We start from the raw sequence: 56,894 nt of genomic DNA, 5'->3' as shown, positions 1-56,894 counted from the left end.
GCGGCGCACCATTTCATGCAGCAACGACACCAGAATGCGGCAGCCGGAGGCGCCAATCGGGTGGCCCAGAGCAATGGCCCCGCCATTGACGTTAACTTTTCCGGTATCCCAGCCCAGGTCGCGATTGACCGAAATGGCCTGGGCGGCAAAAGCCTCGTTGGCCTCGACCAGATCCAGATCCTCGACACTCCAGCCGGCCAGCTTCAGGCAGCGCTGGCTGGCGGGGATCGGGCCGGTGCCCATGATGGTCGGATCCACGCCGGCATTGGCGTGGGCCTTGATGGTAGCCAGCGGGGTCAGGCCCAGCTCCTTGGCTTTCTCGGCACTGCACACCATGACCGCAGCGGCGCCATCATTCAGTGAGGAAGCGTTGCCTGCGGTGACGGTGCCGTCTTTCTTGAACGCCGGCCGGAGCTTGCCCAGGCCCTCACCGGTTACGCCATCCCGGGGACCTTCGTCCTTATTGACGACAATCGGGTCGCCTTTGCGCTGGGGAATCGATACCGGCACGATCTGGCCATCGAAATAACCCGCCTCGCGTGCTGCAACTGCTTTCTGCTGGGATGCGGCGGCAAATTCGTCCTGCTCTTCCCGGCTGATGCCGTACTTCTCGACAATGTTCTCGGCGGTTACACCCATGTGGTAATCGTTGAAAGCGTCCCACAGGCCGTCGGTGATCATGGTGTCGATCATTGACCAGTTACCCATACGCTGGCCGTTGCGACTGTTGGGCAGCACGTGGGGCGCCTGGCTCATGCTTTCCTGGCCACCGGCAATCATCAGTTCAGCATCGCCGCAGCGAATGGCCTGGACCGCCATGTGCACCGCTTTCAAACCGGAGCCACAGACCTTGTTGATGGTCATGGCAGGCACCGAGGCCGGAATGCCGGCGTTGATGGACGACTGTCGGGCCGGATTCTGGCCACAACCGGCAGCCAGCACCTGGCCGAGCACCACCTCATTGATCTGGTCTCCGGCGACGCCGGTTTCTTCCAGGATGGCCTTGATCACGGCCGTACCGAGCTGGTCGGCGCGCAGGCTGGCCAGGCCGCCTCCAAAGGTGCCAATGGCTGTTCGTTTGGCGGCTACGATGACAACATCACGCATGGGGATTCTCCGATTGATGGGCGCGGACCGACATTGGATCGGCGCCGATGGAATGGACAACTGCTCGCATTGTATCCGGAAAGCGTCAGGCGGCCAAAGCGGGGCGGCCTGACCCAATGGCTGTTACATGTTCAGGCTGCGCCCACCGTCGACGGGCAGGATCTGGCCGGTAATGAACGGTGCATCGCATAGCAGGAAGGCAATGGCACCGGCAATATCCTCGGGTGTGCCGGTCCGCGCCAGCGGGGTTTTCTCCACAATGGCATGCTGGTGACTACGGTCCAGCTCGGCCTCGCCTTCCGGCCAAAGGATAGCGCCGGGCGACACTCCGTTGATCCGCACCGAAGGTGCCAGATCCTTGGCCCAGGATTTGGTCAGGGCCGCCAGGCCCGCTTTGCTGGCGCAGTACAGCGGGTGCTCAGTTAGTGGGCGTTCGCTGTAGATGTCGATCAGGTTGACGACCCCGCCGGCGGAGTCTCGCAGTGCCGGCAGACAGGCCTGGAGAAGGAAAAATGGCGCGCGCAGGTTGGTGTTCAGGATGCTGTCCCAATCCTGAGCCGTGGCCTGCTCGGTTGGGTTGGGGTAGAACACCGAGGCATTGTTCACCAACCCGTCCAGCCTGCCCCACAGGGCAACCGATTGCTCGGCCAACTGCTGAACCTCTGCCAGATTGCTCAGGTCAGCCTGCAGGGTGGCGGCAGAACCAGGCCTTGCCTGATTCAGGTCACTGGCCAGAGCTTCAGCCTTCTGGTGCTGGCTGCGGTAATGAATGACCAGGTTCCAGCCACGGGTATGCAGGGTTTGCGCGGTTTTGGCGCCCAGACGATGGGCTGCACCGGTAACCAGGGCGACGGGGGCAGTGTCGGCCATGAAGACTCCTCGGGTTGTTTACGGGGTGATGGCCTGCTGAATACGCTGCAGGCGTTCCTGGCGAATGGCTTCCCCAAGGGCGCGGCCGGTAAAGCCTTGCGCCATCAGGGCCTTGGGCTCCACTCCGGAGGCCGAGCTGGCTGCCCGTTGCAGGGTTTCGACTATCGGCTGATCGGCCGGCGCCAGGGTGCAGGCCAGTATGTTCAGCAACGATGAGAAACGCTCGGGGCGGCGCCAGAAATCGGCGGTTTCCAGCACCGCGTAAAGTTCGTTGGCGCTTAGCGCAGGCTTGGGCTGGTCGCCACTGCTGGTCAGTGCCGGTAATACCGCTGCCACCAGCCGTGCCAGATTCTTGCAGTCGTTGGGCGCTTTCAGCGCCTGGGTACGAGAGCCGGATTCCTGCTCCGGTAGCGGCGACATCAATGCCGCAAAACGCTCCTCAATGCTGCCATCCTGCTGGTGAACGCAATGCAGTGCCGCCATCGCAGCGGTAAAGGCCTGGTCCGGGACTAGTTCCGGAATCAGGACCGCGAGAGCACCGGTGTCGCGCAACACCTCGAAAAAAGCGCGGGGTTCGTGCTCTTGCAGGGCCCGTTGGATTTCCTGCCAGACCCGCTCGGCTACCAGGTGATCCACCTCGCCTTCGGCCACCATGGTGCGCATCAGGGCCATGGTCTGGTTGCAGACCCGGAAGCCCTGGAGCTGAAAGCGCGCGGCAAAGCGGGCGGTTCGGAGAATACGCAACGGGTCTTCGGCAAAGGCTTCGGACACGTGTCGCAATAACCGCTTTTCCAGATCCTGCTGACCGTTGAACGGATCGACGATGAGCCCTTGCTCATCCTGGGCCATTGCATTAATGGTGAGGTCACGGCGCTTCAGGTCGTCTTCCAGGGTGACATCGGGGGCGCTGTACACTTCAAAGCCATGATAACCGCGACCCTGTTTGCGTTCTGTGCGGGCCAGGGCATATTCCTCACGGGAGCCCGGGTGGAGGAAGACCGGGAAATCGGCACCGACCTGTTTGTATCCCTGTTTGAGCATGTCGTCGGGGGTTGCACCGACCACGACCCAATCCCGATCCTTGACCTCAAGACCAAGCAGTTCGTCGCGCACGGCGCCGCCAACCAGATAGATTTGCATGAAGGGATTTGTTCCTCTGAAAAAAAAGGGTTTCGCGAATTATCCGCGACCGGCTCTTCAGAGGCAAAAAAAGCCCGGCCGGTCGATGCCGGGCGGGCTTTTATGAAGCGGCTGGAAGCTTAAAAAGCAGTGCCGAATTCCAGGGCGGCACCCTTGTCGGTACCGCTGAAAAGAGCGCCCAGGTCCATCCGCACGCCTGCCAGGTTCAGGCCCAGGCCGGCGGTGTACTGGGTTTCTTCCTCGATGCCATCGTTGTTGTCGTCGCTGGCCAGATTATGGCGAACGCCAACGCGGAGCTGGGCATAGCGCCAGGCGTCAAACTCGGCACCAACAGCCGCCCACTGGGTATCGTCCTCGTAGCCGAAGGCTTCTTTTTTGGTCAGCTCCAGGTCGGCCGTAATGACGTGGTAGTTGCCTTTGTGGGCGATGCCGGCAGTAACCATCGGGTCTAGCTTCAGTGTGCGCTTTTCTTCCAGCGCAGGGTTGTTCCGGGCCGAATCCAGCTCCATCGGGATCAGGTTCTTGACGGCGAGGGCAGCCGTCCACTGCTTTTCTTCACCAAAGGCGTAGGCGGCACCGAGATCCAGGTTGAAGCCGCTTTTCTCGGTCTGGTGTTCGTCGCTGTCGAAGTCGTCATCGTCAAAGCCCGACACCGTCTCGGTGTATTGGAAGGTTTGCAGATTGACGTATTTTGGCGACAGCCCGAGATTCAGGGCCTGGTCGTTGCCCAGATCGATGGCGCGGGCAAAGCCGATGCCGACTTCGGTCACCGAAGAGGCCAGGATCTTGGCGCGGGATTCCAGTTGATTGGAAAAATTGGCGGGCAGGGCGCCAGCTTCAATTGCCGCCAGGCGAGCGTCGTCATCCTCGTCGAACTCGCCGCGGGCCGTAACCACCAGATTGCCGTTGGCAAAAACCCCTACCGACAGGTTCCGGGATGGTGCGGCCAGGGCGAGCCCGAGTGAACCATTGGCTCTCACCGTGTCGCGGTCCACATCCTGCAGCTGCTGGCGCAGGGTGGCGGCGCCATCCTGAGCATCAGCGGAGTTGCTCTGGCTGATGGCGCGATCAATGTCATCGATGGTGTCCTGGATATCGTCGATCTGATCGCCGGTTTCTTCTTCATCGGCCACGCGGGCGTTGAATGAGGGCAGCATCAGGCCGAAATCGTCTGTCCAGCTGTTTTGCTGGCCGGCCATCAGGGCCGGGTTCTTGGCCACGGCATCGGCAGGGTGAGCCGCGGCGACGCCGGTGCTGCCCATGGCAAACGAGCGGGCAGAGGAGAACTGCTGTGGGTTTGCCAGCAACTGGGCGCTGGCTACCGAAAGGCCGATGGCCAGCGACAGCTTGGTCACACGAATGGTGTTCATTAAGGCGGTGTCCTTTAATGCGAAAAAACCGGGAAAATACGATATACAGCAGGTTAGAGCAGTTCTCGGGCCGGAACATGACAGATGCGGTAACGGTTTGTTTTTGATCTGTAAACGGGGGGCAGTTTATTGCCGCTTGCGAAACGGGGGCAGGGTGGTGGTTCGATAGGGAGTTAGGGTTATCAGCAGGTTATAAAAAGTGGCGTGATTTTTTCATGGGTTTTCCGAAATGATGTTTTCGGAGAGTAAACCATGAACCTTCGCTGGATAGCCGTCTCTATTTTTGTCCTGGCCCTTGCCGCGTGCGCCCCTATAGGTGGTCATCAGGACTCCGGCCAGCGTGACACCCAGCTGGAGCCGATCACTGTTCGGGTCAGCGGCTTTGGCACCTATGAAGATTCCGCCAAGGATCGCCTGAATACCCGCAAGCGGCTGCTGGCTCGACGTGCCTCACAGCTTGATGCTTATCGTAACCTGGCTGAGCGGGTGTATGGCACAGTGATTTATGGCAGCTCGACGGTGAACGATTTTGTACTCAACAATGACAATTTCCGCACCTACGTCGACAGTTACATTCGCGGCGCCAAGATGGTGGCGGTTAATGAACACAGTGACGGCGTTGTTGAGACGGTGATGGAACTGAAGCTGGAACCGCGGTTTCGGGCCTGTGTTTCCAAGGTGGTCGATGATCAGGTGCAGGATCTGTGCCCCATCCCCATGCCCCGGGACAACGACAGCGTAGGCGATGTCCAGAGTCGGGGTGTTGATTCGCTGTACTACCTGGATTGAGTGCCGGTAGTCGGGTGAATTGTTGGTGAGTTAATTTGCTAGTGGGTACGTTGAGTCCCCGATATATACGTTTGTGAGGTTTTCGTCCATGGCAGCAAGGCGCGTCCTGTTTGCGTTTCTACTGGTTTTCGCGGGCATCAGTCAGGCGGCAGTGCTTGAGGGTGTCGGGCATGGAACCATTGTAAATGGTGATCTGGAAGCGGCCCGCGCCGAGGCCTATCAGGCTGCACTTCGTGATCTGGCCCTGCAGTACGAGGCTCGGGTAAGCACCCGGGATACCATGGAGAATGGCGTGGTTACCGAATCCCACATGCAGGTGGCGGCCAGTGCTCGGGCCCACAATGCCCGAGTGGTGGGCGAACAGCGCAGTGGCAATCTGATGCGGGTGACGGTGCGCGCCGAGGTTTCCGAGGGCCACGCCAGCTGTGGCGCTGGCGAGGCGACACGATTGAAAAAACGGGTCGCGGTGACAGGTTTCCCGATGCTTTACCCGGGTCAGGCCAGAATTGGGCGTCTTGATGACGCCGGCGAGATCTTGCCGCAACAACTTCAGGCCAGGTTGCGTGAGAGCGAGGGCGTTCAGGTTCTGGCCGCCACCACCAGCCGCCTGTTTGATGACCTTCTGAACGCGCCCACCCTGCAGCAGGGCGACAACCGCTTGACCAATGTGGTTCAGGTGGCCCGGGAAATGGGCGCCCAGTTTGTGATCACCGGCGTCATTCGTGACCTGGGGGTTGCCGATCCTTCGGCCTGGGGCACGTCTGTTCTGGACCGGATGCAGCGTGGCATTGGAGTGGTCGACCAGAACCGACGATTTGTGGTCGACATGATGGTCTATGACGGCTTCAGTGGTTCACCGGTCTACCAGCAGCGTTTTGCCACGTCCGCGGAGTGGAACGCCGGCCCCGGCGCTTCGGATGGATTTGGTTCGGAGGGGTTTAAGCAGACGGCCTACGGTCAGTCGGTCAATTCGACCCTGAATGAGATGGCAAGCGCGGTGACCAGTGCATTGGCCTGTCAGCCGTTTATGACCCGCATTACCCGTGTCGATGGCAATCGGGTGACTTTGGCGTCCGGCGCAATCGCAGGTCTGCGCCCGGGTGATCAGCTCAATCTGTACCGCAGCGCCCAATACCTGGATTCTCTCGGTGGCACTCCAGAGCTCACAGATACCCGGCTCTCAGTCACCCTGAACAATGTTCATCCGGATTTCAGTAACGGTCGCATGCCCCAGTTTGGCGGGCAGGTGAATATCCAGCGGGACGACATTGCCATCATCTGGTGAGGTAGCGCTGGAAAGCAAACGCCCGGCGGATGCCGGGCGAAGGAAGGTACTTCTTGGGGGTTAATCCGTAACTTAGGCCGCCGCTTCAGCCGCGGCTATGTCGCGGATTTTTCCGATCATGGCGCGCAGGCCATTGCCACGAGTAGGCGAGATGTGGCGGAACAGATCCAGGCTTTCGAACAGTTCGTCGATGTCGGTGGTCAGCAGTTCCCGGGGTGACCTGCCGTTCAGGGCCACCAGGATGATCGCCGCCAGACCGCGCACAATCATCGCGTCGGAATCAATCAGCAGAAACAGTTTGCCGCTGGCTTCATCGTAATAATGAATCAGCCAGACCTGGCTCTGGCAGCCATGAACATAGTTGTCTTCTACCCGGGCCTCGTCCGGAAAGGCCGGCAGCTGCTTGCCCAGATCAATGATGTAGGCGTAGCGCTCTTCCCAATCGTCCAGAAACTCAAAGGCATCGGTTACGTCGTCGACGGTGGTCTCGGTGCCCAGTGGGTTGTTCTTGAAGTCCTGTTCGGTGGCAGTCATTACAGCATTCCCAATTCAAGCTTGGCTTCGTCGGTCAGCATGTCATTGCTCCAGGGTGGATCGAAAGTAAGCTCCACCGTGACCTTGTCGACGTTGGGGACATGCTCGACCTTGGTCTGGACATCATCGCAGATAACCGGACCCATGCCGCAGCCAGCGGCGGTGAGGGTCATCTTGATGAAGACATGGTTGCCTGCCTCGGTGCCGTTTTCAATCTTGCACTCGTAGATCAGCCCCAGGTTGACCACATCGACCGGGATCTCCGGGTCGTAGCAATTTTGAAGGGCTTCCCATACCTGGTTTTCGTTGATGGTGCCGTCTTCTGGCGTGTCGAAGCTGCTTTCCAGCGGTTTCTTACCCAGAGCGTCGGCGTTGTGACCTTCGATGCGGGCGAGGTTGCCGTTGACGGCGACGGTGAAGCTGCCACCCAGCGACTGTGTGATGGTCACAAAGGTGTCCGACGGAATCATGATCTCGGTTCCGGCGGGAACAAGGCGGGCTTCCACCTCACGTTTGGTCAGGACCACTTCCCGTTCTTGCATGCCCAGACTGGCCTCGCTGTTAACTGTGTTGTGCCTGAAAAGGCCCGGTTAAACCGGCTCAGGCAACGGTGAAACTTTCTCCGCAACCGCACTCGGCAGTGGCGTTCGGATTGCGGAACTGGAACAGGGAGTTGACACCCTCGGTGACAAAATCGATCTCGATTCCGTTGACCAGGGGCAGGTGCTCCTCTTTCACAAACACATCGACGCCATCAATGTGAAAAACCTTGTCATCGGTTGCTACTTCGTCGACCCACTGGGTCTCGTACTTGAAGCCGGAGCAACCGCTTTTCTTGATGGCAAGCCGGATGCCTTTGGCCTCCGGCTTTTTATCCAATTGTTTGCGCACGTGTTTAACCGCAGTCGGCGTCATGGTGACGGCGACGGTCGGGGTGAAGACTTCGGCTGTCATAATTCCACCTCCATCAGGCAAACAGGCGTTGGATCTTCTGCAGGGCGGCGAACAATTGTTCGACCTCATCCAACGTATTGTAGAACGCAAAGGAGGCCCGGGCAGTGCCGGGTACTCCATAAAAATCCATCAGCGGCATGGCGCAATGGTGTCCGGTACGGATCGCGATGCCCTGCTGATCCAATAGCGTACCCACATCACTGGGGTGCAAACCGGCAATTTTAAAGGACATCACCGGTACTTTTTGCTTGGCGGTACCAATGATTTCCATGCCCGGAACGGTTTCGACCAGCTGGTTGGCCCGTTCGAGCAGAGCGGACTCCGCCACTTCCATGCCGTGCCGGTCGAGCCGGCCCAGATAGTCGATGGCCGCGCCCAGGCCAATGGCCTCGGCAATAGCCGGGGTTCCAGCCTCGAATTTGTAGGGCAGGGTGTTCCAGGTAGTGCGCTCGAACGACACCCGCTCGATCATCTCGCCACCGCCCTGGTATGGAGGCATTTCCTCCAGTAGCTGGGCCTTGCCGTACAGCACACCGATACCGGTCGGGCCGAACAGCTTGTGGGACGAGAACACGTAAAAATCGCAGCCCAGGGCCTGCACATCCGGCTGGTAGTGCGGCACCGCCTGGGCGCCATCCACCAGAGTGAGTACACCCTTGGCCTTGGCCTTGGCCTGTTCAATCAGGGCGGCAATCGGGTTTACCGTGCCCAGCACGTTGGAAACGTGAGTGATCGCGAAGATGCGGGTGCGCTGGTTCAACAGGCTGTTGAAGGAGTCGAGGTCGAGCTCGCCTTCGGGAGTCACCTGAATTGGAACCACCTTGGCCCCGGTGCGCTCGGCAATCATCTGCCAGGGCACGATATTGGCGTGGTGCTCCATGTGGCTGACCAGGATTTCGTCACCCGGCTGCAGACGACCCGCCAGGCCATTGGCCACCAGGTTGATCGCCTCGGTGGTGCCACGGGTCCAGACGATTTCCCGGGTGCTCTCGGCGTTCAGGAAGCCGCGAACGGTTTCCCGGGCATTCTCGAACGCAGAGGTGGCACGATCAGCCAGGGTATGGGCGCCCCGGTGTACATTGGAGTGAAGTTCCCGGTAATACCGATCCATGGCGTCAAGAACGACAATCGGCTTCTGGGCCGAAGCGCCGTTATCCAGATACACCAGAGGCTTGCCGTTGACCTGCTGTGACAGGATCGGAAAGTCCCGGCGCACGGCTTCCACATCGAAAGCCGATTGTTTTGCTGCATTCGCCACGGACAAGTCGCTCATACCCGGTTACGCCTCCTCGAAGGTCTGGTCGAAGAACTGGTTCAGCCGCGTTTGCGCGGTTTCGCGAACCGCTGCTACCGGAATCTGTTCGACCAGCTCGTTGATAAAGGCCATGGTCAGCAGAACATTGGCTTCACGCCGGGCGATACCGCGGGATACCAGGTAGAACAGGGACGCTTCGTCCAACTGACCGATGGTAGCGCCGTGGGCGCATTTAACGTCATCGGCATAGATTTCCAGTTCCGGCTTGGTATCTATCTCTGCACCGTTGGACAGCAGCAGGTTCTTGTTGTTCATATCCGCGTTGGACTTCTGGGCGTCCTGGTGAATATGAATCCGGCCGTTAAAGATCGCGTGGGACTGATCCGCCGCAATGTTGCGGTAGGTTTCCTCGCTGTTGCAGTGGGCCGCGATATGTTCAATCGTGGTGTGATTGTCGTAATGCTGCTTGCCCTGGGTAACCACCACGCCGTTCAGTTTGCATTCGGCACCTTCGCCTTCCAGGCGAACCTGCAGGTCGTGCCGACGCAACGGGCCACCAAAGCCAACGCTGTGGCTCTCGAAGCGGGAGCTGCGCTGCTGGCGGACACCGGTGGCGCCAATATGCTGAACGTTCTCGCCTTCCATGTTCAGGCGAATGCTGGTGACGTTGGCGCCGTCGGCCAGGGTGAACTCGGAGACGGTGTTAACCATCACCGGCTCAGAACCGCTGGAAATGTACTCTTCTACCAGGGTGATCTGGCTGTTCCGGCCGGCATCCACATAAATGCGTGGGAACGCCGAACCGCTGGCGTCGGCAGTTACTTCGTGCACGATGAACAGCGGCTGGTCGAGCACAGCGTCTGGAGCCAGGCGAATCAGCAGGCCATCTTCGAAGCGTGCCGAGTTCAGGCGCGCCATCTGCACGGCGTTGTTGTCCAGGGTACTGTCCAGACGATCGGCCAGTTCGGCGGCTTCGTCGTTACTGAGGTCGTCAAAGCTCTGGATGGTAATGCCATCCAGGTCCGGGTACTCGCTGGCTTCCGGGATCATGACCCCGTTCATGAACGCCACCTTGTAGCCGGGTACCGCCAGACTGCTGCCAGTCTTGCCTTCGGCGGGCAGGGCGATGGCCATGTCGTCGGTCAGCTTCAGGTACTTGCTGGAGTACTTCCAGTTTTCCGTTTTGCGCGTGGGCAGTGGCATGTCGACCAGGGCGGTGCCCCGTTGCTTACGCAGTGCCACCAGCGGCTCCGGCAGGGAATGCCCGACCGGATGCAAAAACGCGCTGGAAAGAGTAGGTGCTGGTTTCATTCCGCGAGCTCCTTAGTTAGCTGAACTGTCGGCAGTGTCTTCATCCTTGATGCCGAGCCAGCCGTAGCCGCGTTCTTCCAGTTCCAGGGCCAGTTCACGGCCACCGGATTTAACGATCTTGCCACCGGCCAGCACGTGCACGTAATCGGGCACAATGTGGTTCAGCAGGCGCTGGTAGTGAGTCACCATCAGAATGGCGCGGTCTTCGGCGCGCAAAGCGTTAACACCATTGGAAACGACTTGCAGGGCGTCGATGTCGAGGCCGGAATCGGTTTCGTCCAGAATCGCCAGCTTCGGCTGCAACAGCAGCGCCTGCATGATCTCGTTGCGCTTCTTTTCGCCGCCGGAGAAGCCTTCGTTCACGCCGCGCTTCAGGAAGGCGGGATCAAGGTCGACCTGTTTGGAAACTTCCTTGGCCAGCTTCATGAATTCTGCTGCGTTCATTTCCGGCTCGCCGCGGTGGGTGCGCATGGCGTTCACCGCGGTGCGCAGGAACTGCAGGTTGCTGACACCAGGGATTTCCACCGGGTACTGGAAGGCCAGGAAGATGCCTTCGCGGGCGCGCTCTTCGGTTTCCAGGTCCAGCAGGTTCTCGCCATTCAGGGTGATTTCGCCGCTGGTGACTTCAAATGCTTCGTTGCCTGCCAGCACCTGAGACAGAGTGCTCTTGCCGGAGCCGTTCGGCCCCATGATGGCGTGAACTTCCCCGGCTTTGATCTCCAGGTTGATGCCTTTGAGGATTTCCTTGTCCTCAACGGATGCGTGCAGGTTTTTGATGCTCAGCATTTGTGGCGTTCTCTCTTCGTTAATCTGTATGAATTCGTGTAAACGTGTCGGGGTCTGGCGCTGCCGTTAACCGACCGAGCCTTCAAGGCTGACTTCCAGCAGCTTGCCGGCTTCCACAGCAAACTCCATCGGGAGTTCCTTGAAAACCTCTTTGCAGAAGCCGTTGACGATCATGGAGACAGCCTGCTCGGGTTCGATGCCACGCTGACGGCAGAGGAACATCTGCTCGTCACTCACTTTGGAGGTGGTGGCCTCGTGTTCCACGATGGCGGACTTGTTCTTGCTTTCGATGTACGGGAAGGTGTGGGCGCCGCAGCGGTCGCCGATCAGCAGCGAATCGCACTGGGTAAAGTTGCGCGCACCTTCAGCACCCGGACCGAATTTAACCAGACCACGGTAAGCGTTCGAGCTCTTGCCGGCGGAAATACCCTTGGAGATGATGGTGCTGGACGTGTTCTTGCCCATGTGAATCATCTTGGTGCCGGTGTCAGCCTGCTGGTAGTTGTTGGTCAGCGCGACGGAGTAGAACTCACCCACGCTGTTGTCACCACGCAGTACGCAGCTCGGGTACTTCCAGGTCACGGCAGAGCCGGTCTCGACCTGAGTCCAGGAGATCTTGGAGTTTTTGCCGATGCAGGCGCCACGCTTGGTGACAAAGTTGAAGATGCCGCCTTTGCCTTCTTCGTCGCCCGGATACCAGTTCTGCACCGTGGAGTATTTGATCTGGGCGTCGTCCAGCGCTACCAGCTCAACCACTGCGGCGTGCAGTTGGTTCTCGTCCCGCATAGGCGCAGTGCAGCCTTCAAGGTAGCTTACGTAGCTGCTGTCTTCGGCAATGATCAGGGTGCGCTCAAACTGGCCGGTATTGGCCGCGTTGATGCGGAAGTAGGTCGACAGCTCCATCGGGCAGCGAACGCCCTTGGGCACGTACACAAAGGTGCCGTCGGAGAATACCGCGGAATTCAGGCCGGCAAAGAAGTTGTCGCCCGCCGGGACTACTGAGCCCAAGTACTTCTTGACCAGCTCCGGGTAGTCCTGGATCGCTTCCGAAATGGAGCAGAAGATTACGCCCGCTTTCGCCAGCGGCTCTTTAAAGGTGGTGGCCACGGACACGGAGTCAAACACCGCGTCTACCGCCACGCCTGCCAGTTTTTCACGCTCGTGCAGAGGGATGCCCAGCTTCTCATAGGTCTTCAGCAGCTCCGGATCAACTTCATCCAGGCTTTGGGGCATGTCTTCTTTGCGCTTGGGAGCGGAGTAATAGGAAATCGAGTTGTAATCGACTTTCGGGTAACCCACGTGTGCCCAATCCGGCTCTTCCATCTCGAGCCAGCGACGATACGCCTTCAGACGCCACTCCAGCATCCACTCCGGCTCTTTTTTGATCGCGGAAAGGCGGGCGATAACGTCTTCATTCAGTCCAGGCTCAAAGGTGTCGGCTTCAATATCGGTTACGAACCCGTGTTCGTATTCCCGTTTGATTAGCTCGTTCACCTCTTTGTCGGTGGTCGCCATGGTGGTCGCTCCGTATTCTCTCATCTCGGGCGTCTGCGCCCTTGGTGTGCCGACGGTCCGAGGTGTCTCGGCGCCGGTCGTATGTCATCAGTTTGGGTGTTGCAGTGGTCGTTCGTTCCTTGAATACGCCCTGCAATCGATTTTTGGATGACGGGTCGTGAAGGCCGGATGTTGAAAAATCAGTAGAAAAACCGGCAAAACCCGTTGCTTCTGGCGAGCGATTATACAATACCAGAGTAAAATAGTCAGGTATTAAAATGACTGAGTCGCGATTATACCGTAATTGGGATGGTGGGCACCAAGGCGTGGCTTCGCGGGTATTGGGAAGTGCCGCGCAATGAGCTTGACACAATTGGTGTCTAACCTCAGGTCATGGCTAAAAGGTCTAATTGATTCCTTTCAGCGAACGCATGTACGCTGACTGGTATGGTCCATTGACCCCGTTGGATACTAGGAGGAAATGTCCATGGCGTCAGAATCCCTGAGCCAAGAAGGAGTGCGGGTAACTCTGAGTGCCCGAGTGAGTCTGCTGATCAGCTCCCAGCTTGCTCGTGGCAAGGTTGGTGTTGAGGCGGTGGCATCCCAGCTGCACATGAGTCGCTATACCCTGCACAAGAAACTGAAGCGGGAAGGGCTGACCTTCGCTCACCTGCTGGAAGATGTCCGGCGTACCCAGGCATTGAACTACATGCAGGATAAAACCAAGCCGCTGGTCGAAATTGCCGAGCAGCTTGGCTTCTCTGAACTGAGTGCATTCAGCCGGGCCTTCAAGCGCTGGATGGGCACTTCTCCGGCTGAATACCGCTCGGTCAGATTTTCCTGAGGGTTATACCTTCTTGAAGATCAGTGTGGCGTTGGTGCCGCCAAAGCCGAAGCTGTTGCTCATCACCAGGTCCAGGTTCTGGTTGTCCATCCGCTCCCGCACAATCGGGTAACCCTCGGCGCCTTCATCCAGATTCTGAATGTTGGCAGACGGTGCGATGAAGCCTTCACGCTGCATGATCAGGCTGTAGATCGCCTCATGCACGCCAGCGGCACCCAGCGCGTGACCGCACAGGGGCTTGGTGGAGCTCAGCGGTGGAATCCTGTCGCCGAAGGTTTCTTTCAGGGCCTTCAGTTCGGTGACGTCCCCGGCCGGTGTACTGGTGCCGTGGGTGTTGATGTAGCTGATCTCGCCGTCAACGTTCTTCATGGCCTGCTGCATGCACCGGACAGCGCCTTCGCCGCTGGGGGCGACCATGTCGGCGCCGTCGGAGGTTGCACCAAAACCAACCAGCTCACCCAAGATGGTGGCGCCTCGGGCTTCTGCGTGTTCCAGTGCTTCCAGAACCACGGTTCCACCGCCGCCGGAAATGACAAAGCCATCGCGATCCGCGTCATAGGTACGGGACGCCAGTTCAGGGGTGTCATTGTATTTGGTAGACAGCGCGCCCATGCCATCAAACAGCAGGCTCAGGCTCCAGTGAATATCTTCGCCGCCGCCGGCCAGCATGATGTCCTGGCGGCCCAGGGCGATCAGATCCGCAGCATGGCCGATAGCGTGCGCACTGGTGGCGCAAGCTGAGGTGATGCCGTAGTTAACGCCGGTGATGCCGAAGGCGGTGGAGATCGAGGCGTTGATGGAGCTGCCCATAGTACGCGGAACCCGGTACGGACCGACTCGGCGGATGCCTTTTTCGCGATGGGTATCGATGGCGTCCAGCAGTTCTACAGTCGAGGCGCCGCCTGTGCCGAAAATAGCACCGGTGGTGTTGGCCTTGATCTGTTCTTCGCTCAGGCCGGCCTGTTCAATGGCTTCGCGGGTGGCCAGATAGGTATAACCAGAGGCCGGGCACATGAACCGAAAGAGTTTCCGATCGATCAGCTCAGCCAGGTTCAGGTTGATCTGACCGCACACGTGGCTGCGCAGGCCATTGTCCCGAGCTTCTTCACTGAACCCGATGCCCGGGCGGGAATCCCGCAGAGACTCGGTGACTTCTTTCTGATTGGTGCCAAGGCTGGAGACAATCCCCATGCCGGTGATAACAACACGACGCATCTTGTTAACTCCTAAAAATCATCGGTGGAAGAGAACATGCCAACCCGGAGGTCTTTGGCGGTGTAGATCTCTCTTCCGTCCACTTCCATGCTGCCATCCGCGATGGCCATGGTGAGCTTGCGATTAATCAGTCTTTTGATATCGAGGCGGTAGGTGACTTTCTTGGCCGTCGGGAGTACCTGGCCAGTGAATTTCACTTCACCCGCACCCAGCGCCCGGCCTTTGCCTTCGCCGCCATTCCACGCCAGCAGGAAGCCAACCAGCTGCCACATGGCATCCAGGCCCAGGCAACCGGGCATGACCGGATCATCGACAAAGTGAACTTTGAAGAACCACAGGTCCGGATTGATGTCGAGCTCAGCAACCAGGCTGCCCTTACCATATGCTCCGTCGTCGAGAGCAATGTGGGTAATGCGGTCGACCATCAGCATTTCGTCGATGGGCAGGCGCATGGAGCCCGGGAAGAGCTTGCCATGCCCGCATTTGATCAGGTCTTCTTTATCAAAATGATCCGGGTTCATAGTGCCAGTATCTCTGTTACAGAATGATTTACTAATACTGTAGCGTGTATCTGGCAATGAGCTATTGACCTTTAGTGGATATTTGCCATTGAAGAGGGTCATTTTTGCGCCCACGGCTACCTGTACAAACCGTCTCTGGGATTCAGCCTGGTCTTGCGGATTCTGAGTATCCGGAACAGAACGGGCGGCCACTGGGCCCCAGGGTAACCTTTGTATTCACTCGAAAAACCTGGTTTATCAGGGGCTCAGTAATGACCTCTTTCGGCGCTCCGGTGGTTTTGAGCTGACCGTCGGCCAACACAATGATCCGGTCGGCGAACTGCGCGGCCTGGTTCAGGTCGTGGAGCGACATCACCACCGTCAATCCATGCTGACGGTTCAGCTTGGATAACAATTCCATCACCTCCAGCTGGTAGCCCCAGTCCAGGAACGTAGTGGGTTCATCCAGCAGAAGTATGTCAGTTTCCTGCGCCAGTGCCATCGCGATCCATGCCCGTTGCTGCTGTCCCCCTGAGAGCGATTGCACCGGTCGATCTTCGAGGTCCAGAACCCCGGTCATGGCCATGGCCTCTCCGACCGCGCTGTCATCCGCAGTAAGATTCCGTTGCCACCACTTACGGTGCGGGAAGCGACCCAGGGCCACCAGATCTCGAACCTTTATACCCTCGGGCACAATCGGTTTCTGCGGCAGCATGGCGAGCCTTAGGGCCAACTGCCGCCGGTTCCAGTTGGCTACGGACCGGTTGTCCAGAAAGACCTGCCCAGATCGTGGCGGCAGCAAACCGGCGAAACTTTTCAGCAGCGTACTTTTGCCGGAGCCGTTGGGGCCGAGCAGGCAAGTAATGCCACCCTCGGGGATGGCCAGCGATACATTGTCGACCGCTGGCTTTTCGCCGTAAGAAAGCGAGAGATTTTCGGTTCGTAGCATGGCGGGATTCACTCTCAAGGTTGGCGGGACAAGAGGTACAGAAAAAACGGCACGCCGAGGATGGCGGATACGACGCCAACGGGCACTTCGTAGGGAGCAAACAGGGTCCTGCCGACTGCATCCGCGGACACGGCAAGTGTTGCCCCGAGCAGCACACACAGGGTTAGTTGCAATGGAAAGCTGGTGCCCGCCAATCGGCGGCTGATGTGAGGGATCAGCAGGCCAATAAAGCCAACGGGGCCGACAACGCCAACGGCACTTGCCGCCAACAGGGTGGCTATCAGCAGCGCGAACCCCCGCCAGCGATTGAGGTGCAGGCCGATGGAGCGCGCCTGCTGGTCCTCGAGCTGCATGACCTTGAGTGGGCGAAGCAGCAGAGCGATGCCTGCCAGGCCCACAAGCGTCCAGGGAAGCAAGACCTGAAGGTGATGCCACTGGGCGCCATAGAGTGAGCCGGCCAGCCATTGGGCGACCAGTTCCGTATTGGCATGGCCCCAGAAAGCCAGGGCACCGGTGGTCAAGGCGTGTAGCATGCCGGCGACGACGGCACCGGTCAGGGTCATTTTGACCGGTGACAGGGTGCCGTGGCGCAGGCCAAGGAGGTACACAGCAGTGGCCGTTACAAGCCCGCCGACCATGGCGAACACTGGCAAGTACTGGAGCGCAAACGAGGTATGGTTGTAGGGATCGCTGCTCGACACCAGCCAGTCCCCGATTATAAATGCAGTGACGGCAACCAGGCTGGCACCCGAGGAAATCCCGAGAATGCCCGGTTCGGCGAGGGGGTTGCGACTCAGCAGCTGCAACAACCACCCTGACAGTGCGAAGTGAATGCCAATCAGGGCGCCGGTTAAGGTTCGGGGCAATCGTAGTTCAAACACCACCCTTTGCACATGCTGCGAACCGTCACCGGTCAGTCCGTCCCATATCTGGAACCACGACAGGTTAACGGCGCCAGACTGAATTCCACCGAGGATTACAAGGACGAGGCACAGGCCGCCCGCCATCATAATTTTCGCGACCGGTGCGTGGTGTGATGATGTGGTTACCGGATGGGTCACGTTAGAGGCTCCGGGGTGTGGTACGGGCGTTTAGCAGGTAGATCAGCCAGGGCGCCCCGATCAGCGCGGTTAACATGCCAACCGGCATTTCCTGGGGAAACGCCAGCTGGCGGGCCAGGATGTCTGCTGTCATTAGCAGTAGGCCACCGAGCAGGGCGCTCAAGGGGAGCCAGTGCTGTGGCCGATCACCGAGCATTCGTTTGGCAAGGTGCGGCGCCACCAGGCCAATAAACACGATCGGTCCCGTGAAGGCTACCAGCGAGGCGGTCAGCAGCAGCGACAACATAAGGAAGATCGCCCGCCAACGCCCAACGGACAGCCCCATGGCAAGTGCCAAATCATCATCAAGCTGCAATAGGCGATAGGGCCTCTGCATTGCCAGCAGGGCGGCAAGAGGGATCAGCAGCCAGGGCAGGACCAAGGTCAGCTGTTGCCATCCCCGTCCCATCAAGCTGCCTGCAAGCCAGTAATAGAGCTCCGCCGCTTCGGAGCCGGAAACCAGCAGAATGGCCGTGGTTAGTGCGGTGGCCATTGAGGTTACGGCAATGCCCGCGAGGACGACTCGTTCAGGCTGCAGCTGCCGGCGGCCGGAGATGGCAAACGTTAAGGAGCCTCCGACCAGGCCGCCGGCCAGGGCGGCCATGGGTAACCACAAGGCGTTGGGCGTACCGAAGGTTCGAATTGACACCGTGGCCAGGGCAGCTGTGGCGATGACGCCCGTCAGGCCTGGTGAGGCTAGCTGGTTTCGGGTGACGCCTTGCATGACGGCGCCGGCCACACCGAGCGCGGCGCCGCCCAGAAGTCCCAATAGGTTACGAGGCAGGCGCAGCTCCATCACGCTGATTTGCGTCAGCAGACTGCTCTTGCCCTCTATGGTGGCTAGCAGGTCGCTGGGCGACAGCCATTGCGAGCCTGCCATTAAGCCCAGGACAAACAGCAGCCCGAGGACCAGAAGGGTGGTTGCGTAAATGGTCAGGGCGCGCAAGGGGGGCCGGGCATCGGTCATCGGTCCGGCCCAGACACTGTTCCGGTCAGCAGCAGGCGCTCTATGTCCTCAAGAATCAGCATTCGGGCGATAGGACCGGCCCCCTCTTTCCAGTAATGAGGAACTTCGTGGACATTGTTGTTGCGCACGGCGCTGAGGTACGGCCAGATCGGGTTCATTGTGAAGGCCCGCTGACGGCTGGTGGGCAGAAGCAGGATGATATCGGGATTTAACGCCAATAATGCTTCCAGATTGATTCGGTAGCCCAGCGGAATACCACTGGACGGGTTCGGTGGCGCACCGCCGACGTGGTTGAAGTTCATTTCCTCAAGCAGTGCCGTCGGTAAGAAGTGATCGTAATACAGAAACGGGGTCTCACTGCCGCTGGTCAGCAGTGCTACCGTCGGTTTGTCGTCAGCCAAATTGCGCTCTGCCAGGCTCTGGACTTGAGCAAGAAAGCGCCGGTTGAGTGTTGACGCCTTATCCGTTGCGCCGAGAGCCTGACCGGCTAAAGCCACCGCCCGCATGCTGTCGTCAACCGTGATCAGGTCCAGGGCCAGTAACGGGGCGATGGCGGCAAGCTGGTTGCTGTCTTTCTGGGTGTAGCGGCGGATACCGATGATCAGATCCGGATCGACCGCTGACAGGACTTCCAGGTTCGGCTGGTGGCGCGGTCCCAGGCCAGAGGCGCTGGCCAGCTGGGATGCAAGGTAGCCCGGGACCCCAGAGACTCCGTAATCGGTGACAGCGATTGGTGTGCGCCCCAGGGCCAGGGCAACATCGGCACCAAAGGTCGAAATCGCGGCCGGACGCGTTGCCGGTTCGGACAACCGCAGGGTGTGCCCGCGGTCATCCATGAGCCGGATCATGCTGTCCGCTGACAGCGCTGGCATCGGCAGCAGCAAAGCAATGACTAGTATCTGTGCAATCCGGTTCGGGAGAGAGGCCATCAGAAGTCCAGCTGCGCCTCCAGGATGAAGCTTCTTCCGGGTTGAGGCACTCGGCCGATCGGGCTGACATCCACGCCGCGGAAGTAGTAGTCCTCATCCAATAGGTTGTTGACCGCCAGACCCAGATTCAGAACACGATCACCGCCGACTGCAAAGTTCCGGCCAATTCGGGTGTTAACCAGATGGTAGTCCGGCAACTCTCCGGCGCTGCCGTTGTCGGTTTCATCTTCTGTATTGTCCGCGTCGCTATAGCTGGAGCTGACGTAGGTCCAGTTCAGGCTGGCATCCCAGCGCTGATAGCTATAGTTGGCATCTGCGGTGACCTTATGGTTGGGGGCGTTGGGCAGCTCGTTACCCTCGTTGTCGCCGGAACGCTGTTCGGTATCCAGAAAGGTGTAGCCAAAGCCGAGTTCCCAGTGCTGGTTGATGCGCCATTGGTTGGTGAGCTCAACGCCCTGGTGCCGGGTTTCGCCCAGGTTCTCGTAACGGTTGGTGGAGCGATTGAACTGAATCTGATCGTCGTAGTCTATGCGGAACAGCGTCGCCGACGAAAGCAGGTTGGGGGTGGCCTGAACGCGTGCACCAAGCTCGTGGTTCCAGGCAGTTTCATTGGCCACCTCGCCCTCGCGGGTAGTCTGGGCAATCTGCACCGGCACGAGAGAGCGCTGGCTGTTGGCAAACAGGAACAGATCACGGGTCGCCTGATAACCCACCGTCAGGCCTGGCAGCAACTCCTCCGCGTTGTTTTCTTCGGTACCGCCATTGAGGTTGTCACGGAAGTCCATGTCGACATCTTCATAACGTAGACCCGGAGTAACGGTCAGTCGCTGATCCAGAAACGAGATGGTGTCACTGACATAAAGCGCAAGGGCTTTCGTGTCCAGGTGCCAGTCCCGGGCCTTGGATCGGGAATCGTCGGACAGATCGCGGCGATTGACGTCGAACTCAACATCCTCGCTGACGAATCGGGTGCCAATGGTGACGTCGTGTCGACCATGACGGATCGACAGTTGAGGTTCGGTGCCGAGTACCGTGAACAGTCTCGGTGAATCTGCCACGTGCGTGGAATCTAGGCCTGGATCGGCCCAGTGACCGTCGCCACTTAGATTCTGGCCAAAAAAGAAGGTGCGATCGGCGTCGTGGACGAAGTTGCGCCACTTGAACTCGACATCGCTGGTGGGTGTGTAGGTCCAGGTTAGGTTGGCCCGAGTCATGTCGGCCTCGTACCCATCATAAGGGCGCTGACTCTGGGTGCGGTCCTCTTCGTAGGCTTCCGGGGTCAGGGCGCCGGGAAGTTCCGCGTCCACTCGGTAATACTGCAACTGAGACGACAGCTCGTGTTGGTCGTTCAGGTAGTAGCGGGCATCCAGAATCAGATTGTCGACTTCGGTATCGGAATGGTCGCGGAAACCGTCGCCGCGCTGAACATTGGCCTGGAACTGCAGGTCCAGCTTATCAGTTGCTGGCCCCCCGATGCGGTAGTAGGTGTCGGTCAGGACGTTGCCGGTCTCCTCCGCAAGGGTGACCCGTTCCCGTAGCGTCTGCGAGGTTTGGGCTGGAATTGGTTTAGTGACAAAGTTCACCACGCCGCCCACGTTGTTCGGGCCGTAGTGTACCGATGCGCCGCCACGCACGATATCAACGACTTCCAGGCTCGGAAGCGTGACCGGAAAGAGTGAGACACCGACGTTGCTGTAGGGGCCGATAGCAATCGGGTAGCCATCCATCAGAATCTGAAGTCGCTCACTGCGCAGCGGATTCAAACCGCGAACGCCTATATTGGGGAGAATTCCAGTACCGGTTTCATCAAGCACCGTGACCCCGGGTACCGGGCGCAGGGCGTCCTCCAGGTTGAGCGCTCCGCGGTCCTGAAGCGTCTCTTTCTCGACGACCGTTCGAGCTCCGGTGTAAGTCTTTTCAGACGCCTTGGTAGGAGGTCCCAACCAGTCCGCCGTAACGTTCAAGCCCGGTAGCATGGCCGGAGAATTCGATTCCTGGGCCATGGCGGTCGAAGCCCCGGCCGTAAACAGTGGAAGTATGGCAATAACAGCCGACAGGGGCTGGCACTTTAGTGGCTTTAACAAAACCGATTCGGACATTGGATTCTCCAGCAGTGTTTTAATTTTGTTGCGCATTGTACTGATAATGATTCGCATTACAATGATGTATTTTGGTTCGTTGCCAATGGGCTGTTGCGATTTCAGTCGATGAATAATTCTCTGGGGTGGGGGTGCATCAGGAATTCCTGATGGGAGATGTTCCAGGCATAGGCCCCGGCATATTGGAACACCACCAGATCGCCGACCATGAGTGACGGGATGTGGACCTCGCGTGCGAAGACGTCCTTGGGCGTGCACAGTTGACCGACCAGGGTGACCGGCCGTTCGACTATCCGTGGCGCAGCGCCTGACTCATCGACATCCGGAAGGATGCAGAACGGATGATTGTGGGCCTGGGCGGCGGGGGTCCTGAAGTGGTGTGTGCCGCCCCGGCATATGCCGAACCAGTCGTTGCCGCATGACTTAATGTCGAGAACCTCCGCGACGTAGTAACCGCAGGCGGCGGTCAGTGCCCGGCCGCACTCGAAACGTATTCGCCAGGGGCGATCGTGGTAACGCTTCAGCAATTCATTCAGACCGGCGCAGAACCCGGCCCAATCGAATTGCTGTGTCGGTTCAAGGTAGTTAATTCCGATGCCACCGCCCACATTGATCTGGTCGACTGTCAGTCCGAACTGCTGCTCCCAAATGCGCACCGTGTCGAGGTAACGTTCGATCAGGGTGAGGTGTCGATGGCCATCAAGCTGGTGCGACATCATGTGAAAGTGGAACCCGCGAATCCGGACCCAACCCTGCTCCGACAGGATGGCCAGAGCCTCGGCAATACAGCGTTCCTCCATGCCAAAAGGAGTGGGGACTCCCCCCATGGTGAGGCGAGTCGAGGGGGTTTCTTCCAGAGCAAGGTTGATTCGAAGAAGAACGTCCTGCCGTTTCTCTCGCTGGGCGGCCAGGTCACACAGCCGGCGTAGTTCAAGCAGGCTTTCCACGTGAATCAGCTCAACCTGTTGGGTCAGGGCGTTGTCGAGTTCCGATTCCAGTTTACCGGGGCCACCGAATATGACAGGGACGTCGGGAAAGTGACGGCGGACCCAGTCCAGTTCTCCGCCGGAAGCCACCTCAAACCCATGGACCAGGGGTGCCAGGGCCTGCAATACCGGCAATGCCGGATTCGCTTTGGTGGCGTAGAACATCTCACACTGGGTGGGCAAGGTCTGGACGATCCCGGCAACGTGATGGCGCAGGCCTGGCAGGTCGTAGATATAGGCACAGAGCGGATCAGAGTTCTGGGCTTGCAGGTCGTAGGCGCCGCGCTGAACGGCGTTGGGAATGTCAGGCATCGGGTTGATCCTCCTTGATGGGGTTAGCGTTGGGGCGCGTTGGTAATCCGGCCAGCGGATTTGGCACCAGCGTGTACTGGGATTCTCGGTCCGGGCGCTTGAACAGGCGCGTCATCAGGTTGCTCTTGTTCGGAATCGGCTCTCCCGCCAACAGGTTGCCCAGAGCCTCCTGAGCCCACGGATCGTCGGTGCTATCGAGCCAGCTTCTCACCGCCTCTGCGAGCGCCGCCCATAGCTGGATTTCGGTCTGTTGCTCACCGCGCGACAGGCAAGCCACGACCTGGAACAGGTGATTCACCAACAGGCAGTACGCGATTCGTTTCCAGGCCTTGTCCTGGGGGTAGTGAATCGAGGCCAGGGTTCGTTTATCAATCGTTGCCGGCAAGCTTCCCGACCAGCGTTCAGGCACCAGCTTGGTACCCTCGAGATCACGCACGAAGACCTGAACCGGACAACCGTCCCGAAGGCCGACCACCACATTCTGGAGGTGGGGTTCAAACACAACGCCACAGTGGAATAGCGACTCGAAGAGCGGGGGGAGGAGCAGCGCGAGATACTGGCCAAGCCATTGCACCCTGGCTTGCCGCTCGGAGAGCCCGGCCTGCTGTGCCCACAAGGCCGACGCTTCTGTTGCCCGGCAACGGCCATAGCGATCCTCGGAAAACAAGGCCGCGGCGAGCATCGGTGTTACTCCCGGTTCCAGCTGTTGCTCCAGATTGTCCCGGAGAATCACGCCAAAACCCTCCGCAATCGTCTTGCGCTCGGGCGCTGCGAGCTCTGGAAAATCGAGGGTCTGGTAAGCTGGTTCGTAAAGCAGCCTGAAGCCTGGCCACCGGTTCAGTGCCGGGGCGAGATGGTTTTTCAGAGCTTCGGAAAGAGCGACCGCGCTCTCCAGTTCATAAATCGCGTTCTTGCGAATGCAATTGGTCAATCGAACGTGGGTGGAAAATTTCAGGAAGTAGGGCGCTCCCGGTTTGTACAGCGTGCGAACCGAGGCTGTCGGATAGTACCTGGGGCCGGTCTGACCCAGAGGTACGATCCGGCCCGACCGTATCGCGCGTTGAACCGGCGGCTGGCGCATCAGATAACGGGCCTGCCAGGGGTGCACGGCCAAAGGAATCAACCCGTTCGGTACGTCCAGATCGGAATTGGGGCCGTCCGCGTCAAAGGCATCGGTGACTTTGCCTCGGGTGCGAAGATCGTCTGGATTGACGGCGAAATAGTACAGGGCAAAGCCCGAGCCCATTTCCGGTGAGTACTGCAGGATGTCCTCGGTATCAAAGCCTTCCCTGGATTTTGGCGCCGGGTGGTAGCGGTGTCCGAAACTCAGGGACTGCTCCGACCAGCGGAATGCTTCGGTGCCCTGTCCCCAGTCGTTCGGAACCTGCGAGTAGGCCAGCACCGTTCCCATGACCTCTCGACTGAGAAGAATCTGTCGGTAGAGCTCACTGTTGATCGGCTGATGGAAACGTTCAGCCATGCTGTTCAGCAGCAGCCGGGCGAGTTGCTCCAGCCCCAGAATTTGCCAACCCCTGAGCGCTGATTTGTAGAAGGGCGCTGAAAGGTAACGGTAGTTGCAGGTCGGCGAGTCACCGGCTACCAAGACAAGCAGGATGTCTTCCGAGCCTGGCAGCGCAATCTCCAATACGTTGGCGGCTTCCAGTGTCAGACGGGTTCTGAGTGCCTGTGGCCAGGGCTGACTTCCCGGACCGGTTTGGATGGACAATTCTGCGGCAGGCTGAGCAATATCGCGGCAGTAGCAGTTCAGCAGGGCTTCCATGCTGGCTTGCTCCGCCTGATAGTCACAGTGTTTATCCCTGAAATAGTGATGTGCGGCAGTCATCGACATCGGCTTTCTTCCTTTTCTAGGCATTCGTGGTTTGAGGTGGCTGGCGGGTGGTTGCGGGACCCGCTAACGGTCAGCGTGAGCAGGCAAACAACGGCACCCAACCAGAGTGGGGCGGCCTGGTCGCTCATGCCCGTTGCAACACCCGCAAAAACACCTCCGGCGACGCCGGCCCATTTACCGATACTGTCGAGGGCTCCAAAACTTTTGCCGGCGTTTTCGGATCGGGTCAGGCGCGCGGTCTCGCCATTGAGGGCGAAGAAACAGGCGGTCATGCCCAGGCCCATGCTGATCCGACCGATGAGGATGACGGCCATGCTGTCGGTGGTAGCCTGGATAACGTATGACAGAGCGAAGAGGGCCAGCCCGGCGGTCAGTGCGGAGGGGCTCTGGAAGAGCTGGCTGCGTCTCAGAGGGCTGGCCAGGATAGCCAGATAGACGGCGTGGGGCAGGCTGTAAAGCAATCCCGCCACTGCCGTGGTGCTGCCCGTGAGACTTTGTACCCAGGGGATAAAGTAGGGAAAACCAGCGACCAGTGAGAAGTTGAAGCCGAATTGCAGCAGGGCAAGTCGCTGCCAGCGAACCGACACTGTGTCGCTGTTGTTCTGTGGTTTCCGTGCCCGCTCTTCGGCTTGTGTTTGGTCTGGTGGGGCGAACGTCCATACCTGCAATGCCGAAAGAAGGGGCAGGATTGCCAGCCACAGGTAAAGACTCTGTGCCGGTATCCGGGTAATGAGTGCGCCAATCAGAATGGGCGCCAGCAACATCGCCGATCGGGCCGAACCCTGCATCCAGTTCAGTGCTTGCGCAAGGGCCTGGCCGCGAGTAACCGTGGCGAGGTAGGCGCTCGATGCGGCGAAGGTTCCACCCAGGATCCCCTGCAGAATCAGGGCTGCCGCAAAGGTGGTGAGGTTGGGCGCCAATCCTGCCAGCACAAAGGCGGCAGCAAGTCCTAGCTGGGCCCGGATCAGTGACCAGCGACGGCCAAAACGATCGGCCACTTTGCCCCAGAATGGCGCGGCCACAGCAGTGCACACCGTTGGTAGGATGAAAAACCAGCCCACCCAGGCCGGATCATCCATCGCAAAGGCGTCTGTCAGGATCAGGCCAAAGAAAGGTGGCATGCCAAGCGCCACCAAGGCTGCTGTGAAGTGACTCAGGAGAACGACAGGCAGGATGCGCTGGCTCACGAATCTGGCCTCAGGAAGTTTGGGGCCAGCTTGCCGTAGAACTTGTTGATGTCCGCAGCGCCAGTACGGGATTTGCTCTCCAGGCTTCCGGCTCGTAGCAGATACTTGGCGTACAGCTGGCGGTCATGCAGCAGTGGTCCGCGTGCCGGGCTGGTGTCTATGCCTTCGCCGTCCAGCTGATCCAGCACCTTGACCAGCTCGTCACGTAGCAGTTGATACCAGTCGGTGATCTGTCCGAGCCCCCTCGCTGAAAGGCCTTCCAGAATGACCGCCAGGTTTAGTTGCAGGGTTATGGTGGTGAACATCTGGAGTAGAGGTGTTTCGTTGTCGACCAGAATCCGTTGATCCCGCAGTCGGGCAACCGCTGCAGCCACCGAGGGCATGCGTGAGCACAGTCGCGCCGACCACAGCCGGGGGGCATCGTTATCCTTGAAGAGGAGTCGCGGAGGTTGTCCCGGTGAGTGCACCAGCATGGAGTTCTGCTGGTTGGACTCAAGCGCAATGCCGTAAACAAGCCAGAGTCGAAGGTGGACGGACAGCGTCAGGGCAACGTAACGCCGCACCCAGGTCCGTAGATCGCCACCTGCGTAAGCATCGGCCATCAGTTGGGCCACGCACCGGCCGTCGGGGTCTTCGGCCAGGAGGGATGCAACCGGCAACACCTGCTGTTGATGGGTGAATGCGGGGAAACGGCGCAGGATGCATCCAAGCCAGGGTAAGTCACCCACGTGTAGCCCTGATGATTCGTCAGTTACCGCGAATTGCTCGGAGAGCGTATGGTCATTGTCGACTGTCTCTTCCAGTATCTGCTGAACGGTGTAGCCGTCATAGAGGGTGCTCGGTTTCACCGTTCGTATATTTCGATCTCCGAGAGTGCGAATTGTCAGCGGCACTTTCAGGTGCACGTCTGGCTGGGCTTCAAGTAGAAGCGTTCGTACCGACAGGGTGGGGCGAACCCAGAGAGCGGGTTTTGGCGCCCGGAGGACACGGGTACCGATGGGCGTATCGGCAAGGAGCCGGTCCAGAGCTGTGTCCCAGAGGTGAGGGTGCACCGGCAACAGCTGATAGCCTTCAGTCAGCCGAGTATCCAGGCCAACCTCGTTGAAGGTTGGCCAGCAATCGGGGAGCTGCCCCTGCACCGTCACATCGTCGCGGGGGACAGCGAGCCAGCGTAATTGGAAGCGGTGGCCGAATTCCGGGGCATAGGCCGTCAGCGCTGCAGGATCAAAGCCACTTTTGGCCCGGGCACTCGGGTAGAACGGGTGATCCAGGAAAGCCGCGAGGCGGTCAAAATGCAACAGGCGCTCTGACCATTGCGGGAGGTCGTTGTAATTCCGGCCTTGCTGGTGCAGCTCAGAAAACCAGCGTTCCCTTTCTTTCCGGCACAGGTGGTGGTGAGACTCTGCGATTTGGCACTCGCGCAGGTAGGTGGCTACCAGTGCCTGGGATTCGTCGTTATCAATAGGGGCGAGGAACGACAGAACCTGGGAGTAATGGTCCAGCGCCGAGAAATTCCTTGGGGATTCGTCGGGCTGCCACATCAGTGGGTGCCCGCTCCACTGCCACGGCTGCATGAATCTGGCTGGTTGGACCGGCACCCAGGCTGTGCCGGTGCTCAGCTCCCAGCGTAACCAGGTGCCCGGTTGCTCGGGGGAGCCAGGCACACGAGTTGACTCGACAATTTCTGAATCGCTCTGACAGCCAGCAACGTCTTCCCGGATCAAGGCGTTGATCACCCGTTCTGTCAGGTAATGCTCGGGCTGGTCCGGAGACTGGGAATTAGCGTTGTTCATCAGCCAATCTCCCATTCGGTTTCCAGGTCCCCTGTCCAGCGGGCAAGCGTGTCGTTGATCTGCGCCTCGTCGCTGGCGAAGAGCCGTAGCACACCCAGGTAATCCCTGTTCGAATGAGTCAGCTGGACGTTTTCGCCCACTGCTTTCAGCGGAGCGAATTCCGCAACTCCGTCCCCGCACGGTTCTGTTCGTCCGCTTGCGCAGCGCAGGATCTTTCCGTTTCTGGAAGCGCCAAGATATCGGATGCACGCGGCATACTGGGGGGGCGCAACGTCGGCAGGTTGACCCAGATGAATCTGGAGAATCGCTTTGAAGAGTCGCTGATTCATCATCTGGTTGAGCAGGAAGTCACGGCCGTCCCCCACGGTGCGGTAGTTCACTTCGATCAGTCGCGGGCCGCGCGAGGTGATCACAAACTCGGAATGGCACGAGCCAAATCCCACACCAAGGCGCCGGATCTGCTCGAGCATTTCAGGGAGATAGGGGGTGTCTGGCTGGTAGGGTGCCCAGGTCGCTTCCAGCTCGACAAAATGCGGCGGTTCCGACAGCGTAACTTCAAACCCGCCAAGGGGAATGAGCTCCTGGCCGTCGCCGAGGGTTTCCAGAGTGTGGACCGGGCCGGACAGAAATTCTTCCAGCAAGAGAGGCTGCCCTGGCTGCTCCAGCCAGAACTGAGCGCTGAATGCCTGCAGTTGTTCTGCGGAATCCAGGCGGCGGACATTCAGGCTGCCGACGCCTTCCCGGGGTTTCGCGATACAGGGGTAGGAAACCTCATCAGCCACATTCGCCAGTGACTCGGGATCGCATACCGTCAGAAACCAACAGGCATCTTTCTCTATGTCCTGAAGGAACTGGCGCATGGCGGCCTTGTTTTTCGTGCGGTAGCAGGTCCGCCAGTCTTTGCCGGGTAACTCCAGGTAGGCTGCGGTCAGAGCCGTTACCGTTTGCAGGTGATCACTGTTGGAAAAGATACCGGCGGGGTGCGGAAGGTCCGAAACCGTGTCGAGAACGGCGACCGGGTTAAATACATCGCATTGAATGATCTGTTCGGGGTAGGCGGGGAGTCCGGGCTGGCTGAAATAGTGGTGATGAGCTGCGGCTTGATCGGTCAGCAGAATCACCTTCATTCCCATGGACTGGGCCGCAGGCAGAAAGCCCCGATTCAAGGCTTCGGTAGGAACGTGGGCAAGGAACAGTAGCGTGTCTTTCATGATGAGAACTCTTTTCTGACGGCAAAAGTGATATTTCAGCGTGATAAGCGGGCGGAGCCAGAGCGACTCGAGGCGAGATGGGATTTAAGGTGTCGGAAAAGGAGGCTGCGGTCTTCTCCCAAGAGAAAGACTCGTGTTCCCCACTCATGCCATTCGTTCAATTGGGCTGAAGTTCGGGGTAATGCGCAGAACTCCACCTGGAGACCGCGGCAGCTACGCGCAATCGCATCAATTGCCTCGGTGACTTTCGGGTGAAGCGGCTCGCCGGGACAACCCAGGGACTGCGACAGGTCCACAGCACCGGGCAGCACCCAGTCCACGCCGGGAACGCTCATAATCGCGTCCCGGTTTTCCAGGCCCTCCTGGTCTTCAATCATCAGCACCACCAGGATTTCCCGGTTGGCCCGCTGCAGGTAGTCTTTCAGTGGCAGCGTGCCGAAACCGGTGGTTCGTCCGCCCGTGATACCGCGCCGTCCCATCGGCGCGTAGCGGGCCATCTGGACTACGTCGTGAGCTTCTTGAGCCGTGCGAACCCGGGGAACAACAATGCCTTGGGCACCGCTGTCCAGGGCCCGCGTAATCGATGCGTAATCGGCACCCGGTACTCGTACCAGAGGGGTAACGGAGGCGCACTCCGCAGCGCGAATCATGTGCTCAAGAGACTCGGGGTTGGTGGACATATGTTCCGTGTCCAGGATGACAAAGTCGTAGCCGGAATAACCGATCATTTCGACCATCCATGGGCTGGGGACAGCGTTGAGAAGGCCGTAAACGGAACGGCCTTCGGCGACTGCCTCGCGTGCCTGATTGATTGCAAGCAAAACCAACTCCTCTTAATGCAAATCTAAATGAGAAACATTTGCAAATAAGGGTAATCGATTTTTGATCTGCTAATCAAGGCTGGTTGGGTTGGTGCCGGGTCAATAAGTGGGTGGGCGCTGAGAGCTTCCCGGAAATCATCGCGATTTGACGGCTTGGACGTTCAAGCCAGAGAATCTATACGGAGGGAGCAACGAGTTCGACTGTTGCAGAGAGGCCGCCGTTCTTGTTTCGTTTAATAATCAGGTTTCCGCCGTAACGGCTGACAATATCGTTTACGATTGCCAACCCAAGGCCATGCCCCGATATCTGTTCGTCCAGTCTTAATCCGCGTTTGCCTAGCTGACTTATCGCCTCCTCGGCGACTCCAGGTCCATCGTCGCTAATGGTGATCGTCAATTTCTTTCGATTGGCCATAAGCCTTAGCTCAACACAATGGGCCGACCATTTACCGGCGTTATCCAAAAGATTTCCGAGTATTTCATTGAGGTCGTGCTGTTCTAAGGGCCAGTGGGTCTCTTCCGTCAATTCAGTGGAAAGCTCAAATGACTTCTCCGGGTATAAACGCCCGAGCATCCAAAGGAGGTCCCTGGCTTGGTCAACCGGCCTTGAGTTTTTACCGGCCTGTGGCCCGGCGAACCGGCTGCGGCGCATTTCTGCCTCAAGCTGTTTGTCGAGGCTGGCGAGTCGGTCCCCCATTTCCTGTCTCAGGTCATCATCAAGCGCTCGGGAGGTGTCTTCAAGAACCTGCCTGACGGCGGCAATTGGGGTTTTTACACTATGGGATAAGTTGGCGAGCGCATCACGGGAGCGTTCGAGCCTTTGATCAAGCGAATCGAGAACCTGGTTAAGCTGTTGTACGAGGGGCCGGAATTCTTCAGGGGCCCGTACGTGAATTCGCGTTGTTTCTCCGGTTTGCAGCTTTTTCAGCGCTGCCTGCAGTGAGCCGATTGGTCGCATTGAGAGTGCAATGGCGATCCAGATCACCCCCACAAGTAACAAGATAAGCAAAATGGATACGATCGCGGTCCAGGCATGCAGCTCCGCCTGGCTGTTGTGCAGCGCGGCCATGTCTTCGGCAACAATGACCACTATAGGCTGGTTATTTACCCGGAAGGATTTCCGGAATGCCAGGATGTCGCCCGGCGCACTTGGGCTCTCGCTGTTCCGAACCCTGACCGTTCCTTGTTGGCCCGGCTCAAGCAAGGGGCTGAGCAGTGCTCCCCAATTCTGCGGTGAGATGAGTGTCTGAGTCGGAGACTGAATGGCGAAGGCATGGTGAAAAACTTCCTGGAAGTAGTCACCTGTCTGAAGCGCACTTATCTTGCCGTCGGATTGGCGAATCTGGTGCTCCAGAAAGGCGACTTCGTCTTTTAACCGGCTTTCGACGAAGTCCTGGGACATTCGTTCAAGCAGAATGCCGTGTATGAGCCAGGCGATTGCCATCAAAGCAATGCCTGACGGTAGCAAGAGCGCCAGGAGTGTCCTCTTGATTGAGGTGGGCTTTTTAAAGGGCGTCATCAAACAGATATCCCTGGCCGCGTCGCGTTGCTATGGTCTCAGCGCCGACAAGTTTTCTGAGGCGGCGGATATAGGCCTCGATAACATTGTCACTGGGGTTTTCGTTCAGGTTGTAAAGCTGTTCCATCAGCTGTTCCTTTGAAAATACGTGCCCCGGGCGGCTCATCAGGCAACGAAGCAGGCGGAACTCAGTGCCGGTCAGGCTGCGTTCGGTGCCATCCTGCATTTTCAGGGTTTGGCGATTTTCGTCCAGTTCGTAGGCGCCGGCTCTTACCGAGGACTGCACTCGTCCTTCACTGCGCCGGACAATGGCATTCAGCCTGGCGATTAACTCTTCTGTCTGAAACGGCTTGGCGAGGTAATCGTCGGCACCCGCTTTCAGGCCGTCTACCTTGTCCTGCCAGTCACCGCGAGCAGTGAGGATCAGCACTGGGAAATTGGCGCTTTTTGATCGCCACTGTCGAAGCACATCCAGGCCGTTTCCGTCGGGCAAGCCCAGGTCCAGAATGCTAATTCGGTAGTCTTCTTGCTGGCCCAGAGCAATCGCTTCTCTGGCTGTTTGCGTGGTATCCACGCTGAATCCCGCCTTCTCCAGCTGGCCCGAGAGACCCTCCGCCAGCAAACGATCATCTTCGACCAGCAATAATCTCATCGCCTTCTTCCTGTCCGGTGGAGTCCAAGTCCGCTCGAATATCGCCGATGAACCTGAATCGAATCTGAATCGTTAATTGTTTGTCATTTTCAGAAAGGATTCAGCTTAGTGGGCGACGGTATCCATCGTACCCGCTAAGTGCTCATCGTCACGAGCAAGCAGCCATCTTTTTATAGGTCAAAGATCAGGAGACGTATTGATGAGTGCACCAAGACTCGTAACTGCCCCATTGCCTAATTCCGTTTCAAGGACGGCCATGGGCGCCGGGTCGCACCAGAGCGGCCACTCCATGAAAACGGCTTTTCTGGCAGGTGCCTTAAGCCTGCTACTACCCGTGATCGGGTTGGCGGGAGAGTACAACCTGACGGTCGACCGGGTCGAAATTGATACAGGGGATTTTGTTAAAACAGGTATTGGCTATAACGGCAAATCTCCTGGCCCGGTGCTCCACTTCAAGGAGGGGGAGAAGGTTTCAATCAATGTGACCAACAATCTGGATGAGATGACCTCCATTCATTGGCATGGATTGATCCTTCCGTTTGAGCAGGACGGTGTGCCGGGTATCAGCTTCCCGGGAATTAAGCCGGGGCAAACCTTCACCTACAACTTTCCGATCACCCAGTCAGGCACCTACTGGTTTCACAGTCACTCGGGTTTCCAGGAGCCCGATGGCGCCTACGGTGCCATTGTTATTGAGCCGGAAGGGCGTGATCCCTTTCGGTATGACCGTGAGTACGTGGTTCAGCTAACCGACAAACACCCGCACTCGGGTGACCGCATTATGCGCAATCTGAAAATGATGCCGGACTACTACAACCGTGAGCAGCAGACGGTTGGCGAATTCTTCTCGGACGTTTCTGATCAGGGCTTCATGAATACGGTGAAGGATCGCCTGGCTTGGGGCGGCATGCGGATGATGAAAGCCGATGTCGAGGACCTGCAGGGGTTTACCGGCCTTATTAATGGCAAGGGGCCTGATCAGAACTGGACGGGGCTCTTTCAGTCGGGCGAACGGATTCGCCTGCGTTTTATCAACTCATCGGCCATGACCTATTTCGATGTTCGGATACCCGGTCTGGATATGACCGTTGTGCAGGCAGACGGCAACAATGTTCAGCCCGTTACTGTGGACGAGTTCCGTATCGGTGTGGCGGAAACTTACGACGTCATTGTGCGTCCGAAAGATGAGAAGGCCTATACCATTTTTGCCGAGTCGATGGGGCGCTCTGGCTACGCGAGGGCAACGCTGGCGCCGAAAGAGGGCATGGAGGCCCCCGTTCCTGGCTTGCGTAAGCCGGCACGGTTAACCATGGCAGATATGAGCGGAATGCACGGCATGGATCATGGCGACATGGGGGGAATGGAAGGCATGGACCATTCCAAAATGGGCAAAATGGACCATTCCGAGATGAAGAGCATGGGCCATGCTGGGATGAGCGACATGGATCATTCTGGAGTGAAGGCCATGGATCACTCCGCGATGGGGCACGGCTCAGAAATGCCTGCCGGTGGTGCCAGCGATCCCTTCTACGCCGAGGGTAGTGGCCTGGTTCCAACGGCAGCCAATGGCGGCAAGTTCCTGTCTTACGCCGATCTGAAAGCGCAAAATCCTCTGTACGAAGAGCGCGAAGCCACTCGGGAGATTGAGCTGCGTTTGACCGGCAACATGGAGCGCTACACCTGGAGTATCAACGGCGTTAAATACGAGGATGCTGATCCTATCCGGCTGCAGTATGGCGAGCGGGTTCGGTTCAAATTCGTCAATGAGACAATGATGACGCATCCCATGCACCTGCACGGCATGTGGTCGATGCTGGACGTTGGCGCGGGTCAGTTGAATCCCGTCAAGCACACGATCAGTGTTCAGCCAGGCACTACGGTGTATATGGAAACCGAGGTGGATGAGCCAGGCCAGTGGGCCTTCCACTGCCATCTGTCTTACCACGCAGCAGCGGGAATGTTCCGTAAGGTTATTGTGGAAGGGGGGCCGGAGAGCGCCCAGGCGGTTGAAGCGGGCACCGGAAGCACAGGAGGTGAGGCATGAGTCGTGGAATCTCACTGATTGCGCTGGTTGTATTGGGCTGGGGCCTGATGCCAACCGTTACCTCCGCCCAGGAGCAGATTGAGGACACTACCGCACGAAAAATGCCCCTCAAAGTCTGGGGCGCTCAGTTTGAAGAATTTGAGTACCGCTACAGCGACGATGACGAAGAGCTGGGGGTCTGGAACGGAGATGTCTTCTATGGCACCGATGAGCTGAAAGTTCGCTGGCTGACAAAAGGCGAGTACGCCATCGACGAGCAGGCGTATGAGCAACTGGAGAATCAGCTGGTCGGTCAAATGCCTATATCTGATTTTTTCGATGCCAAGGCTGGAGTGCGTTTCGATACGCCTGAAGGTCCCGACCGCACCTATGCCGTTGTCGGGATTACAGGGCTTGCCCCGCAATGGTTCGAAATCGACGCGAATCTCTATGTGAGCGAGGAAGGCGATTCCTCAGCAGAGTTGGACGCTGAGTACGAGCTTTTGCTGACCAATCGGTTGATTCTTGCTGCTGCGGTTGATGCGACGGTGGCTTTTAGTGAGGATCGCGAAATTGGGGTTGGCAAAGGCCTCGTGTCCACTGAAACCGGGCTAAGGTTAAGTTATGACTTGGTCGACCGTTCCTTCTCTCCCTACATCGGAGTGGTGCATGAGCGCAAATATGGGGACTCGGAAGACTTTGCGAGGGCCGAGGGCGACGGTGCTGAAAGCTGGTATGCAGTTCTGGGTGCCAGGCTTTCTTTTTAACGGTCCCAGAGGAACCTGAATACATTAAACCAAGCGGGGGTAAACAATGCGCATCTTGTACAGCGTGCTGATCGCGGGTGCAGTGCTAGCGCTGAGCGGCTTTGCGTTCATTCACAGCGGCATCTACAACGTGACTGCAATGGAAGAGCACAGCGCTTTGGGCAAGTGGGCGCTGCACACTACGATGAAAAACTCGGTGGAAGCGAGGGGGTCAGAGCTTGATGTGCCGAGCGATCTGGCCAGCGAAGAGATGATTCGTCAGGGCGCTCGGGGCTATGACCAGCTTTGCGTTGCCTGCCACCTGAAACCGGGCCTGGAGGATACGTTGCTCAGGCAGGGACTGAACCCAATGCCACCGTCACTGACGGAGGCAGGACGCTTTGACCCGGCCGAGCAGTTCTGGATCATCAAAAATGGCATAAAGATGACGGGTATGCCTGCGTGGGGTGTCACTCATGACGATGAGGACCTCTGGGAAATCACGGCGTTTATCCAGCGCCTCCCCAGCCTTTCAGAGTCAGAATATACTCGTCTGACACAGCCTGAAGAAGGTATGCAGGCGAAGGCCGACGACGGCCATGACCATGACCATGGCAACATGGATGGCATGATGGGCGCAGGGTCATCATCGCAGGGCGAATCCTCACACGGCGCACCGGGTCACCACGGTGAAAAGGAGCCGAAACAGGCGACAGAACCTGAGGCCGACGATCATTACGCGGACGGCCACAGTCATTGAATCGAGCTAGAGCCTGATCTTGCTGTCGGGCAAGAGCCCGACTATTTCTCCAGTTTCGCTGTCAGCTCGTCCAGCTTGTGCTGGACGTTGTGAAGCTGCTTAACGATTTCGTCCCGCTCATCGTGCGCCTTTTGAGCCTCCTCGGCGTTCTGCTCCTCACTCATCACTTCCAGAATTGCACCGATCATCATGTTCAGAAACACGAATGCGGTCAGGAAGATGAAGGTCAGGTAGTACAGCCAGCTGAGCGGATACTGCTCCATGGTGGCGTACATGACGTCAGTCCAGTCTTCGAAGGTGGCCACCCGGAACAGCGTCAGCATGGCAATGGCCACGTCCCCCCATAGCTCGGGATCAACTTTGGCGAAAAAGATTGAGCCCATGGCGGCGTATATGTAGAAAATGATGAACATCAGCAGGGCGATGTAGCCCATGCGCGGAATCGCCTTCAGCAGCGAATTGATCAGGAAACGCAACTCCGGCACCACCGACACCAGGCGCAGCACCCGGAATACCCGCAGCAACCGGCCCAGCAACACCGCGTCGGAATTGTCGAGGGGAATCAGACTGCCAATCACGACGATGGTGTCGAACAGGTTCCAGCCGTCCAGCAGGAACCGGCGTTTGGCCGGGCAGGCGGCAAAGCGGAATAGAATCTCGATCAGGAAGAACGCGGTAATGGCGTTGTCCATGCCGGTCAGGCCCTGTTCTACCCACGGTGGCAGATCGTAGGTCTTGGCCCCGATGGTCAGCGCCGACAGGATGATGATGGCAATGACAGCGCCCTGGAACAGCTTGCTGGACTCAATCCGGCGCAGGTGCTCGGACGCCGAGGAGGGGCTTAATTCGGATGACATGGCTGACATCAACTCCAGATGATTCACGAAAGAGCGGAATTCTAAAGGGCGGCGGCAGGATTGGATAGCCTGAATGCGGGACTGGCCCGGCAACCGCTAAGTTCTCAAAGGGAATAAACCTCGCTTATTCAGTGAGATCAGGAATATTGATTCGCGGAATCTGGAAACCCTTTCCATACTCAACTCGCTAACAATAAAACCAAGAGCGAGTGGATTCCCATGTCAGAGAGACCCGAGTTACCCGGATGGCGCTGGGGGCCGTTTACCTTTCGCCTGCCTTTTTACCATACGCGTCTGTGTTGGCCTGAATTCCTTCAGGGGCTGTTTGTCTCTGCCGCCACCGGTATGGCGCTGATTCCGGTCATGACCGCGTTCTTCGGGCTGAGCTTTGAGGAAGCGGTAGCGCTGTCGATGATTCATGCCTCATTGATTGCCTCTGCGGTGATCGTCTTTGGCGAACCCTACGCCGGCGGCTGGATTACGCCCGCGTTACCGCTGATCCTGGCGTTTGTTATCGGCGGCTACGAAGACCCGGTTAGTCGGTTCCAGGCGATGACGGCTCTCAGTCTGGTATTCGCGGGGCTGGTTCTGTTCCTTGGGATCACCGGATTGGGCCGGCGATTTGTGGTCTGGCTACCGGACACGCTCAAGGCCGGTATCATCCTCGGTGCCGCCATCGCCGCGCTCAAGCGCGTGTTTGTCGACGACGCCGAGCGTTTTCTGCTGGAGCAGCCGATTGCCACCGGGCTCGCCTGTGCTATCTGCCTGATCTTCACCTTTTCGGTGCCGATGCAGAAACTGAAAGAGCGTAACAGGTTCTTTTTCATGCTCGGGGCATTGGGTTTGCTACCCGGTTTCCTGGTCGCGGCGGTGGTTGGGCCGCTGGCGGGTGAAGTTAGTTTTGATATCCAGTGGGGCATTCTGGTGCCGCCCCTGGGTGACGCCCTGGCCAAGGTTTCACCGCTGATGATTGGCTGGCCGTCCCAGGAGATGCTCATCCAGAGTGTTCCGCTGGCACTGATTGCCTACATCATCCTGTTTGGTGACCTGGTTACCGGCAACGAAGTGCTGCGAGATGGCCTACACGCGCGCAAGGACGAGCACGTTGACATCAATCTGAACCGTTCGCATTTCTCGCTGGCGATTCGTAACGCCGTGATGGCCATTGTGGCGCCGTTCTTCCCGACCCAGGGCGCGGTCTGGACCGGCGTGCATGTGATTGTGGTGCAGCGCTGGAAGCAGGGGCCGAAGGCGATGGGCAGCCTGCACAGTGGGCTGGCCTCTTACTACCTGATGGGCCTGCCATTTATTTTCTTCCTGTTGCCGCTGCTAACTGGCCTCAAACCCTTGCTGGGTGTGGCTTTGTCGCTGACGCTGGTGTTGACCGGTTTTGCCTGCGCGTACATAGCAATGGGGATTCCGCGAGATAATGCCTCGCGCGGCACGGTGGTGCTGATTGGGGCGGCGCTGGCGTTCTTCGAGCCCTGGATTGGCTTGTTGATCGGCGTGGTGGCAACTATTGCGCTGGTAGGCTGGGACAAGAGTCCGGATCCGATTCCGCACGATGAGCGGGACGAGGAGCCGGTAGCGGTGAACCAGAACTAGCCGGCATGGCCCAGGATAATCTGCCACTCTTTCTCGCTCACCGGCATCACCGAGAGGCGGCTGCCCTGGCGGAGCAGGGGCAGTTCTTCCAGCCCGGGCAGGGACTTGAGTTCCTTTAAGGGAATCAGGCGTGGCAGTTTGCGCACCAAGGCCAGGTCCACCGCTTGCCAACGGGGTTTCTCGGGCGTGCTCTTGGGGTCGTAATAGGGCGAATCCGGCTCGAACTGAGTAGGGTCGGGGTAGGCGCTGTGCACCACTGTGACAAGGCCCGCGATGCCGATGTGGGCGCAGCTGGAGTGGTACAGGAGGACGTCGTCGCCCTCACGCATCTGGGCCAGGAAATTCCTGGCCTGGTAATTACGCACCCCGTCCCACGGGATCGACTTGCCAGCAGACTGCACGAAATCTTCGATGCCGCACTCAGAGGGTTCGGATTTTACCAACCACTTCGCCATCGTGCGGTCTCTCCTGATCAGGTTACGTGTGGCAGAACGCCAAAGTATATCGCGCTGAAGTGGCAGGCGCTGCCACCAATCACAAATAGGTGCCAGATAGCGTGCATGTAGGGAATCCGGTCAGCCAGGTAGAACACCACACCGACGGTGTAGGCCAAGCCACCGGCAATGGTGAGATTCAGCGCGGTTTCGCTCAGATTGGCGACCAGGTCTGAGGAGGCAAAGGTGATCAGCCAGCCCATGGCGATATAAATCCCCACGCGAGCCAGTTTGAATCGGTTCTTGAAAATCACCTTGAGCACCACGCCGGTTAGCGCCAGCGACCAGATTACCGCAAACAGCGTCCAGCCGACGGTACCTCGCATGTTCACCAGCAAAAATGGTGTGTAGGTGCCGGCAATCAGCAGGAAAATGGCGCAATGGTCCAGGGTTTTGAAAGCGCTTTTCAGCTTTGGATGGCGTGCGCCGTGGTACAGCGCCGATGCCACGTAAAGCAGTATCAGGGAGGCGCCAAATATAGCGAAACTGACTAGCTTCCAGATATCGCCGAGCTGGCTGGCACCGACAATCAGGGCAACCGTACCGATTACGCTCAGGATTGCGCCCAGGCCGTGGGTGGCACTGTTTAGCCATTCTTCAATCCGCTGGTGCACCGTGGCCTCGGGGGCCTCGGGGGCCTCGGGGGCCTCGGGGGCATCGGTGGCAAAGTCTGTAGTGCGTTCTTTCGAGGTTTCCTCGGTGCTCATTGGAAAATATCCGTTGGTCGACATGGCGGTAAAATACTTGAGCGTACAAGTGTACGCAAACTTTTAAGGTGAACGTTTTATGATCATTTTAAGGGGGTTTGAATGACACAAATAAAAAAAATCTAATTCCAGATTGATCTGTTTGTCCCTAAGCTTTCGTAAGCTAATTGAGTTCGAGGACGCCGACGTTTCATCTACTCGGCTTCGAAGTCATTGAAAGCGTTGAGCGATAAGCATTATTGGGCAGCAGGGGCCTCCTTGCTGCCCTTTTTTATTGCTGATGCGTTTCTGGGTACACTTGCCAGCCCGGTCTCTCAAATAGTTCCTGTCTGGAGCGTTCATGGCTGCTGCACTGGCGTTGTTTTTCAAGCTTATTCCCCTGTACGTGACGGTCGCACTCGGCTGGGTGGCGGGACGCTACCTGGAAGCCAGTGGCAAGCACATCGCCGGCATCATGCTGTACATCGTCACGCCATCGGTGGTGTTTTCCGGAGTGATGGCGGCACCACTGTCGCCGGAAGTTATTTTCCTGCCGTTCCTGATCTTCGGACTGTCCTGTGTCCTTGGCATTGTCCAGCTGAAGCTGGCGCAGAGGGTGATCACCGACGGCAGTGCCAGTTTGATTCCATTGTGCGTGGGCTCGGGCAATACTGGCTATTTCGGGGTGCCGGTGGCGTTACTGCTGTTTGGCGAGGAGGGTCTGGGGCTTTACATCGTGTGCATGCTTGGCACCACCCTGTTTGAAAACTCGGTAGGCTTTTACCTGGCAGCCCGCGGCCGGCATGACCTGAAATCCGCCCTGTTGCGGGTGGTGAAGCTGCCATCGGTGTACGCCTTCCTCGCGGCGGTGTTGCTGAACCTGTCCGGGGCTCGCATCCCGGACCTGTTCCAGCCGCTGTTCGATAACCTGCGGGGTGCCTATAGCATCCTGGGAATGATGATCATCGGCATGAGCATCACCAGCTTCCGGGGACTGGCGGGTAATATCCGCTTCACCGGGCTGGCGTTCTTCGGCAAGTTTGTCGTCTGGCCCGCGGTGGCCATCCTGTTCTGGTGGCTGGATGCTTACGTACTGGGCATATACGAGCCGGCCGTGCACAAGGCCATTTTTCTGATTTCCATTACCCCGATTGCGGCCAACACGGTGGTCATTGCCACCATGCTGGATATTTCGCCGAGGCAGGCGGCAGGCACCGTGTTGCTCACCACTCTGTTCGCGCTCGCCTTCATTCCGGTGATGATTTCGCTCGCGTTCTAATGACTGCCGGTGCCCGCGGATACCGGCTGGGGACTGGCGCTGCGAGCGGCAGCAATGTCACTGCGTGCGTGACGCATCACACTGATGCCGGAAGTCATCGCCAGGGTGCCCATGATGCCGGCCACCGCCAGATCCGGCCAGGCGGTGCCCGTACCGAACACGCCCAGGGCCGCAACCATCACTGCGACATTGCCGATGGCGTCGTTGCGGCTGCATAGCCATACTGAGCGCATGTCCGAATCGCCGCTCCGAAACCGGAATAGCATCAGGGCAACAGTGACGTTGGCGACCAGGGCCAGAAAACCCACAGCGCCCATGGTCAGGGGTTCCGGTGTCAGTCCGCTCTGGGCAACCCAAATGGCGCGCAGCCAGACCACCAATCCGAACACCGCCATGGTCAGTCCCTTAATCATGGCTGCCCGCCCACGCCAGGCCAGCCCCATGGACAATACGCTCAGGGACAGCACATAGTTGGCGCTGTCGCCAAAAAAGTCGATGGCGTCGGCCATCAGTGATACCGAGCCCGACTGGAAGCTGGCCCAGCCTTCGACGAGGAACATCGCCAGATTGATCCAGAGTGCAATCCACAGAGCCCGCCGGAAGCCGGGCCCAGGGGAATTGGATTCGGGTGGAGAACAACTGCACGCCATGATGAAAACCTCCTGCTGAAATTTTCACTCAGTTAAAACCCTGTAGTTACTACAGAGTCAACGGGTATTTCTGGCAAGTCATCACTCAGCCGTGGCCCTGACCATGGGTGCCAGGCACATGATTGTGTGTATTGGAGGTTTCAAGATCTTCGAACTCGGTCGAAAGGCCTTCAAGGATGCCGCATTCCTGGACCGTCCGGCCTTCCGTGCAGGCTTTCTGAAGTTTCTCCAGCGTTTGCTCAAGGCTGGCAAGTTCCCGCCTTCGTTCGCGAACGTGGTGGAGATGTTTGGCTAGCAATGTATCCACGCCAGCGCAATCCGCCTCCGGATTCTCGGCTAAGCGGATCAGTTCGCGAATTTCGTTTTGCGCCATATCCAGGTTCCGGCAGCGCTTGATGAACAACAGACGATCGAGGTGGGCTTGGCGATAAGACCGGTAGCCGCTGGCAGTGCGGTCAGGTTCAGGTAGCAGGCCGATCTTTTCATAGTATCGAACGGTTTCAACAGAGATGTTGGCACGCTTCGAAATGTCGCCAATTTTCATAGACATCCGGTCCAGGGCTCGTGTTTTGAGAGTGTGATTCTCCGGTGTCAGGAGCTGAGCGCTCTCACCATGGTTTTCCCGGATGGTCTGGACAACGATCGCACCGGGAAATGTTCGGCTGGGGAGCGCGCAGGCGTCCTAGTCGGCCGCACTTGATATAGATCAAGCCTACCTCAGTCTGCCGCATAATTTCAGCTCCAGTTCAGTATTCTGGCGTCTAATGATTGAAGACAACTGCAGCGACACTGGGGGATTTTCTAATGATCTTAATGAAACCGTTTATAGCACTGGTTCTCTTGGTGTTGGCTCCAACTTTGGGCTTTGCCCATGGTAGTGACGGGCCTTCGTCGGGACACGGACCGGGTATGATGATGAGCCCGCAACAGATGGAGCAGATGCATCGAAACTGGTCAAGAATGGACAACATGATGGGACAAGTTCCAGAGGTCGGCTCACAGGACGAGCGAGAGCGTCTAATGAGAGAGCATCGGGAGGCTATGAGAGAGCAAATGGAATTAATGCACCAGGGAATGATGGGGCCTGGGATGATGGGGGGACGAGGTCACGGCATGATGGACGACGATCACAGACAGGGCATGATGAATAACCCGTCTGGTGCCAGTAATCGTTCCAACAAGTCTGAGAGCACGAGTGTCGATCAACGGATGCAGCGGATGGAAGATCGAATGAATCAGATGCAACTGATGATGGAACAGATGCTCCGGCATGAGCAGCAGCAATATCAGGACTGAGGTAGACCTTTCTTCGGGCGTGTTAATCGAACAAGGATAGCTGGTCCGCGTCATCTTCTGCTTTTCGCGGAACCGATGGGCGTCTTTGAACAGGTCCCTTGCGGCTACCGTGTCGCTGCAGCACGCGGTCGGTCTCGGTGTGGGAAACGTGCTGCTTGCGGAACTCGCCGATGGCCTTGCGTGCCGCCCGGGCGGCCTGTTCGTGGTCGCACACCGGCAGGGTGTAGGTGTTGCCGCCGTAGCGATCTTTCTGGGCCGGCGTCATCAGCCAGGGTGTATGGATCAGGTCCACCGGAACGCCCTGCAGCTCCGGCAGCCAGCGCCGGATAAATTCACCGTCCGGGTCCAGTTTCTGGCTCTGCAATACCGGGTTGTAGATGCGCAGAGCGTTGATACCGGTAAGTCCGGACTGCATCTGCACCTGTGGGTAATGGATGCCCGGTTCGAAATCGGTGAACTGGCGGGCCAGGTGCAATGCCGGGTCGCGCCAGTGCAGCCAAAGCTGGTAGCTGGCTACTGCCATCAGCATGGCGCGCATGCGAAAGTTGATCCAACCGGTGTGGTGCAGGGCTCGCATGCAGGCGTCCACCAGGGGCCAGCCGGTCTGGCCTTCCTGCCAGCGCTGGAGTCGTTCGGATTTGCCGGGGCCCGCCTTCAAGCCCTCCAGCTCCCGGTGCATGGCGCGAAATTCCAGTTCCGGTTCGTCCTCCAGTTTCTGGATGAAATGGCAGTGCCAATGCAGCCGGGAGCGAAAGCTAGTCAGGCTGCGCTGTTTTCGGGGCAGGCTGCTGGGGTGCTGGCCGGTGTTTTTCGCGCCCTGGTAGATTTCCCGTAAACTGACCGTGCCATAGGCAATGTGCGGGCTCAACCGGGAGCAAGCGCGCACGGCACTGACCGGGCTGGAAATGTTGTATTGATAGCCGACGCAGCGGCGTTCCAGAAAAGAGGCCAGCAGTTTGTCGCCGCGTTGACTGCCACCGGCCTGCCGTTCCGGGCAGGGGGCGGAATCGGCCAAGGGCAGGCCACCGGGCGCATTGGCAAAACCCGTCAGACCATCCGGCGTGGTCAAGCCAGCCGGCGCGGGTGTCGGCTGCCGGCGCATCAGCTGCGACCAGGCCTTGTCCCACAGATCCCGATCCTGCAGGCGGCGAACTACACCGAACTGCTGCCATTCCCGAAAGTCGATGCCCTGCTCCTGGCACCAGCCGACAACGTCCCGGTCGCGATCAAACGTCCACTGGCCACCGGTTTCCTGATGACAGAATACCCGCTGGATGTCGTAGGCCGAGTTCAAACGTTCCAGGGTCTGTTTGACCAACCCGGTCACCACCAGCAGGTCGGCGCCGAGGTGCCGGAGCTGGCGGCGCAAATCGGTCAGCGACTCCTCAATGAATGCCCACTGGCGGGCGGAGGTGTCGGGCAGTTGCCAGTACTCGGGCTCGACCACGTAAAGTGGAATGACCGGTTCACCGAGCGCGGCCGCGGCCTCCAACGGATCATGATCGCGGGTGCGAAGGTCCCGCTTGAACCACACTACGGTCGTCACTGGCCATGGCTCCGGCTGCGCCGGCAGCGCTCACTGCAGTAACGCACATTGTCCCAGTCCCGGGCCCACTTTTTGCGCCAGGCAAACGGGCGCTGGCACACCGGGCAGGTTTTGGTCGGCAGGTTTGGTTTCTTGTGCACGAGGGTGGTCCAGATCTCCTGACAGTAGACAACACATACGCGCCTGCCGCGGCTGGAGATCTGTCAGGCGATAGCTCAGGAGCGCGCAGATTCGGCGGCAAGGGTGGTCAGGTCTTCACTGATCTGCTCGGTGGAGAGGCCTGGCCGGAGCAGCAGACGGGCATCGCCATCCCCATCGAACACGTACACCGCCGCACTGTGGGAGACCTGGTAATTACCCTCGGTATCCGGTTGGTCATAACCGAAGGTGGTGCGGTAACGCTTGGTGAATTCGCGCAGGGTGGCTTCCTCACCGGTTAGTCCTACCACGCCCTGGCCGAAGAAGTTGACGTAACTGGCGATGCGTTCCGGGGTGTCCCGGTTCGGGTCGACACTGACAAACAGGGTGGTGACTTCTCCCTGCAGATCGTCAGGCATTTGCTTTATGGCGGTGCGCAAACCACTCAGGGTGGCTGGGCAAACGTCCGGGCAAGAGGTGAAGCCAAAATAAACCAGGCGGATCTGGCCCGCCGAGTCGGTTTCGGTCACCGGATTGCCGGAGGTGCCGGTCAGCTTGAACTCCAGCTCCGGCATCAGCCCGCTGATGTCTTTGCCGTGCCAATTCTCCTCGTCGCCCAGGCAGCCGGTCAGTATCAGCGAGAGCGACCACACCAGCACGAACAGAGCGGCAGGGCGAAGCCGGGCCAGAGGCAGGCGCAGTGGCATCATGGGGTTGATCCTTCTGTTATTGGTTGGCGAGATTGACGAGATTGGCGATTAGATTGCCCTCCGTCCTCATGCATGGCGCGGCGTAGAATGATCAGGATGCCGACGATGCTCATCATCGCCGGCGGAATCCAGGTCAGCAGCCCGCCCAGAAGTTGGTCGGTTTCCGGCGGCATCGGCCAGGCGCGGCCGCAGACTTCGTACACGTCGTACACCATGCCTCGGGAAAACACGATCCAGGCCCCGAGAATCATCTGTGGTATTGCCACCAGTGCCAGCAACAGGATGCGCTTGCCGTACCCTAAGGCATCACTGACCGCCGGCAAACGCGAATCCAGAATGAGCCACCAGAACAGCAGGCCATCGAGCAGCATGCTCCAGTTCATCAGCCAGTACAGTTGCCGGCTGAGCATGGCGTCGAAATGGATTGGTGGCCAGAGCCAGAAGAAGATCAGGCCGACAAACAGAAATGCAGCAATGGCCGGTTGTTGCAGCAGCCGGTACAGCCAGCCTAGTGGGGCAAGCAGACGGCGGCTGCCGGGGCCGGCGAAGCCATACCAGTAGCGGGCAATGGGCAGGGGGTTGGACAGGGCAATCAGGATTGGCCCCAGGTGGTGAAGAATGAGGTGCTGGCCGCGGTGCACGAAGAACATGTACTGGGAATAATAATCGAACCGGGTCTGCATCACTGTGTAGCAGAGCATCACTCCGAGCACGAAGGTGACGATACGAAGTGGCCCCGGGCGCTCGGCTGCCGGCATCCGGAGCAGGGCTATACCGTACAGGCCCAGCACGGCCGCGAAGCTGAACACGGTCAGTGGCGAAAAATCGTAGGGCAGTAAATAGCCGGCGGCAGACATAGAGCGCACTCTGTAGTGAACAAGTAGTGAGCGAGTAGTGTGCAAGTTTCCCTGGCACGGGTTATCTTTTTTGTCAGAGCCCTCCGAGTCTTACCGTCATGGGGACGGATTTCAAGGCCGGTTCGAGCAGTTTCCTACGGAGAGAGTGTATGGCCCGATTCAGCGACTCCATCGCGGCGCCTTCGGTATTGATCTTTGACTGGCACGGCACACTGGTAGACACCCACGATGCCATGTTCAGCGCCATGGAGGACATGCTGCCGCAATTGGAAGACCTGAACCTGGTGGAGCGGCTGCTGCCAGAGGCGAAATGCCGGACCCCGGACGATGCCCGGTTGGTTCGCTATATCCGTATCTTCCGCCGCCTGCACCCACGGATTCTGGCCGAACGCCGGGTCTCCCGCACCGATATTTTTAACGCCATTTTCGGCGAGGATCGGGACGCCAAACTGATTGCCCACAAAGCCTACAACGAGGCCTATCGCCGTTACTTCGGCAAGGTGAAACCGTTTCAGCCGGGGGCCTACGAGTACCTGTCGGCGCTCAAGGCCATGGGCATCAAATTGGCGGTCTCCACCAACCGGAACCGGGAGTTTCTCGACAAGGAACTGGTGACCGTGGACGAGGGCCGCTGGCAGCATCTGTTTGACGCCACCGTGTGCGCCGATGATGTCACCGAGTACAAGCCCGACCCGGAAGTGATTCTCAAAACCCTGGATAAGTTGGGGCTGCCGGCAGACGGCCGCGCCTGGTATGTCGGTGACAGCTACGTCGACATGCTGACTGCCAACCGTGCCGGAGTCGCCGGTGTGTTTTACAACGGCGCCTGTTGGGAGCCGCAGCGCATCGACAGCTGGTTCTCCTACCGGGATGCGCCCTCGGCCGTCCTTGACAGTTTTGAGGATCTGCTGGACTTGCTGGCGCTGCTGGAACGGAGTCAGCCCAAGGCCTTTCGCCAGGCCCCCGCCGAAGTGCGCCCGAAACCCTTTCCGCCACCGGAGCGGCCGGAACCCCGGGTGGAGGCCGACTGGCATCCGGCGGTGGTCAAGCTCATCCGGCCGTCGGTGGTGCTGTTCGACTGGCACGCCACCCTGGTGGATACCCTGGATGCCATGTACCACGCTGTAGATGACATGCTGCCGGATTTTCACAAACTGGACCTGATGGGGCGAATGGTGTCCCCTGAGGACAGCAAAACCCCGGAAGATGCCCGGCTGGTGGCCTATGTGCGCGAGTTTGCGCGCCTGCATCCGAAGGTGAAGGCGGACCGGAAAATCTCCCGGACGGATATTTTCGAGGTACTGTTTGGTGATGATCAGGAAGCCAAGCAGGTTGCCCACCGGGCGTTCAATTTTCACTACCGTAACCATTTCGGCACGGTGAAGGCGTTCGAGCCCAAGGTGCGGGAGGTGCTCGAAGGGCTGCGTCGGCTGCATCGGCAAGTGGGCGTGATTACCAATCGGGACCGGGAGTTCTTTGAGCATGAGCTGGCGGCTGTGGAGGAAACCGGCTGGACCCATCTGTTTGATGTCGATGTCTGTGGTGACGACACCCCGCTGCGCAAACCCCATCCTGACCAGTTGCTGCTGGCGGTGCAGAAGCTGGATTATCCGCCCGATCCCAGCGTCTGGTACGTGGGTGACAGCACCACCGATGTGATCGCGGCGAAACGGGCCGGCATGACCTCGGTGTTTTTCAACGGGGCCCAGTGGGATCAGCCCTGGCTCAATCGCATCTTCCCTGGCACCCACAAACACCCCGACAAGCCCGATGTGGTGGTGAATGACTTTTCGGAATTCTGGGCCCTGGTGCTGGCCTGCGAAATTGGACCTCCTTAAACTTGGCCCCTGAAACCGGCAGAGCCCATATCCGGCGGCACTCTTGGGCCGAAAGTCAGGCCAACGGAAGTGCAGATCTGCTAAGGTGGCGCACACTTCAACGACAACAACAAACGACCAGACCATGACCGACACCAAAGCATCGATTCTCGTGGTCGATGATGACGCCTCCATCCGAGAGCTGCTTCACGAGCATCTGTCCCGGGTTGGCTACGGCATCCATACCGCGGAAGACGGCGACCAGATGCGGGCGCACCTCAAAAGCTTTTCGATCGACCTGATCGTGCTGGACGTGATGATGCCCGGTGACGATGGCTTCACCTTGTGCCGGGAGGTTCGCGAACATTCCCAAGTGCCCATTATTATGCTCACCGCCAGTTCCGATGAGACCGACCGGGTAGTTGGGCTCGAGATCGGCGCCGACGATTACCTGGCCAAACCGTTCAGTGCCCGGGAACTGCAGGCCCGGATCAAGGCACTGTTGCGCCGGGCTCAATTTGCCCGGGTTGAGAACCCGAGGTACGTGGTGTTCGACCGCTGGCGCCTGGACACCCTGACCCACGACCTGATCGACGAGCAGGGCAGCAAGGTGTCTATTTCTGGTGCCGATTTCGCGCTGTTGCAGCTGTTTCTGAGCCATCCGAATGAGGTGCTGGACCGTGACACCATTTCTGGAGTTACCCGCGGCCGTGAATCCACGCCGCTGGACCGGGTGGTCGACGTTGCCGTCAGCCGGTTACGGCAGAAACTGGGTGACCAGGGTAAAGATCCGAAATTGATCAAGACGGTGCGTGGTGCAGGTTACCTGCTGGCGGCCACGGTGAATCATGCCTTCGAGTGAATTCTCACTCTGGCGCAAACCCCGGCGCTGGATTCCGTCGTCGCTGCTTGGCCGGGTGTTGTTGTTAACCCTGCTGGCCATGGCCACGGCCCAGGTTATTTCCAGTATGGCTTGGGTTGGCGCGTTTAAAACCCAGCGGGAAGAAGGCCTGGTGGTGACCACCCGCAATCTGGCGCAATCGGCCGCGGCCACGGCTCAGTTCTTTAATTCGCTGCCATTGGAATACCGGCACATCGTGCTGGACCAGCTGCGCAACATGGGTGGCAGCCGTTTCTTCGTGTCGCTGAATAACAAGCGCATCGATATGAAGCCTTTGCCGGAGACCGAACTGAAACAACTGGCCACCGACGAAGTCCGTTCCGTGCTGCGGCGTCGTCTGGGCAGGGACAGCAACCTGCATGTCGAGTTTGTGAGCCCGGATGACCTGCGCATTCTCAATACCGAACTGCCGCTCGACGCCTTGCCTCCATCCTGGGCCCATTATTCGCTGACCCTTGAGCCCTTGAATCCACCGGTACTGGTGATGCAGATTGAGGTAGCCGAGGATGACTGGCTGTACCTGGCATCGCCGCTGCCAGCGCCCTATGTCTCATTGGAAGACGAGGGAGTGCCGGGGCAGCAGGTGTTTTTCCTGGCGGTCATGATCGGGGTGTTGTTCCCGGTACTGGCGTGGCTGATTCGTCAGCAAACACGGCCGCTGCGCAAGCTGGCGAAGGCCACCCGGGATCTGCCCCTGGACGATGACCAGCCGGCACTGAAGGAGCAGGGCAGTGCCGAGATTGTCGCCGTCACCCGCAGTTTCAATACCATGCGCCGGCGGCTGCAAAATTACCTGAGTGACCGGGAACAGTTGTTTCGCGCCATCTCCCACGATCTGAAAACACCGATTACCCGTCTGCGCCTGCGCATCGATCTGATTGACGACGAACCCATGCGGGAGCGACTGGAAGCCGACCTGTTGGAGCTGGAACTTTTGGTGAAAGGCGCCTTGCAGTCTCTCAAGGACACGGACATTCATGAGAACGTGGAGCCGGTGGATGTCGGGCGGATGCTGGACCGGATGGCGGAGGCTTATCGCACCAATGGCACCGAATTACTGAAAATCAGTGGCGAATGCCAGCCCTATCGGGGTAAGCCCCTGGCATTGAGCCGCTGCCTGGGCAACCTGGTGGACAATGCCATCAAATACGGTGAGCGGGCGCAGGTGCAGCTCGATGACACAGCGGAGCAACTGGTGATTCGGGTGGATGACCACGGCCCCGGCATTCCGGAGGCTGAACTCCAGCGTATTTTCGAACCCTATTACCGCCTGGATCAAGCTCATCGACAGGGCCACGGCCTGGGGCTGGGCATCGCCCGCAACATTGCCCAGAATCATGGTGGTGACCTGAACATCAGCAACCGGCCCACGGGTGGCCTGCAAGTGGTGCTGTCGCTGCCGCGTCATTAAACGGCCACCCATCAGCCCGCGCCTCAAGAACCCATGTAACAGCCTTGTTACATGGGTTTTTCAGTTTGATACGTTCTCTCTGATCTCCCTGTCCTAGACTTGCCTTCTGACCGCTGGCTATCCAGCCGCTGGTAAATAATTTGATGTCCTCGACAAAAACAACAAGGAGTCATTATGACCGCCTTCAAGCGTACCCTTTCCGCCCTTGCCGTATCTGCCTGCCTGCTGCCTGCCGCTGCTGTCCATGCGGGCGAAGTTGAGGTCCTGCACTGGTGGACCGCCGGTGGCGAAGCCCGTGCTGCCGCTGCCCTGAAAGAGATGATGGAAGAGCAGGGCCATACCTGGAAAGACTTCGCGGTCGCCGGTGGCGGCGGTGAAGCAGCCATGACCGTGCTGAAAACCCGTGCCGTATCCGGCAATCCTCCGGCTGCCGCCCAGATCAAAGGGCTTGATATCCGCGAGTGGGCCAAGCTGGGTTTCCTGACCAGCCTGGACGACGTGGCCGCCGCCGAGAACTGGGACCAGTTGGTGCCGCCGATGATCTCGGACGTGATGCAGTACGAAGGTGAGTACGTGGCGGTGCCGGTGAACGTACACCGGGTCAACTGGCTCTGGGTTAACCCGCAGGTGATGGAAAAAGTCGGCGTTGAAATTCCCAACACCCTGGACGAATTCTTTACCGTAGCCGACAAGCTCAAGGCTGCAGGTTACATTCCGCTGGCCCACGGTGGTCAGCCCTGGCAGGACGCCACCGTATTCGAAGCCGTCGCCCTGGCGGTGATGGACAGCGACACCTACCGCAAAGCCTTTGTTGAGCACGATCTGGATGTGATCAACAGCGCGGTAATGGAAGAGGTGTTTGCCAAGTTTGCCAAGGTCATGAGCTACGTTGACGACAACGCCGCCGGCCGCGATTGGAACACTGCAACCGGCATGGTTATCCGTGGCGAAGCTGCCATGCAGATCATGGGTGACTGGGCCAAGGGCGAATTCACTGCCGCCGGCCTGACGCCGGGTGAAGACTATCTGTGTGCCGCGGCACCGGGCACTGCCGGTGAATTCACCTTCAACGTCGATTCCTTCGCCATGTTCGGCCTGAGTGAAGAGGAAAACGTAGCAGCCCAGAAAGACCTGGCCCGTACCATTCTCGAGCCGAAATTCCAGACCGTGTTCAATCAGAACAAAGGCTCCATCCCGGTTCGTACCGATATGGACATGTCCGAGTTTGACGCCTGTGCCCAGGCTTCAATGGAGACCTTCAAGAGCAGCGCCGACACCGGCGAGCTGGTGCCAAGCCTGGCCCACGGCCTGGCAACGACCAGTTACGTCCAGGGGCAGGTTTTTGATGTGGTTACCAACTTCGTGAACTCCAACGACAAGGATCCGGTAAAAGCCACGGATCAGTTGGCCGCCGCCATCCAGGCCGCGAAGTAAAGAAGCCAAGAGCCACCCGCCCGGGTGGCTCTCCGATTCATTCGGGAGAATTCTCATGGAACAAACTCAGCGGCGCCCCGCCGGAGTGGTCAGTGCACCGTCACGACTGCTGGACGGCCTGCAGCGCTGGTTGCCGAAACTGGTGATTGCCCCAACCTTTGTGTTGATCGGCATCGGTATCTACGGCTACATGCTGTGGACCGGGATCTTGTCGTTCACCAGCTCCAGCTTCTTGCCCACCTACGACTTTGTCGGCTTCGATCAGTACGCCAAATTGATGGCTAACGATCGCTGGCTGACGGCCTCCAAAAACCTCGCGATATTCGGTGGGCTGTTCATCTTCACCTGCTTGTTCATTGGCGTGGTGCTGGCCATATTCCTGGACCAGCGCATCCGCCAGGAAGGCGCAATCCGAACTATTTATCTGTACCCGATGGCGCTGTCGATGATCGTCACCGGTACCGTCTGGAAGTGGATTCTTAACCCGAGTCTGGGTATTGAGAAACTGATGCACGACTGGGGCTGGACCTCGTTCAGCTTTGACTGGCTGGTGAATTCCAACCTGGCCATCTACACCATCGTGATGGCGGCGGTCTGGCAGGCTTCTGGCTTTGTCATGGCGCTGTTCCTGGCGGGCCTGCGCGGTGTCGACTCCTCCATTATCCGGGCGGCCCGGGTCGATGGTGCCAGCCTGCCGTTGATCTACTGGAAGATTATCCTGCCGTCACTGCGGCCGGTGTTCTTCAGCGCGGTCATGGTGCTGGCTCACATCGCCATCAAGAGCTTTGATCTGGTCATGGCCATGACGGCCGGTGGCCCGGGATACTCCACCGACCTGCCAGCGGTGTTCATGTACGCCCACACCTTTACCCGCGGTCAGATGGGCCTGGGCTCGGCCAGTGCCATGCTGATGCTGGGTGCCATCCTGGCTTTGATCGTGCCTTACCTGTACTCGGAACTGAGGGAGAAGCGCCATGACTGATATGACTCGTCCCGGCCTCAGTCCCAGCCGCATTGCCATCTACGGCCTGCTGATTCTGGCGTGCCTGGTGTATCTGGTGCCGCTGTTCATCATGCTGGTGACCAGCCTCAAGACACCCATGGACATCCGTACCGGTAACCTGGTGGCGCTGCCCACCGAATGGACCACCATCGGCTGGACCAAGGCCTGGTCTGAAGCCTGCACCGGCGTGCAGTGCGACGGCATCAGCGGTTACTTCTGGAACTCGTTCAAGATGACCGTACCGGCGGTGATGATTTCCACCTTGTTAGGCGCCTTCAACGGCTACGTGCTGGCGAAGTGGAAGTTCCGTGGTTCGGACCTGTTGTTCGGCCTGCTGCTGTTTGGCTGCTTCGTGCCGTTTCAGGTGGTACTGCTGCCGATGGCCGCGACCCTGGGCCAACTCGGGCTGGCGAACACTACGCCCGGTCTGGTGCTGGTGCATGTGATTTACGGGGTGGCCTTCACCACGCTGTTTTTCCGTAACTACTACGTGGCTATCCCAGATGCACTGATCAAGGCGGCCCGCCTGGACGGTGCCGGCTTCTTCACCATCTTTTTCCGCATTCTGTTGCCCATGTCGACGCCCATTTTCATGGTGTCGCTGATCTGGCAGTTCACTCAGATCTGGAACGACTTCCTGTTCGGGGTGGTGTTCGCCAGTGGCGACAGCCAGCCCATCACCGTTGCGCTGAACAACTTGGTGAACACCAGCACCGGCGTAAAGGAATACAACGTGGATATGGCAGCGGCCATGATTGCGGCACTACCAACGCTGGTGGTGTACATCGTGGCGGGTAAATACTTCATCCGGGGCCTGACCGCCGGCTCTGTTAAAGGCTGACCTGAGAGGAAAACAACAATGTCTCAACTGGAACTGCGTAAAATTCGCAAAACCTATCCCGGAGCGGCTGAGGAGACCCTCAAAGGTATCGATATCGATATTGCCTCGGGCGAATTCCTGATTCTGGTCGGTCCTTCCGGCTGCGGTAAATCCACCCTGATGAACACCATCGCCGGGCTGGAAGCCATCTCCGAGGGGGAAATTGTGCTCGACGGCAAGGACGTCTCCGGCGTGGAGCCCAAAGACCGGGACATCGCCATGGTGTTTCAGTCCTACGCCCTGTATCCGACCATGTCGGTGCGCGAGAACATCGCCTTTGGCCTGAAGATCCGCGGCATGCCGAAAGACCAGATCGAGCAGGAAGTGGAGCGGGTCGCCGATCTGCTGCAGATCTCCCACCTGCTGGACAAGAAGCCGTCACGGCTGTCCGGTGGCCAGCAGCAGCGGGTCGCCATGGGCCGCGCCCTGGCACGCCGTCCGCGCATCTATTTGTTCGATGAGCCGCTGTCGAACCTGGACGCCAAGCTGCGTGTGGAAATGCGCACCGAGATCAAGAAGCTGCACCAGCGCCTGCAGACCACCATCGTCTACGTCACCCACGATCAGATCGAGGCCATGACCCTGGCTGACCGCATCGCGGTGCTGAAAGACGGTGAGCTGCAGCAGCTGGGCACGCCCAAGCAGGTCTATGATTCGCCGCAGAACATGTTCGTGGCAGGTTTCATGGGGTCACCGGCGATGAGCTTCGTGCACGTGAATGTCGAGCAGGGCGAGCAGGGCGAGCAAGGCCTGCAGGCCGAAGTGCAGGGTGGCGACGGCCGCTCGCTGAAGCTGCCGCTGCCAGAGTACCTGGCCGATCGCGTTGGCAAGAAGGTGGTGCTGGGCATTCGCCCAGAGCACATCACCCAGCCCCAGGATCAGAAAAGCGATCAGGCCCTGGTCACCACTGGCGAGTTCACCATCGAGGTGACCGAGCCGACCGGCCCGGACGTGATTGCCCTGATTCGCCTGAACGACACCAACGTGCACTGCCGGATTGATCCGGAGCACCCGGTAACCTGGGGTGAAACAGCCGAGCTGATGTTCGATATGAAGAAAGTGGTTTTTTTCGATCCAGACACCGAAAAACGCATCACTGGCTAAAGGCGTTACAGCTGCTCGATCTGGTCCAGCAACTTGTTGGCCCGGTTGAGCAGCGCTTCCTTCCTTTCCGGTTTTTGCTTGTCCCAGTTGCGATACATCATGCCCATGCGCGGGTTCTTGGCGAAGTCGTCCCGATGACGGTCGATGAAGTGCCAGTAAAGCGCGTTGAACGGGCAGGCATCCTCTTCCGTGCTCTTGTTGACGTTGTAGTGGCAATTGGCGCAGTGGTCCGATTGACGCTGTATGTATTTGCCGCTGGCGGCGTAGGGTTTGGAGCCCAGGTAGCCACCATCGGCGTGCATCACCATGCCTAGCACGTTGGGTAGCTCCACCCAGTCGTAGGCGTCGGCATAGACCGCTAGATACCAGTCACAGATTTCCTCCGGTTTGATCCCGGCCAGCAGCGCGAAGTTGCCCGTGACCATGAGGCGCTGGATGTGGTGGGCGTAGGCGTTGCGGCGAGTGCTGTCGATGGCCTTGTGCATACAGCGCATCTTGGTGTCGCCGGTCCAGTAAAACCAGGGTAGGGACCGGGTATTGCCCAGCCGGTTTTCCTCGGCGTAGCCCGGCATGTTCATCCAGTAGATACCGCGCACAAACTCCCGCCAGCCCAGAATCTGCCTTACGAAGCCTTCCACCGCATTGATCGGTGCCTGGCCGGCGTACCAGGCCTGGGTGGCGGCCTCGCACACACTGAGCGGGTCCAGCAGACCGCTGTTGATATACGGCGACAGGATGGCGTGGAACAGCCAGTCCTCGTGATCCGACATGGCGTCCTGGAAGCCTCCAAAGCAGGGTAGGGCGTAATCGATGAAGTGCGCCAGTGCCTGCTCTGCGTCCTCGGCGGTGACCGCAAAATGGAAGTCGTCGGTGGTGCCGAAATGATCCGAGAAATGCTCGTTGACCAGATCGATCACTGCTTGGGTGGTGTCATCCGGCTCCACCCGGAACGTCGACGGGGCCGCGGGTTTGCCGGTCCATTTGCGCCGGTTGTCGGCGTCGTAGTTCCACTCCCCGCCTTCGGGTTTGCCATCCGGGTCCATCAGCAGACCGGTCTTGCGGCGCATCTCCCGGTAGAAAAACTCCATGCGCAGCTGTTTTCGGCCTTCGGCCCAGTGCTGGAATTCCTGCTTGGTGGCGATAAACCGGGTGTCCGGCCGGGTTTCCACCGGCAGATCGAGCTGCCGATTCCACTCGCTGATCTGCGCATGCAGGCGCCATTCACCGCACTCGGTGGTGATGATCCGTTCCGGTTTCAGGTCTTGGGCCTGGGCGGCAATCACGGCTTCCAGGCTTTGATGCTCGTTATCTGGATGATAGTGCTGGTAATGCACCTGCCAGCCATCTTTCTCAAGCTGCTGGGCGAAGTGGCGCATGGCGCTGAACAGCAGGACCAGTTTTTTCTTGTGGTGATTGGTGTAGCTGGCTTCGTCATGGACTTCCGCGATCACGATCCGGTCGTGCTGCTTGTCGGCGTCGTCCAGTGCGCTGATGTCCGGTGTGAGCTGGTCGCCGAGAATGAGGATCAGGTTGGCCATGGCCGGGGCTTGCTCCGTGTCAGGAATTCGCGAGTGGATGCTAGCGATACGCCGGTGGCAAGGGGACGGTTCACGGCCGATCCGGAAGATCGACGATCGGGGGCGTGGTTCTCAGCCCCCGGTCATGTTCATGAAACGCAGGATCTGGACATCGCCTTCGCTGGAAAAGTGGTGGCGTTCAGGTTTCAGATCCATGGCGTTGATGATGGTTTCCCGAAGTTTTTCGTCGCTTTCCGGATGACTGCGCAGCACGTGGCGGAGGTCTACCGAATGCTCGTTGCCCAGGCATAGCAGCAATCGACCCTCCACGGTCACCCTCACCCGGTTGCAGGTGGAGCAGAAGTTGTGGGAGTGGGGTGAGATGAAACCCACCTTGGTGTTGCTGTCCGGCATCCGGAAGTAGCGCGCCGGGCCGCCGGAATCCTCCGGTGTGGGCATCAGTTCGTGGTGCTGGCGAATAATGTCGCGCACTTCATCGCTGGTGCACAGCGCTTCACCGCGATCGTGTTCCGAGATTTCCCCCAGTGGCATTTCTTCAATGAAGGTGATGTCGATGTTCTTCCGGCGGGCAAAGTCTACCAGTGCCGGCACTTCCTCATCGTTGCCACCTTTCATTACCACGGTGTTCAACTTAATGCCTTCAAACCCGGCCTCGCGGGCCGCGTCGACACCGTCGAGTACCTGGTTCAGTCGGCCGGTGCGGGTAATGCGATGAAACTTGTCCGGATCGAGGGAGTCGAGACTGATGTTCAGGCGCTTCAAGCCGGCTTTGCGCAGAGGCTCGGCCATGGTGGTGAGCTTGCTGCCGTTGGTGGTCATGGCGAAATCCCGCAGGCCAAGGGTGCCAATGTCCTTGACCAGTTCGAGAATGTCCTTGCGAACCAGGGGTTCACCGCCGGTCAGTCGGATCTTCTCGGTGCCCAGATCCACGAAGGTTCTCGCCACTTGAGCCAGCTCTTCCAATGACAGAATCTGCTGGCGGGGCAAAAAGGTCATTTCCTCCGCCATGCAGTAAACACAGCGGAAGTCGCAGCGGTCGGTCACGGACAGGCGTACGTAGTCCACGGTGCGACCAAAGCGATCTGTCAGCTTGCTGCGGGCCATTGGCTTTGCTTCCTGCCGGCTGAGTGAGAATTTAAATACGTTAATTCGAGTATCGCAGATTAAATCCCGGAATCCGATCCCCCCGCGTGAGTCCGGTAGTTTAAGTATGGCAGTTGGGAAAACCCTTAAACAGGATATTGGTCTGGGCGGGGATGCGGGGTGCGGTCTGTCTGTGTTGGTGGACAAAACCAGTTATTGGCTCTCTCCGTATATAACACTCCTAATCA

Annotated in this window: 53 protein-coding genes (1 of these 53 only partly in view); 16 read left to right on the top strand and 37 right to left on the bottom strand. The window is 58.7% G+C overall.

What is annotated here, in order from left to right; translation table 11 throughout:
• The 4 genes from QUE89_RS14380 to traF form a co-directional block, all read right to left on the bottom strand.
• Positions 1–1,107 carry the 5' portion of an acetyl-CoA C-acetyltransferase gene (locus QUE89_RS14380; protein ID WP_286220752.1) on the bottom strand. Its footprint begins 72 nt before the window's first position, so only the first 1,107 of its 1,179 coding nucleotides appear in the window; the start codon lies at positions 1,105–1,107; its stop codon lies off the left edge, out of view.
• A gap of 123 nt (positions 1,108–1,230) precedes the next feature.
• Complete coding sequence (locus tag QUE89_RS14375) at positions 1,231–1,977, bottom strand: pteridine reductase (protein ID WP_286220751.1); 747 nt, start codon at positions 1,975–1,977, stop codon at positions 1,231–1,233.
• A gap of 18 nt (positions 1,978–1,995) precedes the next feature.
• Positions 1,996–3,117 (bottom strand): tRNA nucleotidyltransferase/poly(A) polymerase-related protein, encoded by a 1,122-nt coding sequence (locus tag QUE89_RS14370; protein ID WP_286220750.1) that lies wholly within the window; start codon positions 3,115–3,117, stop codon positions 1,996–1,998.
• Between the two features lie 119 nt (positions 3,118–3,236).
• Positions 3,237–4,487, bottom strand: a complete 1,251-nt coding sequence (gene traF / locus QUE89_RS14365; protein ID WP_286220749.1) for a conjugal transfer protein TraF — start codon at positions 4,485–4,487, stop codon at positions 3,237–3,239.
• A 252-nt stretch (positions 4,488–4,739) separates the two neighbouring features.
• Here traF and QUE89_RS14360 point away from each other — a divergent pair, with 252 nt between their 5' ends.
• Positions 4,740–5,276, top strand: a complete 537-nt coding sequence (locus tag QUE89_RS14360; protein WP_286220748.1) for an LPP20 family lipoprotein — start codon at positions 4,740–4,742, stop codon at positions 5,274–5,276.
• Between the two features lie 88 nt (positions 5,277–5,364).
• Positions 5,365–6,561 (top strand): flagellar assembly protein T N-terminal domain-containing protein, encoded by a 1,197-nt coding sequence (locus QUE89_RS14355; protein WP_286220747.1) that lies wholly within the window; start codon positions 5,365–5,367, stop codon positions 6,559–6,561.
• A gap of 72 nt (positions 6,562–6,633) precedes the next feature.
• Here QUE89_RS14355 and QUE89_RS14350 read toward each other — a convergent pair whose 3' ends face one another.
• The 7 genes from QUE89_RS14350 to sufB all read right to left on the bottom strand — a co-directional run bounded on the left by QUE89_RS14350 (position 6,634) and on the right by sufB (position 12,916).
• Positions 6,634–7,095 (bottom strand): SufE family protein, encoded by a 462-nt coding sequence (locus tag QUE89_RS14350; protein WP_286220746.1) that lies wholly within the window; start codon positions 7,093–7,095, stop codon positions 6,634–6,636.
• Complete coding sequence (gene sufT / locus QUE89_RS14345; RefSeq protein ID WP_041339252.1) at positions 7,095–7,637, bottom strand: putative Fe-S cluster assembly protein SufT; 543 nt, start codon at positions 7,635–7,637, stop codon at positions 7,095–7,097. Before sufT ends, QUE89_RS14350 begins: the two co-directional genes overlap by 1 nt.
• Positions 7,638–7,695: 58 nt before the next feature.
• Positions 7,696–8,049, bottom strand: a complete 354-nt coding sequence (locus QUE89_RS14340) for a HesB/IscA family protein (protein WP_247844269.1) — start codon at positions 8,047–8,049, stop codon at positions 7,696–7,698.
• A 13-nt stretch (positions 8,050–8,062) separates the two neighbouring features.
• Positions 8,063–9,322 carry an aminotransferase class V-fold PLP-dependent enzyme gene (locus QUE89_RS14335; RefSeq protein WP_286220745.1) on the bottom strand — a complete coding sequence of 420 codons (1,260 nt, stop codon included), beginning with the start codon at positions 9,320–9,322 and terminating at the stop codon, positions 8,063–8,065.
• A gap of 6 nt (positions 9,323–9,328) precedes the next feature.
• Complete coding sequence (gene sufD / locus QUE89_RS14330) at positions 9,329–10,615, bottom strand: Fe-S cluster assembly protein SufD (protein WP_286220744.1); 1,287 nt, start codon at positions 10,613–10,615, stop codon at positions 9,329–9,331.
• 12 nt (positions 10,616–10,627) lie between these two features.
• Positions 10,628–11,401, bottom strand: coding sequence for a Fe-S cluster assembly ATPase SufC (gene sufC / locus QUE89_RS14325; protein WP_286220743.1), 774 nt, complete (start codon positions 11,399–11,401; stop codon positions 10,628–10,630).
• A gap of 66 nt (positions 11,402–11,467) precedes the next feature.
• Positions 11,468–12,916: a Fe-S cluster assembly protein SufB gene (gene sufB, locus QUE89_RS14320; RefSeq protein WP_286220742.1), complete on the bottom strand. Its 1,449-nt coding sequence runs from the start codon at positions 12,914–12,916 to the stop codon at positions 11,468–11,470.
• A gap of 466 nt (positions 12,917–13,382) precedes the next feature.
• On the opposite strand from sufB, the gene QUE89_RS14315 reads away from it, so the two are divergent.
• Positions 13,383–13,739 carry a helix-turn-helix transcriptional regulator gene (locus QUE89_RS14315; protein ID WP_286220741.1) on the top strand — a complete coding sequence of 119 codons (357 nt, stop codon included), beginning with the start codon at positions 13,383–13,385 and terminating at the stop codon, positions 13,737–13,739.
• Between the two features lie 3 nt (positions 13,740–13,742).
• Here the strand turns inward: QUE89_RS14315 and fabB are convergent, their stop codons facing one another.
• The 15 genes from fabB to QUE89_RS14240 form a co-directional block, all read right to left on the bottom strand.
• Positions 13,743–14,954 carry a beta-ketoacyl-ACP synthase I gene (gene fabB, locus QUE89_RS14310; protein ID WP_286220740.1) on the bottom strand — a complete coding sequence of 404 codons (1,212 nt, stop codon included), beginning with the start codon at positions 14,952–14,954 and terminating at the stop codon, positions 13,743–13,745.
• An 11-nt stretch (positions 14,955–14,965) separates the two neighbouring features.
• Positions 14,966–15,475: a bifunctional 3-hydroxydecanoyl-ACP dehydratase/trans-2-decenoyl-ACP isomerase gene (gene fabA, locus QUE89_RS14305; protein WP_041339271.1), complete on the bottom strand. Its 510-nt coding sequence runs from the start codon at positions 15,473–15,475 to the stop codon at positions 14,966–14,968.
• A 142-nt stretch (positions 15,476–15,617) separates the two neighbouring features.
• The gene (locus QUE89_RS14300) at positions 15,618–16,403 is read right to left on the bottom strand and encodes an ABC transporter ATP-binding protein (RefSeq protein WP_286220739.1); all 786 of its coding nucleotides are present in this window, start codon (positions 16,401–16,403) and stop codon (positions 15,618–15,620) included.
• 14 nt (positions 16,404–16,417) lie between these two features.
• The gene (locus QUE89_RS14295) at positions 16,418–17,464 is read right to left on the bottom strand and encodes a FecCD family ABC transporter permease (RefSeq protein WP_286220738.1); all 1,047 of its coding nucleotides are present in this window, start codon (positions 17,462–17,464) and stop codon (positions 16,418–16,420) included.
• Between the two features lies 1 nt (position 17,465).
• Positions 17,466–18,470 (bottom strand): FecCD family ABC transporter permease, encoded by a 1,005-nt coding sequence (locus QUE89_RS14290; protein ID WP_286220737.1) that lies wholly within the window; start codon positions 18,468–18,470, stop codon positions 17,466–17,468.
• The gene (locus QUE89_RS14285) at positions 18,467–19,399 is read right to left on the bottom strand and encodes an ABC transporter substrate-binding protein (protein WP_286220736.1); all 933 of its coding nucleotides are present in this window, start codon (positions 19,397–19,399) and stop codon (positions 18,467–18,469) included. Before QUE89_RS14285 ends, QUE89_RS14290 begins: the two co-directional genes overlap by 4 nt.
• On the bottom strand, positions 19,399–21,498 hold the full coding sequence (locus QUE89_RS14280; RefSeq protein WP_286220735.1) for a TonB-dependent receptor family protein: 2,100 nt from the start codon (positions 21,496–21,498) through the stop codon (positions 19,399–19,401). The genes QUE89_RS14285 and QUE89_RS14280 overlap by 1 nt, the downstream gene beginning before the upstream one ends.
• A gap of 101 nt (positions 21,499–21,599) precedes the next feature.
• Positions 21,600–22,796, bottom strand: coding sequence for a type III PLP-dependent enzyme (locus QUE89_RS14275; RefSeq protein WP_286220734.1), 1,197 nt, complete (start codon positions 22,794–22,796; stop codon positions 21,600–21,602).
• Positions 22,789–24,645, bottom strand: a complete 1,857-nt coding sequence (locus QUE89_RS14270; protein WP_286220733.1) for an IucA/IucC family protein — start codon at positions 24,643–24,645, stop codon at positions 22,789–22,791. The genes QUE89_RS14275 and QUE89_RS14270 overlap by 8 nt, the downstream gene beginning before the upstream one ends.
• The gene (locus tag QUE89_RS14265; protein ID WP_286220732.1) at positions 24,636–25,832 is read right to left on the bottom strand and encodes an MFS transporter; all 1,197 of its coding nucleotides are present in this window, start codon (positions 25,830–25,832) and stop codon (positions 24,636–24,638) included. Before QUE89_RS14265 ends, QUE89_RS14270 begins: the two co-directional genes overlap by 10 nt.
• On the bottom strand, positions 25,829–27,625 hold the full coding sequence (locus QUE89_RS14260; protein ID WP_286220731.1) for an IucA/IucC family protein: 1,797 nt from the start codon (positions 27,623–27,625) through the stop codon (positions 25,829–25,831). The genes QUE89_RS14265 and QUE89_RS14260 overlap by 4 nt, the downstream gene beginning before the upstream one ends.
• Positions 27,625–28,836, bottom strand: coding sequence for an ATP-grasp domain-containing protein (locus tag QUE89_RS14255; protein ID WP_286220730.1), 1,212 nt, complete (start codon positions 28,834–28,836; stop codon positions 27,625–27,627). Before QUE89_RS14255 ends, QUE89_RS14260 begins: the two co-directional genes overlap by 1 nt.
• A gap of 35 nt (positions 28,837–28,871) precedes the next feature.
• Positions 28,872–29,657 carry an HpcH/HpaI aldolase family protein gene (locus tag QUE89_RS14250; RefSeq protein ID WP_286220729.1) on the bottom strand — a complete coding sequence of 262 codons (786 nt, stop codon included), beginning with the start codon at positions 29,655–29,657 and terminating at the stop codon, positions 28,872–28,874.
• A 175-nt stretch (positions 29,658–29,832) separates the two neighbouring features.
• A complete protein-coding gene (locus tag QUE89_RS14245) occupies positions 29,833–31,176 on the bottom strand; it encodes an ATP-binding protein (RefSeq protein WP_286220728.1) in 1,344 nt (447 codons plus the stop codon).
• Positions 31,163–31,828, bottom strand: a complete 666-nt coding sequence (locus QUE89_RS14240; RefSeq protein WP_286220727.1) for a response regulator transcription factor — start codon at positions 31,826–31,828, stop codon at positions 31,163–31,165. The genes QUE89_RS14245 and QUE89_RS14240 overlap by 14 nt, the downstream gene beginning before the upstream one ends.
• A 289-nt stretch (positions 31,829–32,117) precedes the next feature.
• On the opposite strand from QUE89_RS14240, the gene QUE89_RS14235 reads away from it, so the two are divergent.
• The 3 genes from QUE89_RS14235 to QUE89_RS14225 are packed head-to-tail and all read left to right on the top strand — an operon-like array spanning position 32,118 to position 35,357.
• A complete protein-coding gene (locus QUE89_RS14235; protein ID WP_286222902.1) occupies positions 32,118–33,872 on the top strand; it encodes a copper resistance system multicopper oxidase in 1,755 nt (584 codons plus the stop codon).
• Entirely contained in the window at positions 33,869–34,618 is a 750-nt protein-coding gene (locus tag QUE89_RS14230) for a copper resistance protein B (protein ID WP_286220726.1), read from the top strand. The genes QUE89_RS14235 and QUE89_RS14230 overlap by 4 nt, the downstream gene beginning before the upstream one ends.
• A 46-nt stretch (positions 34,619–34,664) precedes the next feature.
• On the top strand, positions 34,665–35,357 hold the full coding sequence (locus tag QUE89_RS14225; RefSeq protein ID WP_286220724.1) for a c-type cytochrome: 693 nt from the start codon (positions 34,665–34,667) through the stop codon (positions 35,355–35,357).
• A 41-nt stretch (positions 35,358–35,398) separates the two neighbouring features.
• Here QUE89_RS14225 and QUE89_RS14220 read toward each other — a convergent pair whose 3' ends face one another.
• Entirely contained in the window at positions 35,399–36,214 is an 816-nt protein-coding gene (locus QUE89_RS14220; protein ID WP_286220723.1) for an ion transporter, read from the bottom strand.
• 219 nt (positions 36,215–36,433) lie between these two features.
• On the opposite strand from QUE89_RS14220, the gene QUE89_RS14215 reads away from it, so the two are divergent.
• Positions 36,434–37,819, top strand: coding sequence for a hypothetical protein (locus tag QUE89_RS14215; RefSeq protein ID WP_286220722.1), 1,386 nt, complete (start codon positions 36,434–36,436; stop codon positions 37,817–37,819).
• Here the strand turns inward: QUE89_RS14215 and QUE89_RS14210 are convergent.
• Together QUE89_RS14210 and trhA are read right to left on the bottom strand one after the other, a co-directional pair.
• A complete protein-coding gene (locus QUE89_RS14210; RefSeq protein WP_286220721.1) occupies positions 37,816–38,274 on the bottom strand; it encodes an EVE domain-containing protein in 459 nt (152 codons plus the stop codon). The genes QUE89_RS14215 and QUE89_RS14210 overlap by 4 nt on opposite strands.
• 17 nt (positions 38,275–38,291) lie before the next feature.
• Entirely contained in the window at positions 38,292–39,020 is a 729-nt protein-coding gene (gene trhA, locus QUE89_RS14205; RefSeq protein WP_286220720.1) for a PAQR family membrane homeostasis protein TrhA, read from the bottom strand.
• 340 nt (positions 39,021–39,360) lie between these two features.
• On the opposite strand from trhA, the gene QUE89_RS14200 reads away from it, so the two are divergent.
• Positions 39,361–40,278, top strand: a complete 918-nt coding sequence (locus tag QUE89_RS14200) for an AEC family transporter (RefSeq protein ID WP_286220719.1) — start codon at positions 39,361–39,363, stop codon at positions 40,276–40,278.
• On the opposite strand, the gene QUE89_RS14195 is transcribed toward QUE89_RS14200, so the two are convergent.
• Both QUE89_RS14195 and cadR read right to left on the bottom strand, forming a co-directional pair.
• Entirely contained in the window at positions 40,275–40,928 is a 654-nt protein-coding gene (locus tag QUE89_RS14195) for a cation efflux transmembrane domain-containing protein (RefSeq protein ID WP_286220718.1), read from the bottom strand. The genes QUE89_RS14200 and QUE89_RS14195 overlap by 4 nt on opposite strands.
• An 85-nt stretch (positions 40,929–41,013) precedes the next feature.
• Positions 41,014–41,472, bottom strand: coding sequence for a Cd(II)/Pb(II)-responsive transcriptional regulator (cadR, locus tag QUE89_RS14190; RefSeq protein ID WP_286222901.1), 459 nt, complete (start codon positions 41,470–41,472; stop codon positions 41,014–41,016).
• Between the two features lie 509 nt (positions 41,473–41,981).
• Here cadR and QUE89_RS14185 point away from each other — a divergent pair.
• Positions 41,982–42,224 carry a hypothetical protein gene (locus tag QUE89_RS14185; protein WP_286220717.1) on the top strand — a complete coding sequence of 81 codons (243 nt, stop codon included), beginning with the start codon at positions 41,982–41,984 and terminating at the stop codon, positions 42,222–42,224.
• A 22-nt stretch (positions 42,225–42,246) separates the two neighbouring features.
• Here QUE89_RS14185 and QUE89_RS14180 read toward each other — a convergent pair whose 3' ends face one another.
• The 4 genes from QUE89_RS14180 to QUE89_RS14165 all read right to left on the bottom strand — a co-directional run bounded on the left by QUE89_RS14180 (position 42,247) and on the right by QUE89_RS14165 (position 45,475).
• Entirely contained in the window at positions 42,247–43,770 is a 1,524-nt protein-coding gene (locus QUE89_RS14180; RefSeq protein WP_286220716.1) for an FAD-binding domain-containing protein, read from the bottom strand.
• Positions 43,767–43,910, bottom strand: coding sequence for a DUF2256 domain-containing protein (locus tag QUE89_RS14175; protein WP_286220715.1), 144 nt, complete (start codon positions 43,908–43,910; stop codon positions 43,767–43,769). The genes QUE89_RS14180 and QUE89_RS14175 overlap by 4 nt, the downstream gene beginning before the upstream one ends.
• 75 nt (positions 43,911–43,985) lie before the next feature.
• Positions 43,986–44,618, bottom strand: coding sequence for an SCO family protein (locus tag QUE89_RS14170; RefSeq protein ID WP_434784074.1), 633 nt, complete (start codon positions 44,616–44,618; stop codon positions 43,986–43,988).
• Positions 44,615–45,475: a cytochrome c oxidase assembly protein gene (locus tag QUE89_RS14165; RefSeq protein ID WP_286220714.1), complete on the bottom strand. Its 861-nt coding sequence runs from the start codon at positions 45,473–45,475 to the stop codon at positions 44,615–44,617. Before QUE89_RS14165 ends, QUE89_RS14170 begins: the two co-directional genes overlap by 4 nt.
• 149 nt (positions 45,476–45,624) lie before the next feature.
• On the opposite strand from QUE89_RS14165, the gene QUE89_RS14160 reads away from it, so the two are divergent.
• From QUE89_RS14160 to QUE89_RS14130, 7 genes are all read left to right on the top strand, one after another.
• On the top strand, positions 45,625–47,313 hold the full coding sequence (locus QUE89_RS14160) for an HAD family hydrolase (protein ID WP_286220713.1): 1,689 nt from the start codon (positions 45,625–45,627) through the stop codon (positions 47,311–47,313).
• Between the two features lie 124 nt (positions 47,314–47,437).
• The gene (locus QUE89_RS14155; protein ID WP_286220712.1) at positions 47,438–48,154 is read left to right on the top strand and encodes a response regulator; all 717 of its coding nucleotides are present in this window, start codon (positions 47,438–47,440) and stop codon (positions 48,152–48,154) included.
• Positions 48,141–49,604 carry an ATP-binding protein gene (locus QUE89_RS14150; protein ID WP_286220711.1) on the top strand — a complete coding sequence of 488 codons (1,464 nt, stop codon included), beginning with the start codon at positions 48,141–48,143 and terminating at the stop codon, positions 49,602–49,604. Before QUE89_RS14155 ends, QUE89_RS14150 begins: the two co-directional genes overlap by 14 nt.
• Before the next feature lie 174 nt (positions 49,605–49,778).
• The gene (locus tag QUE89_RS14145; RefSeq protein ID WP_286220710.1) at positions 49,779–51,038 is read left to right on the top strand and encodes an ABC transporter substrate-binding protein; all 1,260 of its coding nucleotides are present in this window, start codon (positions 49,779–49,781) and stop codon (positions 51,036–51,038) included.
• A 55-nt stretch (positions 51,039–51,093) separates the two neighbouring features.
• Positions 51,094–52,020 carry a carbohydrate ABC transporter permease gene (locus QUE89_RS14140; RefSeq protein ID WP_286220709.1) on the top strand — a complete coding sequence of 309 codons (927 nt, stop codon included), beginning with the start codon at positions 51,094–51,096 and terminating at the stop codon, positions 52,018–52,020.
• Entirely contained in the window at positions 52,013–52,882 is an 870-nt protein-coding gene (locus QUE89_RS14135; protein WP_286220708.1) for a carbohydrate ABC transporter permease, read from the top strand. Before QUE89_RS14140 ends, QUE89_RS14135 begins: the two co-directional genes overlap by 8 nt.
• A gap of 18 nt (positions 52,883–52,900) precedes the next feature.
• A complete protein-coding gene (locus tag QUE89_RS14130) occupies positions 52,901–54,025 on the top strand; it encodes an ABC transporter ATP-binding protein (RefSeq protein ID WP_286220707.1) in 1,125 nt (374 codons plus the stop codon).
• Positions 54,026–54,030: 5 nt separating this feature from the next.
• On the opposite strand, the gene QUE89_RS14125 is transcribed toward QUE89_RS14130, so the two are convergent.
• Positions 54,031–55,563 carry a cryptochrome/photolyase family protein gene (locus tag QUE89_RS14125; protein WP_286220706.1) on the bottom strand — a complete coding sequence of 511 codons (1,533 nt, stop codon included), beginning with the start codon at positions 55,561–55,563 and terminating at the stop codon, positions 54,031–54,033.
• Positions 55,564–55,674: 111 nt separating this feature from the next.
• The gene (moaA, locus tag QUE89_RS14120) at positions 55,675–56,667 is read right to left on the bottom strand and encodes a GTP 3',8-cyclase MoaA (protein ID WP_286220705.1); all 993 of its coding nucleotides are present in this window, start codon (positions 56,665–56,667) and stop codon (positions 55,675–55,677) included.
• Positions 56,668–56,894: the final 227 nt, after the last annotated feature.

Origin of the sequence: Marinobacter sp. LA51, assembly GCF_030297175.1 — a bacterium.
In the GTDB taxonomy this organism is placed as follows: Bacteria; Pseudomonadota; Gammaproteobacteria; order Pseudomonadales; family Oleiphilaceae; genus Marinobacter; species Marinobacter apostichopi.
This window is presented reverse-complemented; position numbering and strand designations above follow the sequence as displayed.

Coding starts and splice junctions, on each gene's coding strand:
- QUE89_RS14375 (WP_286220751.1), bottom strand. CDS start 1,977: ATGGCCGACACTGCCCCCGTCGCCCTGGTTACCGGTGCAGCCCATCGT.
- QUE89_RS14370 (WP_286220750.1), bottom strand. CDS start 3,117: ATGCAAATCTATCTGGTTGGCGGCGCCGTGCGCGACGAACTGCTTGGT.
- traF (WP_286220749.1), bottom strand. CDS start 4,487: ATGAACACCATTCGTGTGACCAAGCTGTCGCTGGCCATCGGCCTTTCG.
- QUE89_RS14360 (WP_286220748.1), top strand. CDS start 4,740: ATGAACCTTCGCTGGATAGCCGTCTCTATTTTTGTCCTGGCCCTTGCC.
- QUE89_RS14355 (WP_286220747.1), top strand. CDS start 5,365: ATGGCAGCAAGGCGCGTCCTGTTTGCGTTTCTACTGGTTTTCGCGGGC.
- QUE89_RS14350 (WP_286220746.1), bottom strand. CDS start 7,095: ATGACTGCCACCGAACAGGACTTCAAGAACAACCCACTGGGCACCGAG.
- sufT (WP_041339252.1), bottom strand. CDS start 7,637: ATGCAAGAACGGGAAGTGGTCCTGACCAAACGTGAGGTGGAAGCCCGC.
- QUE89_RS14340 (WP_247844269.1), bottom strand. CDS start 8,049: ATGACAGCCGAAGTCTTCACCCCGACCGTCGCCGTCACCATGACGCCG.
- QUE89_RS14335 (WP_286220745.1), bottom strand. CDS start 9,322: ATGAGCGACTTGTCCGTGGCGAATGCAGCAAAACAATCGGCTTTCGAT.
- sufD (WP_286220744.1), bottom strand. CDS start 10,615: ATGAAACCAGCACCTACTCTTTCCAGCGCGTTTTTGCATCCGGTCGGG.
- sufC (WP_286220743.1), bottom strand. CDS start 11,401: ATGCTGAGCATCAAAAACCTGCACGCATCCGTTGAGGACAAGGAAATC.
- sufB (WP_286220742.1), bottom strand. CDS start 12,916: ATGGCGACCACCGACAAAGAGGTGAACGAGCTAATCAAACGGGAATAC.
- QUE89_RS14315 (WP_286220741.1), top strand. CDS start 13,383: ATGGCGTCAGAATCCCTGAGCCAAGAAGGAGTGCGGGTAACTCTGAGT.
- fabB (WP_286220740.1), bottom strand. CDS start 14,954: ATGCGTCGTGTTGTTATCACCGGCATGGGGATTGTCTCCAGCCTTGGC.
- fabA (WP_041339271.1), bottom strand. CDS start 15,475: ATGAACCCGGATCATTTTGATAAAGAAGACCTGATCAAATGCGGGCAT.
- QUE89_RS14300 (WP_286220739.1), bottom strand. CDS start 16,403: ATGCTACGAACCGAAAATCTCTCGCTTTCTTACGGCGAAAAGCCAGCG.
- QUE89_RS14290 (WP_286220737.1), bottom strand. CDS start 18,470: ATGACCGATGCCCGGCCCCCCTTGCGCGCCCTGACCATTTACGCAACC.
- QUE89_RS14285 (WP_286220736.1), bottom strand. CDS start 19,399: ATGGCCTCTCTCCCGAACCGGATTGCACAGATACTAGTCATTGCTTTG.
- QUE89_RS14280 (WP_286220735.1), bottom strand. CDS start 21,498: ATGTCCGAATCGGTTTTGTTAAAGCCACTAAAGTGCCAGCCCCTGTCG.
- QUE89_RS14275 (WP_286220734.1), bottom strand. CDS start 22,796: ATGCCTGACATTCCCAACGCCGTTCAGCGCGGCGCCTACGACCTGCAA.
- QUE89_RS14270 (WP_286220733.1), bottom strand. CDS start 24,645: ATGTCGATGACTGCCGCACATCACTATTTCAGGGATAAACACTGTGAC.
- QUE89_RS14260 (WP_286220731.1), bottom strand. CDS start 27,625: ATGAACAACGCTAATTCCCAGTCTCCGGACCAGCCCGAGCATTACCTG.
- QUE89_RS14255 (WP_286220730.1), bottom strand. CDS start 28,836: ATGAAAGACACGCTACTGTTCCTTGCCCACGTTCCTACCGAAGCCTTG.
- QUE89_RS14245 (WP_286220728.1), bottom strand. CDS start 31,176: ATGACGCCCTTTAAAAAGCCCACCTCAATCAAGAGGACACTCCTGGCG.
- QUE89_RS14240 (WP_286220727.1), bottom strand. CDS start 31,828: ATGAGATTATTGCTGGTCGAAGATGATCGTTTGCTGGCGGAGGGTCTC.
- QUE89_RS14235 (WP_286222902.1), top strand. CDS start 32,118: ATGAAAACGGCTTTTCTGGCAGGTGCCTTAAGCCTGCTACTACCCGTG.
- QUE89_RS14230 (WP_286220726.1), top strand. CDS start 33,869: ATGAGTCGTGGAATCTCACTGATTGCGCTGGTTGTATTGGGCTGGGGC.
- QUE89_RS14225 (WP_286220724.1), top strand. CDS start 34,665: ATGCGCATCTTGTACAGCGTGCTGATCGCGGGTGCAGTGCTAGCGCTG.
- QUE89_RS14220 (WP_286220723.1), bottom strand. CDS start 36,214: ATGTCATCCGAATTAAGCCCCTCCTCGGCGTCCGAGCACCTGCGCCGG.
- QUE89_RS14215 (WP_286220722.1), top strand. CDS start 36,434: ATGTCAGAGAGACCCGAGTTACCCGGATGGCGCTGGGGGCCGTTTACC.
- QUE89_RS14210 (WP_286220721.1), bottom strand. CDS start 38,274: ATGGCGAAGTGGTTGGTAAAATCCGAACCCTCTGAGTGCGGCATCGAA.
- trhA (WP_286220720.1), bottom strand. CDS start 39,020: ATGAGCACCGAGGAAACCTCGAAAGAACGCACTACAGACTTTGCCACC.
- QUE89_RS14200 (WP_286220719.1), top strand. CDS start 39,361: ATGGCTGCTGCACTGGCGTTGTTTTTCAAGCTTATTCCCCTGTACGTG.
- QUE89_RS14195 (WP_286220718.1), bottom strand. CDS start 40,928: ATGGCGTGCAGTTGTTCTCCACCCGAATCCAATTCCCCTGGGCCCGGC.
- cadR (WP_286222901.1), bottom strand. CDS start 41,472: ATGAAAATTGGCGACATTTCGAAGCGTGCCAACATCTCTGTTGAAACC.
- QUE89_RS14185 (WP_286220717.1), top strand. CDS start 41,982: ATGGAATTAATGCACCAGGGAATGATGGGGCCTGGGATGATGGGGGGA.
- QUE89_RS14170 (WP_434784074.1), bottom strand. CDS start 44,618: ATGATGCCACTGCGCCTGCCTCTGGCCCGGCTTCGCCCTGCCGCTCTG.
- QUE89_RS14165 (WP_286220714.1), bottom strand. CDS start 45,475: ATGTCTGCCGCCGGCTATTTACTGCCCTACGATTTTTCGCCACTGACC.
- QUE89_RS14160 (WP_286220713.1), top strand. CDS start 45,625: ATGGCCCGATTCAGCGACTCCATCGCGGCGCCTTCGGTATTGATCTTT.
- QUE89_RS14155 (WP_286220712.1), top strand. CDS start 47,438: ATGACCGACACCAAAGCATCGATTCTCGTGGTCGATGATGACGCCTCC.
- QUE89_RS14150 (WP_286220711.1), top strand. CDS start 48,141: ATGCCTTCGAGTGAATTCTCACTCTGGCGCAAACCCCGGCGCTGGATT.
- QUE89_RS14145 (WP_286220710.1), top strand. CDS start 49,779: ATGACCGCCTTCAAGCGTACCCTTTCCGCCCTTGCCGTATCTGCCTGC.
- QUE89_RS14140 (WP_286220709.1), top strand. CDS start 51,094: ATGGAACAAACTCAGCGGCGCCCCGCCGGAGTGGTCAGTGCACCGTCA.
- QUE89_RS14135 (WP_286220708.1), top strand. CDS start 52,013: ATGACTGATATGACTCGTCCCGGCCTCAGTCCCAGCCGCATTGCCATC.
- QUE89_RS14130 (WP_286220707.1), top strand. CDS start 52,901: ATGTCTCAACTGGAACTGCGTAAAATTCGCAAAACCTATCCCGGAGCG.
- QUE89_RS14125 (WP_286220706.1), bottom strand. CDS start 55,563: ATGGCCAACCTGATCCTCATTCTCGGCGACCAGCTCACACCGGACATC.
- moaA (WP_286220705.1), bottom strand. CDS start 56,667: ATGGCCCGCAGCAAGCTGACAGATCGCTTTGGTCGCACCGTGGACTAC.